53 protein-coding genes, 1 tRNA gene and 4 pseudogenes are annotated in these 57,671 nt (G+C 52.4%); 26 read left to right on the top strand and 32 right to left on the bottom strand.

All coding sequences use genetic code 11. From position 1 onward, the window contains the following. Positions 1–39: 39 nt before the first annotated feature. Both Q9I99_RS02320 and Q9I99_RS02315 read right to left on the bottom strand, forming a co-directional pair. Positions 40–825 (bottom strand): fimb protein, encoded by a 786-nt coding sequence (locus tag Q9I99_RS02320; protein WP_301668113.1) that lies wholly within the window; start codon positions 823–825, stop codon positions 40–42. A gap of 108 nt (positions 826–933) precedes the next feature. Next, positions 934–2,367 (bottom strand): NAD-dependent succinate-semialdehyde dehydrogenase, encoded by a 1,434-nt coding sequence (locus Q9I99_RS02315; protein ID WP_301668112.1) that lies wholly within the window; start codon positions 2,365–2,367, stop codon positions 934–936. A 191-nt stretch (positions 2,368–2,558) separates the two neighbouring features. Between Q9I99_RS02315 and Q9I99_RS02310 the strand changes: the two are divergent. The 4 genes and pseudogenes from Q9I99_RS02310 to Q9I99_RS11535 all read left to right on the top strand — a co-directional run. Next, positions 2,559–2,666 (top strand): annotated as a pseudogene (locus Q9I99_RS02310) (IS5/IS1182 family transposase); the annotation flags it as partial. Positions 2,667–2,804: 138 nt separating this feature from the next. After that, a complete protein-coding gene (locus Q9I99_RS02305; protein ID WP_301668111.1) occupies positions 2,805–3,296 on the top strand; it encodes a contact-dependent growth inhibition system immunity protein in 492 nt (163 codons plus the stop codon). Positions 3,297–3,453: 157 nt separating this feature from the next. Further along, entirely contained in the window at positions 3,454–4,080 is a 627-nt protein-coding gene (locus Q9I99_RS02300; protein ID WP_301668110.1) for a hypothetical protein, read from the top strand. Positions 4,081–4,114: 34 nt separating this feature from the next. Beyond that, positions 4,115–4,303: pseudogene (locus Q9I99_RS11535) on the top strand (hemagglutinin repeat-containing protein); the annotation flags it as partial. Here the strand turns inward: Q9I99_RS11535 and Q9I99_RS02295 are convergent. From Q9I99_RS02295 to Q9I99_RS02285, 3 genes are read right to left on the bottom strand one after another with little or no spacing between them, the layout of a single operon-like run. Then, positions 4,264–4,692: a hypothetical protein gene (locus Q9I99_RS02295; RefSeq protein WP_301668109.1), complete on the bottom strand. Its 429-nt coding sequence runs from the start codon at positions 4,690–4,692 to the stop codon at positions 4,264–4,266. The pseudogene Q9I99_RS11535 and the gene Q9I99_RS02295 overlap by 40 nt on opposite strands. 17 nt (positions 4,693–4,709) lie before the next feature. After that, a complete protein-coding gene (locus Q9I99_RS02290; RefSeq protein WP_301668108.1) occupies positions 4,710–4,901 on the bottom strand; it encodes an EndoU domain-containing protein in 192 nt (63 codons plus the stop codon). 14 nt (positions 4,902–4,915) lie between these two features. After that, a complete protein-coding gene (locus tag Q9I99_RS02285) occupies positions 4,916–5,296 on the bottom strand; it encodes an MliC family protein (RefSeq protein ID WP_301668107.1) in 381 nt (126 codons plus the stop codon). A gap of 519 nt (positions 5,297–5,815) precedes the next feature. On the opposite strand from Q9I99_RS02285, the gene Q9I99_RS02280 reads away from it, so the two are divergent. From Q9I99_RS02280 to Q9I99_RS02270, 3 genes are all read left to right on the top strand, one after another. Next, entirely contained in the window at positions 5,816–7,897 is a 2,082-nt protein-coding gene (locus Q9I99_RS02280; protein WP_301668106.1) for a carbon starvation CstA family protein, read from the top strand. Next, the gene (locus Q9I99_RS02275) at positions 7,887–8,081 is read left to right on the top strand and encodes a YbdD/YjiX family protein (RefSeq protein ID WP_101123609.1); all 195 of its coding nucleotides are present in this window, start codon (positions 7,887–7,889) and stop codon (positions 8,079–8,081) included. Before Q9I99_RS02280 ends, Q9I99_RS02275 begins: the two co-directional genes overlap by 11 nt. A gap of 235 nt (positions 8,082–8,316) precedes the next feature. After that, positions 8,317–8,877 (top strand): pseudouridine synthase, encoded by a 561-nt coding sequence (locus Q9I99_RS02270; protein ID WP_301668105.1) that lies wholly within the window; start codon positions 8,317–8,319, stop codon positions 8,875–8,877. Positions 8,878–9,147: 270 nt separating this feature from the next. Here Q9I99_RS02270 and Q9I99_RS02265 read toward each other — a convergent pair whose 3' ends face one another. The 3 genes from Q9I99_RS02265 to Q9I99_RS02255 form a co-directional block, all read right to left on the bottom strand. After that, positions 9,148–10,365, bottom strand: coding sequence for an aspartate kinase (locus Q9I99_RS02265; RefSeq protein ID WP_301668104.1), 1,218 nt, complete (start codon positions 10,363–10,365; stop codon positions 9,148–9,150). Positions 10,366–10,566: 201 nt separating this feature from the next. Then, a complete protein-coding gene (gene rph, locus Q9I99_RS02260) occupies positions 10,567–11,295 on the bottom strand; it encodes a ribonuclease PH (RefSeq protein ID WP_301668103.1) in 729 nt (242 codons plus the stop codon). Positions 11,296–11,376: 81 nt separating this feature from the next. Then, positions 11,377–11,841: a universal stress protein gene (locus Q9I99_RS02255; protein ID WP_101132176.1), complete on the bottom strand. Its 465-nt coding sequence runs from the start codon at positions 11,839–11,841 to the stop codon at positions 11,377–11,379. A gap of 216 nt (positions 11,842–12,057) precedes the next feature. On the opposite strand from Q9I99_RS02255, the gene Q9I99_RS02250 reads away from it, so the two are divergent. From Q9I99_RS02250 to Q9I99_RS02220, 8 genes and pseudogenes are all read left to right on the top strand, one after another. Next, on the top strand, positions 12,058–12,834 hold the full coding sequence (locus Q9I99_RS02250; protein WP_301668102.1) for a tRNA threonylcarbamoyladenosine dehydratase: 777 nt from the start codon (positions 12,058–12,060) through the stop codon (positions 12,832–12,834). 137 nt (positions 12,835–12,971) lie between these two features. Next, a complete protein-coding gene (locus tag Q9I99_RS02245; RefSeq protein ID WP_301668101.1) occupies positions 12,972–13,499 on the top strand; it encodes a hypothetical protein in 528 nt (175 codons plus the stop codon). A 17-nt stretch (positions 13,500–13,516) separates the two neighbouring features. Continuing rightward, positions 13,517–13,654: pseudogene (locus tag Q9I99_RS11530) on the top strand (VENN motif pre-toxin domain-containing protein); the annotation flags it as partial. Between the two features lie 195 nt (positions 13,655–13,849). Then, entirely contained in the window at positions 13,850–14,695 is an 846-nt protein-coding gene (locus tag Q9I99_RS02240) for a segregation and condensation protein A (RefSeq protein WP_301668100.1), read from the top strand. Positions 14,696–14,711: 16 nt separating this feature from the next. Further along, a complete protein-coding gene (gene brnQ / locus Q9I99_RS02235; RefSeq protein WP_301668099.1) occupies positions 14,712–16,037 on the top strand; it encodes a branched-chain amino acid transport system II carrier protein in 1,326 nt (441 codons plus the stop codon). A gap of 107 nt (positions 16,038–16,144) precedes the next feature. Then, positions 16,145–17,353 carry a nicotinate phosphoribosyltransferase gene (gene pncB, locus Q9I99_RS02230; RefSeq protein WP_301668207.1) on the top strand — a complete coding sequence of 403 codons (1,209 nt, stop codon included), beginning with the start codon at positions 16,145–16,147 and terminating at the stop codon, positions 17,351–17,353. Positions 17,354–17,444: 91 nt separating this feature from the next. After that, complete coding sequence (gene argS, locus Q9I99_RS02225) at positions 17,445–19,163, top strand: arginine--tRNA ligase (protein WP_301668098.1); 1,719 nt, start codon at positions 17,445–17,447, stop codon at positions 19,161–19,163. 573 nt (positions 19,164–19,736) lie between these two features. After that, positions 19,737–21,155, top strand: a complete 1,419-nt coding sequence (locus Q9I99_RS02220) for a sulfatase-like hydrolase/transferase (RefSeq protein ID WP_301668097.1) — start codon at positions 19,737–19,739, stop codon at positions 21,153–21,155. A gap of 907 nt (positions 21,156–22,062) precedes the next feature. Here Q9I99_RS02220 and Q9I99_RS02215 read toward each other — a convergent pair. From Q9I99_RS02215 to Q9I99_RS02170, 10 genes and pseudogenes are all read right to left on the bottom strand, one after another. Then, positions 22,063–22,809: an amino acid ABC transporter permease gene (locus Q9I99_RS02215; protein WP_301668096.1), complete on the bottom strand. Its 747-nt coding sequence runs from the start codon at positions 22,807–22,809 to the stop codon at positions 22,063–22,065. After that, positions 22,793–22,973, bottom strand: a pseudogene (locus Q9I99_RS02210) (hypothetical protein). The gene Q9I99_RS02215 and the pseudogene Q9I99_RS02210 overlap by 17 nt, the downstream one beginning before the upstream one ends. Positions 22,974–22,988: 15 nt before the next feature. Continuing rightward, positions 22,989–23,663, bottom strand: a complete 675-nt coding sequence (locus tag Q9I99_RS02205) for a thermonuclease family protein (protein WP_301668095.1) — start codon at positions 23,661–23,663, stop codon at positions 22,989–22,991. Between the two features lie 68 nt (positions 23,664–23,731). Next, positions 23,732–24,403, bottom strand: a complete 672-nt coding sequence (gene rpiA, locus Q9I99_RS02200; protein ID WP_301668094.1) for a ribose-5-phosphate isomerase RpiA — start codon at positions 24,401–24,403, stop codon at positions 23,732–23,734. 76 nt (positions 24,404–24,479) lie between these two features. Then, positions 24,480–24,962 (bottom strand): 2-C-methyl-D-erythritol 2,4-cyclodiphosphate synthase, encoded by a 483-nt coding sequence (gene ispF, locus Q9I99_RS02195; protein ID WP_301668206.1) that lies wholly within the window; start codon positions 24,960–24,962, stop codon positions 24,480–24,482. 31 nt (positions 24,963–24,993) lie between these two features. Further along, the gene (gene ispD / locus Q9I99_RS02190) at positions 24,994–25,683 is read right to left on the bottom strand and encodes a 2-C-methyl-D-erythritol 4-phosphate cytidylyltransferase (protein WP_301668093.1); all 690 of its coding nucleotides are present in this window, start codon (positions 25,681–25,683) and stop codon (positions 24,994–24,996) included. After that, complete coding sequence (dnaQ, locus tag Q9I99_RS02185; RefSeq protein ID WP_301668092.1) at positions 25,680–26,414, bottom strand: DNA polymerase III subunit epsilon; 735 nt, start codon at positions 26,412–26,414, stop codon at positions 25,680–25,682. Before dnaQ ends, ispD begins: the two co-directional genes overlap by 4 nt. Before the next feature lie 157 nt (positions 26,415–26,571). Continuing rightward, positions 26,572–27,882 (bottom strand): MFS transporter, encoded by a 1,311-nt coding sequence (locus Q9I99_RS02180; RefSeq protein WP_301668091.1) that lies wholly within the window; start codon positions 27,880–27,882, stop codon positions 26,572–26,574. Further along, positions 27,872–28,057, bottom strand: a complete 186-nt coding sequence (ccoS, locus tag Q9I99_RS02175; RefSeq protein ID WP_003751268.1) for a cbb3-type cytochrome oxidase assembly protein CcoS — start codon at positions 28,055–28,057, stop codon at positions 27,872–27,874. Before ccoS ends, Q9I99_RS02180 begins: the two co-directional genes overlap by 11 nt. Then, positions 28,057–28,356: an HLGFF motif protein gene (locus Q9I99_RS02170; RefSeq protein ID WP_301668090.1), complete on the bottom strand. Its 300-nt coding sequence runs from the start codon at positions 28,354–28,356 to the stop codon at positions 28,057–28,059. The genes ccoS and Q9I99_RS02170 overlap by 1 nt, the downstream gene beginning before the upstream one ends. A 349-nt stretch (positions 28,357–28,705) precedes the next feature. Between Q9I99_RS02170 and Q9I99_RS02165 the strand changes: the two genes are divergently transcribed. Then, a complete protein-coding gene (locus Q9I99_RS02165) occupies positions 28,706–29,902 on the top strand; it encodes an acetate kinase (protein ID WP_118792286.1) in 1,197 nt (398 codons plus the stop codon). 563 nt (positions 29,903–30,465) lie between these two features. On the opposite strand, the gene Q9I99_RS02160 is transcribed toward Q9I99_RS02165, so the two are convergent. After that, positions 30,466–32,307: a protein-disulfide reductase DsbD gene (locus Q9I99_RS02160; protein WP_301668089.1), complete on the bottom strand. Its 1,842-nt coding sequence runs from the start codon at positions 32,305–32,307 to the stop codon at positions 30,466–30,468. A gap of 90 nt (positions 32,308–32,397) precedes the next feature. Here Q9I99_RS02160 and Q9I99_RS02155 point away from each other — a divergent pair, with 90 nt between their 5' ends. Further along, positions 32,398–32,868, top strand: coding sequence for a DUF1841 family protein (locus Q9I99_RS02155; RefSeq protein ID WP_301668088.1), 471 nt, complete (start codon positions 32,398–32,400; stop codon positions 32,866–32,868). A 72-nt stretch (positions 32,869–32,940) separates the two neighbouring features. Here the strand turns inward: Q9I99_RS02155 and hpnC are convergent, their stop codons facing one another. Together hpnC and Q9I99_RS02145 are read right to left on the bottom strand one after the other, a co-directional pair. Beyond that, positions 32,941–33,753 (bottom strand): squalene synthase HpnC, encoded by an 813-nt coding sequence (hpnC, locus tag Q9I99_RS02150; protein ID WP_301668205.1) that lies wholly within the window; start codon positions 33,751–33,753, stop codon positions 32,941–32,943. Positions 33,754–33,839: 86 nt separating this feature from the next. Further along, positions 33,840–34,322, bottom strand: coding sequence for an FKBP-type peptidyl-prolyl cis-trans isomerase (locus tag Q9I99_RS02145; RefSeq protein WP_101130028.1), 483 nt, complete (start codon positions 34,320–34,322; stop codon positions 33,840–33,842). A 477-nt stretch (positions 34,323–34,799) separates the two neighbouring features. Between Q9I99_RS02145 and Q9I99_RS02140 the strand changes: the two genes are divergently transcribed. The 3 genes from Q9I99_RS02140 (at position 34,800) to Q9I99_RS02130 (ending at position 37,105) form a co-directional block, all read left to right on the top strand. Next, positions 34,800–35,087 (top strand): hypothetical protein, encoded by a 288-nt coding sequence (locus tag Q9I99_RS02140; protein WP_301668087.1) that lies wholly within the window; start codon positions 34,800–34,802, stop codon positions 35,085–35,087. A gap of 109 nt (positions 35,088–35,196) precedes the next feature. Next, on the top strand, positions 35,197–36,564 hold the full coding sequence (locus Q9I99_RS02135; RefSeq protein WP_301668086.1) for an FAD-binding oxidoreductase: 1,368 nt from the start codon (positions 35,197–35,199) through the stop codon (positions 36,562–36,564). A gap of 34 nt (positions 36,565–36,598) precedes the next feature. Next, positions 36,599–37,105, top strand: a complete 507-nt coding sequence (locus Q9I99_RS02130; protein WP_301668085.1) for a YfbM family protein — start codon at positions 36,599–36,601, stop codon at positions 37,103–37,105. Between the two features lie 425 nt (positions 37,106–37,530). Here the strand turns inward: Q9I99_RS02130 and smpB are convergent, their stop codons facing one another. The 3 genes from smpB to Q9I99_RS02115 all read right to left on the bottom strand — a co-directional run bounded on the left by smpB (position 37,531) and on the right by Q9I99_RS02115 (position 39,248). Continuing rightward, positions 37,531–37,977, bottom strand: a complete 447-nt coding sequence (gene smpB / locus Q9I99_RS02125; RefSeq protein WP_002229688.1) for an SsrA-binding protein SmpB — start codon at positions 37,975–37,977, stop codon at positions 37,531–37,533. A gap of 54 nt (positions 37,978–38,031) precedes the next feature. Continuing rightward, positions 38,032–39,042: a lipopolysaccharide heptosyltransferase II gene (gene waaF / locus Q9I99_RS02120; protein ID WP_301668084.1), complete on the bottom strand. Its 1,011-nt coding sequence runs from the start codon at positions 39,040–39,042 to the stop codon at positions 38,032–38,034. Positions 39,043–39,172: 130 nt separating this feature from the next. Further along, positions 39,173–39,248: transfer RNA gene (locus Q9I99_RS02115), tRNA-Asn, on the bottom strand. Positions 39,249–39,508: 260 nt separating this feature from the next. Between Q9I99_RS02115 and glgB the strand changes: the two genes are divergently transcribed. Then, on the top strand, positions 39,509–43,801 hold the full coding sequence (glgB, locus tag Q9I99_RS02110) for a 1,4-alpha-glucan branching protein GlgB (protein ID WP_301668204.1): 4,293 nt from the start codon (positions 39,509–39,511) through the stop codon (positions 43,799–43,801). Between the two features lie 49 nt (positions 43,802–43,850). Here glgB and Q9I99_RS02105 read toward each other — a convergent pair whose 3' ends face one another. Continuing rightward, the gene (locus Q9I99_RS02105) at positions 43,851–44,660 is read right to left on the bottom strand and encodes a methylated-DNA--[protein]-cysteine S-methyltransferase (protein WP_301668083.1); all 810 of its coding nucleotides are present in this window, start codon (positions 44,658–44,660) and stop codon (positions 43,851–43,853) included. Between the two features lie 254 nt (positions 44,661–44,914). Here Q9I99_RS02105 and Q9I99_RS02100 point away from each other — a divergent pair, with 254 nt between their 5' ends. Further along, positions 44,915–45,472, top strand: a complete 558-nt coding sequence (locus Q9I99_RS02100) for a YbhB/YbcL family Raf kinase inhibitor-like protein (protein WP_301668082.1) — start codon at positions 44,915–44,917, stop codon at positions 45,470–45,472. On the opposite strand, the gene Q9I99_RS02095 is transcribed toward Q9I99_RS02100, so the two are convergent. The 6 genes from Q9I99_RS02095 to Q9I99_RS02070 form a co-directional block, all read right to left on the bottom strand. Then, complete coding sequence (locus Q9I99_RS02095; protein ID WP_301668203.1) at positions 45,450–46,265, bottom strand: helix-turn-helix transcriptional regulator; 816 nt, start codon at positions 46,263–46,265, stop codon at positions 45,450–45,452. The genes Q9I99_RS02100 and Q9I99_RS02095 overlap by 23 nt on opposite strands. Positions 46,266–46,692: 427 nt before the next feature. Further along, on the bottom strand, positions 46,693–47,838 hold the full coding sequence (gene dapE / locus Q9I99_RS02090) for a succinyl-diaminopimelate desuccinylase (RefSeq protein WP_301668202.1): 1,146 nt from the start codon (positions 47,836–47,838) through the stop codon (positions 46,693–46,695). A 99-nt stretch (positions 47,839–47,937) separates the two neighbouring features. Continuing rightward, positions 47,938–48,558: a glucose-6-phosphate 1-dehydrogenase family protein gene (locus Q9I99_RS02085; protein WP_301668081.1), complete on the bottom strand. Its 621-nt coding sequence runs from the start codon at positions 48,556–48,558 to the stop codon at positions 47,938–47,940. Between the two features lie 33 nt (positions 48,559–48,591). Beyond that, positions 48,592–49,101: a hemerythrin domain-containing protein gene (locus Q9I99_RS02080; protein WP_301668080.1), complete on the bottom strand. Its 510-nt coding sequence runs from the start codon at positions 49,099–49,101 to the stop codon at positions 48,592–48,594. Positions 49,102–49,193: 92 nt separating this feature from the next. Next, complete coding sequence (gene azu / locus Q9I99_RS02075; protein ID WP_050388281.1) at positions 49,194–49,748, bottom strand: azurin; 555 nt, start codon at positions 49,746–49,748, stop codon at positions 49,194–49,196. Positions 49,749–50,029: 281 nt separating this feature from the next. Next, positions 50,030–50,452 carry a DciA family protein gene (locus Q9I99_RS02070; protein ID WP_301668079.1) on the bottom strand — a complete coding sequence of 141 codons (423 nt, stop codon included), beginning with the start codon at positions 50,450–50,452 and terminating at the stop codon, positions 50,030–50,032. Positions 50,453–50,582: 130 nt separating this feature from the next. Between Q9I99_RS02070 and secA the strand changes: the two genes are divergently transcribed. The 4 genes from secA (at position 50,583) to rpoD (ending at position 57,363) form a co-directional block, all read left to right on the top strand. Then, positions 50,583–53,333, top strand: coding sequence for a preprotein translocase subunit SecA (gene secA / locus Q9I99_RS02065; protein ID WP_301668078.1), 2,751 nt, complete (start codon positions 50,583–50,585; stop codon positions 53,331–53,333). A 14-nt stretch (positions 53,334–53,347) separates the two neighbouring features. After that, a complete protein-coding gene (locus Q9I99_RS02060) occupies positions 53,348–53,479 on the top strand; it encodes a hypothetical protein (RefSeq protein WP_276317063.1) in 132 nt (43 codons plus the stop codon). Beyond that, positions 53,476–55,248: a DNA primase gene (dnaG, locus tag Q9I99_RS02055; RefSeq protein ID WP_301668077.1), complete on the top strand. Its 1,773-nt coding sequence runs from the start codon at positions 53,476–53,478 to the stop codon at positions 55,246–55,248. Before Q9I99_RS02060 ends, dnaG begins: the two co-directional genes overlap by 4 nt. A 186-nt stretch (positions 55,249–55,434) precedes the next feature. Beyond that, the gene (gene rpoD / locus Q9I99_RS02050) at positions 55,435–57,363 is read left to right on the top strand and encodes an RNA polymerase sigma factor RpoD (RefSeq protein WP_301668076.1); all 1,929 of its coding nucleotides are present in this window, start codon (positions 55,435–55,437) and stop codon (positions 57,361–57,363) included. A gap of 40 nt (positions 57,364–57,403) precedes the next feature. Here rpoD and Q9I99_RS02045 read toward each other — a convergent pair. Beyond that, positions 57,404–57,671, bottom strand: a 268-nt coding sequence (locus Q9I99_RS02045; RefSeq protein WP_304666178.1) for a CRISPR-associated protein Cas4, incomplete at its 5' end; no start/stop codon positions are given.

The raw sequence follows: 57,671 nt of genomic DNA, 5'->3' as shown, positions 1-57,671 counted from the left end.
AGCCATGCCGTCTGAATCGGATTCAGACGGCATGGGAAGCTACTTGGAAATAAAACCGTCTATCGGCGCATAACCTTGAGCATTTCCCTGCTCATCCATCACCACAATCCAATCTTTCTGCCTGCTGCTGGTAAAAGGCAGGTAATACCAGTCTTTATCTTCAGAAATACCTGCCTGTTTCAAGATATGGGCGACAGTGGTCTTTCTTGCATAAGCCAGTTCTTTCAGAGGTTTCATCGCCTTACGTATCCTCTCCGCCTCTTGGTCGGAATAAGGCAGCCACTGATCCGGACGCATGCTCGGCTCTATGCCCTGCAACGACAACTCCAACGATTTGTTTTGCTCATCCGCATCGGAAGGTTCTTTCAGCGCAACCCGGCGGATGCCGGACAACGACAGGCTCTGCAGTCCTTCCGGCGCCTTGTGCAAATCCTCAACCACCACTTCGGCGGCGGTAACAATATTAATCCTGTCTTTTTCAAAAGCCTCTACCACAGGACGCGCCAAAGAAACGCTGTGCAAACCGTATACCAATGCTGCAAACTGAATCATACCGATCAAAGAGAAATCAACCACGCGCTCTTTGATTTTCTTTTTCGGACTGGCCAATATCAGCGTCAACAGGGGTCCGCATACAATATCGACAGCCACCACCAGCTTATAAAGCGACAGCCCTCCCGTCAGCTCGGCATAAGGATAAGGATACCAAACCTTAAAAACCAATAATGCCGCCAGCCCTGCAACCGATAGGCTGATTAAGAGGTGCCAGCCCGCACTTTTCAAGGCAAACCGCCATCTCGAGACTGTTTTTCCGTTTTCCATCATATCTTATTCAAATCAAAAATAACCGTAAAAACAGGGCGCATTGTACAACAGATAAAGACTGCTTAAAATGCGGCACCGTCTGAAAACCTGCCGTTCAGACGGCATCCTTCACCCGACATCAATGCACAAATACTTCAATTCCAGATATTCGTCCGCACCGTATTTGCTGCCTTCACGTCCCAAACCGCTGCGTTTCACGCCGCCAAACGGTGCTACTTCATTACTGATTAAGCCCGTATTGATGCCGACCATGCCGTATTCCAAGGCTTCGCCGACGCGCCATTGGCGGGAGGTATCAGCCGTATAAAGATAAGCAGCCAAACCGTATTCCGTATCGTTGGCGGCTGCGATGACTTCGGCTTCGGTTTCAAAACGGAACACCGGACACAAAGGCCCGAAGGTTTCCTCGCGAGCTACCGCCATTTGCGCCGTTACGCCGCTTAAGACAGTCGGTTCGAAAAACGTTCCGCCCAATGCGCTGCGTTTGCCGCCGGTCAGGCAGACCGCGCCTTTAGCAAGCGCGTCGGCGATGTGCTGCTCGACTTTTTCCACTGCTTTTTCCTCAATCAGCGGCCCTTGGTTCACGCCTTCATCCAGGCCGTTGCCCAATTTGAGCGCGGCTGCTTTTTCACTTAATTTGCGGCAAAATTCATCGTAAATGCCGGATTGAGCATAAACGCGGTTAGTGCAGACGCAGGTCTGACCGCTGTTGCGGAACTTGCTGACGAGCGCGCCTTCGACGGCTTTGTCCAAATCGGCATCGTCAAACACGATAAACGGCGCATTGCCGCCCAGTTCCAAACTGAGTTTTTTAATGTCTGCCGCACTATCGGCAAAAATTTTCGCGCCGACTTCGGTTGAGCCGGTAAAGCTGATTTTGCGCACAGTCGGGTTCGTAGCAAATTCATGGCTAATTTCCGAAGCACTACCACTGACAACAGGCAACAAATCCTGCGGTACGCCCGCTTCGTAAGCCAGTACAGCCAACGCATACGCACTCAAAGGTGTGAGCGATGCTGGTTTGACTATCATCGCGCAGCCAACCGCCAAAGCAGGCGCGGCCTTGCGCGCAATCATTGCGGACGGGAAATTCCACGGCGTAATCGCGGCGGTAACGCCGACAGGCTGTTTCAACACGACCAGTTTTTGCGACGCTTTCACGCTTGTCAGCACATCGCCGTCAATCCGCCGAGCCTCTTCCGCAAACCAGCGCACAAACGAAGCCGCATAATCAATTTCGCCGCGCGCCTCGGTCAGGCTTTTGCCCTGCTCCATCGTCATCAGGCGCGCCAATGCTTCTTTGTTTTCTTTAATCTGAAAATACCAACGCCACAACACATCGGCCCGCTCCAACGCAGTTTTTGCCGCCCATAATTTTTGTGCGGCCGCCGCCTTTTGAATCAGGTTTTTCAGTTTGTCCGAATCCGTCTTGCGGACAAACGCCAAAGTCTCGCCCGTTGCCGGGTTGCCGACCCCGATGCCGTCTGAAATCGGAGAAAGGGAAATATCGGGATGCTTGATTAATTGGGAATATTCGTTCATTTCGTGTCCTCCGATATGCGGGATAACCGCTTTCAAATGCCGTCAATCTCGCGGACATTATCATCTTCATATTCCAAAACTGCAAACCCTTCCGATGCCGTCTGAAACATCCGGTCGGGCAGCGCAACATCCGGGCGGTGTCTGAATATAGTGTGGGCGCAATCCCTGTCGTTTAAGAAAAATACTTTTTATATAGTGGATTAAATTTAAATCAGGACAAGGCGACGAAGCCGCAGACAGTACAAATAGTACGGCAAGGCGAGGCAACGCCGTACTGGTTTAAATTTAATCCGCTATACAATAGTAATCTTTAGAAAGAAAAGTAATGCAACCCTTTGATGGGGTGCAATATATAAAGAGCAAAGATTGCAGTTGCAACGTGTGGTAGAGTATGCCAAAAATTGAAACATTAAAGTCAAAATTACGGAGATAAAATAATGATTTTTAAACAGGATCAAAATTATTGGGCAGTTTTTTATGCTAATGAAGAAACTCTGATTGTTCAAACATGTTCAGGTTTGGGGTTAACGGCAATAGACCACCTATATCCCCCCCATATCCTGCCATTGGATACCGACAATGAAACTTTAGGCACGGCGGTCTTGCAAGCGTTGGCAAACAGCAGGACGTTAGACAACGAAGCTGAACGTATTGATTTTTTAAAACAGGAAAATTTTAAACCACGCTATGAGGATTGGGTTGCCAAGCTATGCGGGAACTTGGGCTATAAAACCAGACGCGCCCTATTTAAAAACATGATGAGCGTGGATATTTGGCTGCACAACGGCTGCCTGAAAATCAGCCCGAGCCGCCATGTCAAGCTGGAAGCGTGGGATGCCATTGATGCAGACGATGTCATTTTATCATTGGATAACAGCCCTGAAGAAATCGGAGCAGGTTTAAGGTTAGCATTGAGCCGCTGCCGATAATATTTGATAAAAGGCCGTCTGAAAGCCGGAAAAATGTTTCAGACGATCTTTTTTATCACACTCAAAGCCCGCGTGCGTACCGCACACACCTTACCTACATAGGTTTAATGCGGGCTACGACTTGCTGAAGATAAAGTTATTAAGGAATTTGGCAAATATGGAAAAGATTGAGAAATTTAAATCTGAATTATTGGATAACATTTTTGAGTACATTCAATGCATATCTATTTTTGTCTATAAGAAAAAGATATATTACTTGATTGATTATAAGGAAAATTTTGAATTAAACGCAAAAATATCTTTTGATATTTATCTAAGAGAAGGAATTATAACAAAAGAACAATATAATTATGATTATAAAAATTACCGTAATGGTATCTGGCAGTTAACTAAGGATAATTTTGAAAGCTATCTTCAATCAGATTCAGTCATTGTATTAAAAAAAGATGAATTGAAGGAACTGATGTTTCAGGGATTTACTTCTGATGAAGCGGTAAGGTTATATTCCGTTGTCGAGAACAAGCTGTCGTACAATGATCCTATCTCAGACTCCGGCCGGCAAAGTGATTTCTTAAAAATCAATCAGATTTCTTCGAGGCTGCCTTTGTTCTATATCAATTTTGATACGGAAGTGTACTTACATATGGATTGGGACAGATGTCATGAAGATTATGTCTATGATGGCTGGTTTTCAAAAGCGATGGATTTTGGGTATTTAATACCGGACGAATTTTGTTATTGGAAAATTGAAGGACGGGATTATTGGAAATTTATGCAAATATAAAGATAAGCAAACCATAGCTTGTATGAATTCAAAAGGCCGTCTGAAAAACAGCTTCGACAAAGACGCGGTTGCCAAAGAGATCAACCTGCAAAGGGAAGTAACGCAGGAGTTTGGTAAAAACGCCACCCAAGCCACAGCGGCCGTTGCAGACAAACTCGGCAAAACCCGAAGTTACGAACGGTATCAGGAAGCCCGAACCCTGCCGGAGGCCGAACTGCAAAACAAATCCGACACAAAAACCGTCCGATGCTCAAATTCGGTGGTATAATTTTTCTTAATAAAATTAATACATTCTTTTAATTTTTCTGTAAAAATTTTTGTTGATATCACAGAAACAATTTCATCAGTTAGCAAGCTATCTATTTGTACTATGTCGCCATTAATAATGACCCCAAAATTTTCTCTATATTGATAAATTTCTTCTTGTGATGATGCATTTCCTTGTATTTCTTTTAATAAAGATTCTGACATTTTTAATAAATGCAAAACTCCTACTCCACCATCATCCATTAAAAAACTACCTAGCCAAGCTAAATTATCATTAGTTTCAAAAACACCAAACCTATCATTACTTCCATCTTTGAAAAAATCTTTAGTAAATATTAAACTCATACTTATTCCTTATTAATTTACATTTTAGGATAAACAGTAATATTTGGTTCTAAATAACCTTCAACTTTTACACCACTTGGTGTAATGCCTTTCCATATTCGAGTAGGTTTTCCACCGCGCAATTCTATACTAATTGTTTTATTTGCAAATGCATATTCAACTTCATTTTTGATGCGAGCACCATCCCAAAAATCCGGACGGCGGTTCAAACAGGCTGCCCCGTTTAACGGGCGCGGCAGGAAGTTTCGACCGAATTGCCGTAGGCATCGGTAAAGCCGAAAAAGGCTTCGCCGCCTTTCTGGTGCCACTCGGTTCCGTTTCCGAACAAACCGTGTTCGGCCGTATAGCGTTCGCCGGATGCGGCAACGTCGGAAGAGAGGACGGCACGCCTGCCGTCCAGCCGCAACGCGACTTTGCCGCCGTCCAAACGGCGGACGCGCACAGACAAACCGTTCTCGCATGAAAACGCCCGAAAATCGTCCGGGCCGGCTTGGTTTTGAACAGGCGGCATATACCCGCGTCCGCCGTCATCATACGCCTCCGGCACGGCACAGGCCGCCAGAGACAAAACTGGTACGGTCAGCGCGAAAAACCTGATATTCATAAAAGTTCCCCAATAAAAAGAAAATATGTTTCAACACACAGGGCGACACATTAAAGCACCGCCCTATGTGCCGTCCTGATTTGGAAGGGGTTGCGCCCCTCCCAAATAAAGTCTGATTCTACTGCCCCAAAGGGCGGAGGTTCAACTGAAAAGGAAACACGATGAATCGATAATCCGGATTGCGCGCCCCTTCTTTACCCGTCTTCCGACACCGCCTTTTGCCTGATGATGCCGTCTGAACCTGCCTGCCCGCCCGGAGGAATGTAAATTTTTTCCAAATTCCAAGTAAAAACCGCTATCAGTGTGCTAATTTGCGTTAAAATCCTATTCGGCGTTTAACGTTTTGTGCGCCCGCATCCCTGCACTGTTTGATGCGGGCATAAGGCACAAATCCCGACAAGCGCACTGTTTCATACTTCGTCAATCATTCAGACTCCGGTTTGTGCCCGTGCCGGCAGGCGGTCGGCCGTTTCCCGCCGTTCAGGCATATTCCGACAGTGTGAGATAAGGATTTATTCGATGAAATCACTCAAAACCTTCCTCATTTGGGGCATAGTGGTACTGGTCGGCTTAGCATCCTTTACCACTCTGGCTCTCAGCCGAGGCGAACAGGTCAGCGCGGTATGGATGGTTACCGCCGCCATATCCGTTTACTGCATCGCCTACCGTTTTTACAGCCTCTACATCGCCAACCGCGTAATGCGGCTCGATCCTAACCGCCTGACTCCGGCAGAACGCCACAACGACGGCTTGGACTACGTTCCGACACACAAAGGCGTATTGTTCGGACACCACTTTGCCGCGATTGCGGGCGCAGGCCCCTTGGTCGGCCCCGTACTGGCTGCGCAAATGGGTTATCTGCCGGGCACGCTGTGGATTATCTTCGGCGTAGTGTTCGCCGGTGCAGTACAAGACATGATGGTCTTGTTCGTCTCCATGCGCCGCGACGGTAAGTCTTTGGGTGATATCGTCAAACAAGAACTCGGCACCGTGCCGGGTGTGATTGCGTCCATCGGTATTTTGATGATTATGGTCATCATCATGGCGGTGTTGGCGCTGATTGTGGTGAAAGCACTGGTTCACAGCCCTTGGGGTACGTTTACCATTGCAGCAACTATGCCGATTGCCCTGTTTATGGGTATCTACACGCGCTATATCCGTCCGGGCAAAATCGGCGAGATTTCCATCGTCGGCTTTATTTTGCTGATGCTGGCGGTAATTTACGGCGAAGATGTGGCGAAAAGTTCCATCGGGCATTGGTTCGACCTTGACGGCATCCAGCTCACCTGGGCGATTATGATTTACGGCTTTGTCGCCTCCGTATTGCCCGTATGGTTGCTGCTCACTCCGCGCGACTATCTCTCCACCTTCCTAAAAATCGGTACGATTGCGGCCTTGGCTTTGGGTATCGTCATCGTCAATCCCGCTTTGCAAATGCCTGCCGTAACCCACTTTATCGACGGTTCGGGTCCGGTATTCTCAGGCGCATTGTTCCCATTCTTGTTCATTACCATCGCCTGCGGTGCGGTTTCGGGCTTCCACGCGCTGATTTCTTCCGGCACTACGCCGAAAATGCTGGAAAACGAAACCCACGTCCGCATGATCGGTTACGGCGGTATGTTGATGGAAAGTTTCGTAGCCATTATGGCACTTGCCGCCGCCGCATCGCTCGATCCCGGCGTGTACTTCGCCATGAACAGCCCAGCCGCCCTGATCGGTACGGATGCCAATACCGCCGCCGAAGTGATTACCACCAAGCTGCAATTCCCTGTCGATGCCGCAACCCTGTTGCACACCGCTAAAGAAGTCGGCGAAAACACCATCCTTTCCCGTGCAGGCGGTGCACCTACCCTCGCAGTCGGTATGGCGCACATCATGAGCCGCCTGATTCCGGGCGAAGCCATGATGGCATTCTGGTATCACTTTGCCCTGTTGTTTGAAGCCTTGTTCATCCTGACCGCCGTCGATGCCGGTACGCGCGTCGCACGCTTCATGATTCAAGACTTGGGCAGCATCTTCTACAAACCTTTCGGCAACACCGACTCCATCCCCGCCAACCTGATTGCGACCTTCTTCGCCGTGGCATTGTGGGGCTACTTCCTCTACACCGGCGTAACCGACCCGCTGGGCGGCATCAACTCGCTCTGGCCTTTGTTCGGCATCGCCAACCAAATGCTGGCGGGTGTAGCCTTGATTATGTGCGCCGTTGTGTTGATTAAGATGAAACGCGATCGTTATGTCTGGGTGGCACTCGTTCCCGCCGTCGGCGTACTGTTTGTAACCTGTTACGCCGGTCTGCAAAAACTGTTCCACAGCGACCCGCGCGTCAGCTTCCTTGCCCACGCCGGCAAATACAGCGACGCATTGGCTAAAAACGAAGTCCTTGCGCCCGCCAAAGACATCGGCGAAATGGCGCAAATCATCTTCAACGACAAGATTAATGCCGGTCTGACCATCCTCTTCTTGTCGGTTGTCGTGATTGTCGCCGCGTACGGTTTGCGTACCGCCCTCAAAGCACGCAAAGTCGGCTGGCCGACTGCCAAAGAAATCCCGGCGGTGTACCGCGACGGCAAACAGCCGGAGACACAAAGTGAAGCATAAGCTCGAGTCTTGGTGGAAAACCATCAAGCTGACAGCAAACTTGATGGCAGGCGTGCCCGATTATGAAAACTACGTTGCACAGCAGCGCAAACATAATCCCAACGCCCCCGTGATGACCAAGCTGCAATTTCAAGACTATTGCCGCAAACGCCGCTGCGGCGCAAACGGCGGACGCTGCTGTTAAGCCTGCTTGAAACAAATGCCGTCTGAACGCCGCTTCAGACGGCATTTTATGCTAAAATCCCGCCCCACAAGCCAAACGGCCGCCATATCGGGCAGGTTCGTCCGTCGGCAAACCGTGTTTTCTCCGCACAAAAATAACCATACGGCACAGTCAGGGTGTTGCCCCTTCCTGCCCCTGTTGCCGCCGCCCCGAAAGGCGGATTTGCAACCCTTGACGAAATTCCGGTAAACAAACCATGAAAAATCTCATTGCTTTCAATAAACCCTATGGCGTTATCTGCCAATTTTCGCCGCACGAAAAACACAAAAGCCTCAAAGACTTCATCGGTCTGCCCGGCTTCTATCCCGCCGGACGGCTCGACACCGACAGCGAGGGGCTGCTGCTGCTGACCGACGACGGCTGGCTTCAGGCGCAAATCGCCGACCCCAAATTCAAACAGCCCAAAACCTACTGGGCACAACTGGAAGGCTCGCCCGACGAAAGCCGTTTGGATATTCTGCGAAAAGGTGTGGACTTGGGCGATTTCACTGCCCGCCCCGCCCTCGTCCGCGTTTTAAATCCCGGCGAAGCCGAGCGTTTGTGGGAGCGCGTTCCGCCGATACGCGTCCGTAAAACCGTTCCCGATTTTTGGATTGAAATTACCATTTCTGAGGGCAAAAACCGCCAAGTCAGGCGAATGACCGCCAAGGCGGGCTATCCCTGCCTGCGACTAGTCAGGGTAGCCAGCGGCAGACTGAAACTGTTTGATTTGGATTTAAAACCCGGGGAATGGGCATACGCCCCGTTCAGACCATAAAACCGCACTGCCCTGCCATTATCCTTTTGCCCCTGCCGCTTACTGCTTAAAACAATTAGTAAAGCAAGGGCTTATTCTAATTATCTAAGACGGCCTCAAATTTTTTACCGATTGAAACATCTTTAATCACAGTGAGCTACAAGTTTTAAAGGCGGAAAGGGTTTTCTCCGTCCGGCGGATCAAAAATATGCCGTCCGAACGTTCGGGCCGCAGACAAAACGGCACTGCCCGATAAAGGCAGTGCCGTTGTCCGTTTCAAACCGTAAAACATCAGCCCAAATCAAAGGCTTTATGCAATACCCTGGTTGCCAGTTCCATATATTTTTCATCAATCAATACGGAAACTTTGATTTCGGAGGTGGAAATCATTTGGATGTTGATGCCTTCTTCTGCAAGGGTACGGAAGATTTTGGCGGCTACGCCGACGTGCGAACGCATACCCAAACCGACTGCGGAGACTTTGCACACGGTGTCGTCGCCGTCGATGGAAGCCGCGCCGATACTGTCTTGACGTTCCGACAGGATTTCCAAAGTCTGCTTGTAATCGCCGCGCGGTACGGTAAAAGAAAAATCGGTCGTGCCTTCGCTGCCGACGTTTTGGATAATCATATCAACTTCGATGTTGGCATCGGCAACCGCGCCCAAAATCTGATAGGCAACGCCGGGTTTGTCGGGTACGCCGCGCACGTTGATGCGGGCTTGGTTTTTGTCGAATGCGATACCGGTTACGGCGGCTTTTTCCATGTTGTCGTCCTCTTCAAATGTGATTAAAGTGCCGTTGCCGCCGTCTTGCAGGCTGCTCAGTACGCGCAGGCGCACTTTGTATTTTCCGGCGAATTCTACTGAACGGATTTGCAAAACTTTCGAACCGAGGCTGGCCAGTTCGATCATTTCTTCAAATGTAACCGTATCCATACGGCGCGCTTCGGGTACGACGCGGGGGTCGGTGGTATAAACGCCGTCCACGTCGGTATAGATTTGGCACTCGTCGGCTTTGAGCGCGGCGGCAAGCGCGACGGCGGAAGTGTCCGAACCGCCGCGTCCGAGCGTGGAAATATCGCCCTCACTGCTGATGCCTTGGAAGCCGGCGACGATGACGACTTTGCCGGCAGCAAGGTCGGCGCGCATTTTTTCATCGTCGATGCTTTCGATGCGGGCTTTGGTATGGGCGGTATCGGTTTTGAGGGCGACCTGCCAGCCGGTGTAGCTTTTGGCGTCAACGTCAATGTCTTTCAGGGCCATGGCCAGCAGGCCGATGGTTACTTGTTCGCCGGTGGCAAGGACGACGTCCAGCTCGCGCGGATCGGGATGTTCTTGCATTTCGTGCGCCAACGCGACCAGTCGGTTGGTTTCGCCGCTCATGGCGGATACGACGACTACGATGTCGTGTCCTTCGGCGCGGGCTTTGGCGACACGTTTGGCTACGTTTTTGATGCGTTCGGGCGAGCCTACCGATGTGCCGCCGTATTTGTGTACGATTAACGCCATATTTCGTGCTTTCTTGTGTGGGATTGGTCGGGCAGCATAGTTTGCTGGAAAAGCGGCTATTATTACTATTTTTTACATGAAGTTCAAGAACGGACTGCGCTTTCCCGCCTGCCGTTTGACAGCGGTCAGCAAAAAACCTGTTCTTTCAGATTTTTGACAAAATGCCGTCTGAACGGTTTTCAGACGGCATTCGGACGACAATCAGGCGGCGGACAACGCATTTTGCTGATAACGCAGCAGTTCGCCTATGCCTTTTTGCGCCAGTGCAACCAGTTTGCCCAACTCGTCCAAACTGAACGGCGCGCCTTCCGCCGTCCCCTGTATTTCGATGATTTTGCCCGAAGCGGTCATGACGATGTTCACATCACTGTCGCAGCCGGAGTCTTCGGGATAATCCAAATCCAAAAGCGGCACGCCGTTCACTACGCCTGCTGATACGGCGGCAACGGCTTCGCGGATGGGGTTTTCACTCAAAATGCCGTCTGAAACCAGTTTGCCGACGGCGATTTGCAGCGCGACAAACGCACCGGTAATCGAAGCCGTGCGCGTGCCGCCGTCCGCCTGAATCACATCGCAATCAATCAGGATTTGTCGTTCGCCGAGTTTTTCCATATCCACGACCGCGCGCAGCGACCGTCCGATAAGGCGTTGGATTTCCTGCGTGCGCCCAGACTGTTTGCCCGCCGAAGCTTCGCGGCGCATACGCGAAGCGGTGGAGGCGGGCAGCATACCGTATTCCGCCGTTACCCAGCCTTGGTTTTTGCCGCGCAGAAACGGCGGGACGTTTTCGTCTATGGAAGCTGTGCAGATGACTTTGGTGTTGCCGCATTCAATAAGGCACGAACCGCCCGTATGCGGCAGGAAATGAGGGGTGATTTTGATATCGCGCAGGCTGTCGGCGGCGCGTGAGGTGCGGATGTAATCAGGCATACTGCCCTCCCGTTAAAAACAGATAAATTAAAAAGCCTTAAATATGAAAAATCACATTTAAGGCCTTCAAACTGAAAATTTCTACACCTCTTCGGCTTTGCTGCGGATAATCAAAAGCGGCAGATGGCTTTGGCGCATGACGGTTTCGGCGAAACTGCCCATCAAAAGGTGCATCAGCCCGGTGCGCCCGTGCGTGCCCAACACCAGCAGGTCGGCACCGTTTTCGTCGGCATAATCGACCAAATCCTGCGCCATTTCACGCGCACCCTTATTGGCAACCAGCAGGTGTTTGACGGTATTTTCCACACCCAGTTCCCGGGCGGTGCGCTCGGCGGCATCCAAAACCTCGTTGCCTTGCGCGACGGCGGCGGCCTCGTAACTTTCGTGTTGCAAAAATTCGGGGGCAAGTGCCATATATTCGGCAGGATTGGCAACGTGCACCAAAGTCAGGCGCGCACCGTTGACCCCGGCAAGCTCGGCGGCGTGTTTCAGGGCATTGATGGACGTTTCACTGCCGTCAACGGCAACAACCAGATGTTTGTACATATCGTATTCTCCTTTTGCACCGCCTCGCGGTGCCGTCTTGTCGGATGGGCGCAGGGACAGCTTGCGCCGTTTCATTATAGACCCGCTGTCGGGCTTTATACAACAGCCGAACAGCCTGACTGCTTTCCAGTATAATATGCCGCTTTCGTGCAGTCAGGCATTTTTTGCCGGCTTTCGCTCACTTTTTGATTTGACGCAATCTTGCAGGATTCGACCATGTCCGACAACGCTTTGACCTCTTCGCGACGCTTCGGCGGCATCGCCAGACTCTACGGAGACTCTGCCTTGGCGCACTTTTCACAGGCACACGTCTGCGTAGTCGGCGTGGGCGGTGTCGGCTCGTGGGCGGTCGAGGCTTTGGCGCGGACGGGCATCGGGCGTTTGACTTTGATTGATTTGGACAACGTTGCCGAATCCAATGTCAACCGCCAGCTGCACGCCCTGACCGACGACTTCGGCAAAGCGAAAGTTACCGCCTTGCGCGAACGCATTACACAAATCAATCCGCAATGCGAAGTATTTGAAATTGAAGATTTTGTCAGTGAAGACAATATCGAAACCCTGTTTGGCAAGGGCTTTGATTTCGTCATTGACGCCATCGACCAAGTCCGCGTCAAAGCGGCAATGGCTGCTTATTTTGTGAAAAACCGTCAGCCTTTTATCATCAGCGGCGGAGCAGGCGGACAGAAAAATCCCGCCCTGATTCAAACCGCCGATTTGAGCCGCGTAACCCACGACCCGCTGCTTGCCAACCTGCGCTACACCTTGCGGAAACGCTACGGCTTCAGCCGCGATACTAAGGAAAAAATGCGCGTGCCCTGCGTGTTCTCAACCGAAAACATCACGCCGCCGCAATTGGGCGCGGCGTGTTCTACCGATGCCGCACCGCAGGGCTTGTCGTGCGCCGGCTATGGCGCAAGTATGCTCGTTACCGCTTCGTTCGGACTGTATTGCGCACAGGCGGCGGTGGAACACATCGCAGGCAAAAAATAAGCAATGCCGTCTGAAACAGGATTCAGACGGCATTTGAACAAACTATGGTTATGATTTAGGACAACAAAGGATACGGATAAGAAATAACATAAAATATATGATTCCTAATAATATACCAAGTATCGGAAAGCTATTTAATGGAATTCGTTAATAATTTAGTTATTTTTTCATTTTTATTACTAATGCTTATTCCGATATTTTTTGTAGTATATGGTATATACCATAAGATACGTTATCGCAAAATATGTATCCTAAGAACAAGTTTTACATTATTAGTGGTAATACTTTGCAGTATGTATTACATATATTGCCGTTATCTTGACCAACAAAAAGTAGCTTATTATTGCATAGATGAACAATGTATTTCTATTGTTCATCTATACAAAGATTATGGTATAAACTCTCCCATATATGCGAGAATTTACGCAGGAAAAATATTGTTTAGATTTCAAGTAAGAGCTAAAAATTACGCTGAATTACTTATGGAAGATGATATATCAATTAGTAAAAAAATTTTGGGGAATAAATTTATCATTTATGGGTCGCTACCTGTAATATACGGTAATGTAGATAATATTGAAGTAAAAGAAGCTACTGGTTATATAGATAGAGCCAGTACTGATTATATTGTCTCAAGAAACTTAAAATTCAGACATTTATATTAATTAAGGGGTTTTAGCAAGAGTGCCGTCAAAATATAGGGCGCATCATCGAATTCGCGAAAGACAAACGCTACGATGAACGTTTCAAGGATTTGAAAAAAGAATCCATAGGCTATCTGAACCGGCATCCCGGTTTGGTGGCCGACTACCTGAAGGCGGCAATCAAGCTGTCGGTTCAGAAAAACCAACATCGGCACGCCTAAAACCGTATTCGCAATCTACTCCTTTTCAAAACATTTGCATTTAAAAGCCGTTATAATGCCGTCTGAACATTTGCCGGCCACATTATGCGTGAATGCCGGCAGATTGTTTTTTTGTAAACTTATATTAAAATCCACTTACCGATTCACGCCATGCCGCCCATCCCTGCCCCATCCGCACCATCCGAGCACACTGTCGCATGGGTATTCGGTCAACCCGTTACCGATTTGCCGCAGGATTTGTTTATCCCGCCCGACGCGCTGAAAGTCGTATTGGGCAGTTTTCAAGGCCCTTTGGATCTGCTGCTCTACCTGATCCGCAAGCAGAACATCGATGTTCTCGATATTCCGATGGTGAAGATTACCGAACAGTATCTGCACTATATTGCCCAAATGGAAGCTTATCAGTTTGATTTGGCGGCAGAATATCTTTTGATGGCGGCAATGCTGATTGAAATCAAATCGCGCCTGCTGCTGCCGCGTACCGAAGCCGTCGAAGACGAAGAAGCCGACCCGCGTGCCGAGTTGGTGCGCCGCCTGTTGGCTTATGAACAGATGAAGCTGGCGGCACAAGGGTTGGACGCGCTGCCCCGAGCCGGACGGGATTTCGCGTGGGCATGCCTGCCGCTGGAAATTGCGGTCGAGACGAAGCTGCCCGAGGTTTACATCGCCGATTTGACGCAGGCATGGTTGGGGATTTTGTCGCGGGCAAAACACACGCGCAGCCACGAAGTCATCCAAGAAACCCTTTCCGTGCGCGCGCAAATGACGGCAATCCTGCGCCGTTTGAACGGACACGGAATATGCAGGTTTCACGACCTGTTCAATCCCGAACAGGGTGCGGCTTACGTGGTCGTCAACTTCATCGCGCTGCTGGAGCTTGCCAAGGAAGGATTGGTCAGAATCGTACAGGAAGACGGTTTCGGAGAAATCCGAATCAGCCTCAATCATCAAGAAACGCCTTCAGACGGCATGACCGGGACAGAAACACCGGATTGACCTATTTAAAAGGAACATGATGACAAGCAAACAAAACCAAGCCTCATTATGGGCGGTCGGACTGATGCTGTTTGCCCTGTTTTTTGGTGCGGGCAACCTGATTTATCCCGCCTATCTCGGTCAGCAGGCAGGCGAAAACTGGCTGATTTCCATGCCCGGCTTCTTATTGACCGGCGCAGGCTTGCCGCTACTGGGCGTAATCGCCATCGGCTACTCGGGTTCCCGTGATGTCGAAGCACTCGCCTCGCGTGTCGCCCCCTGGTACGGCATAGCGTTTGCCGCCTCCCTCTACCTTGCCATCGGCCCGCTGTTCGCCCTGCCCCGGACGGCGACGGTTTCCTTTGAAATCGGCGTTTTACCGCTGATCGGCAACCTTCCCCCGAATATGGCTCAGGCAGTATTCAGCCTGCTTTTTTTCGGCCTGACCTACTGGCTTTCGATCTCTCCGGGCAAATTGGTTGACCGCATCGGAAAAATCCTGACACCCGCACTCCTGCTGACCATCGCCGTATTGGTCGGTTATGCCACACTCAACCCCATCGGCACACCGCTCGCCGCACAAGGCGATTTTGCCGTCCGCCCGATGATTAAAGGCATTTTGGAAGGCTACGGCACGATGGACGCCCTCGCCTCGCTCGTATTTGCCATTATCATTATCGACGCCGTCCGCGCCATGGGTGTCGACAACCGTTCGGACCTGCTGAAAACCACCGCCATATCAGGCCTGATGGCTGCAGGCTGCCTTGCTGCGGTTTACCTGCTGATAGGCTATATGGGGGCGACCAGTGTGGCGGGAATCGGTTTGCAGGAAAACGGCGCGCTGGTATTGTCGAAATCGGCACAATACTATTTCGGACTGGGCGGCAACCTGCTGCTGGGCGTTATCGTACTGCTTGCCTGCCTGACCACCGCTGTCGGCCTGGTTACTTCGTGTGCCGAATACTTCAACCGCCTCTGTCCGGGTATTTCCTATAAAACCTTCGTCATCATCAATACGCTAGTTTCCATCATCTTGGCAAACAAGGGGCTGTCCGCCATCCTGCAGATTTCCGTCCCCATGCTAATGCTGCTTTATCCGCTGACCATCGTACTCATCCTGCTGACCCTGACCGACAGGCTGTTCGGCAGCAGCCGCATCGTCTATTTCTGCACTATGATGCCCGCACTGGCGGTCGGTCTGCTCGATGCCTACAAAACCGCCTTCGGTTTCAGCGAAACGGCAGCAAAAGCCATCGACAAAGCCCTTCCCCTATACAGCATAGGACTGGGTTGGATTATTCCCTCTTTAACCTGCTTTGCCTTAGGCTGCCTGCTCAATGCGGCCGTAAGGAAGAAACCCTGAAACCATGCCGTCTGAAAGACCTTCAGACGGCATTTTCGGCACACGGGGCGGGCGCGATGTGTTCTAATACGCCCCAAGCCGCCAACAGAAATCGGGAGACACGCCATATGACCGGCATCATACATTCGCTGCTCGACACCGACCTCTACAAATTCACTATGCTGCAAGTAGTCCTGCACCAGTTTCCGCAGACGCACAGCCTTTACGAATTCCGCTGCCGCGACGCCTCGACCGTCTATCCGCTTGCCGACATCAGGGAAGACTTGGAAGCCGAACTCGACGCACTCTGCCGCCTGCGCTTCACCCACGACGAACTCGGCTATCTGCGCTCCCTCCGCTTCATTAAAAGCGACTTTGTCGATTATCTCGAACTCTTCCAGCTCCAACGCCGCTTCGTACAAGTCAGCCCCGATGCCGAAGGCCGTCTGAACATCCGCATCGAAGGCCCAATGATACAGGCGATGTTTTTTGAAATCTTCATCCTCGCCATTGTCAACGAACTTTACTTCCGCCGGCTGGAAACCCCCGCCGTTATCGAAGAAGGCGAACGCCGGCTTCAAGCCAAAGCCGCGCGTCTGAAAGAAATAGCCGCCACACAGAATCCGGACGATCCGCCCTTCCTGATTTCCGACTTCGGCACACGCCGCCGCTACAACCTCCCATGGCAGGAACACGTCATACGCACCCTGCTTGAAGCCGCCCCCGGCATCGTACGCGGGACCAGCAACGTTTATCTCGCCAAAAAACTCGGCATTACCCCCATCGGCACCATGGCGCACGAGTTCCTTCAGGCATTCCAGGCCCTCGACGTACAATTGCGGAATTTCCAAAAAGCCGCGCTCGAAAGCTGGGTACACGAATACCGCGGCGACCTCGGTATCGCATTGACCGACGTGGTCGGCATGGATGCCTTCTTGCGCGATTTCGACCTTTATTTCGCCAAGCTCTTCGACGGTTTGCGGCATGATAGCGGAGACCCCTACGAATGGGGGGACAAAGCCTACACGCACTATAAAAAACTCAAAATCGACAGCCGGACCAAAATGCTGACCTTCTCCGACGGGCTGGATATCGACCGATCTTGGGCTTTGCACCAATATTTCAAAGACCGCTTCAAAACCAGTTTCGGAATAGGCACCAACCTGACCAACGATATGGGGCATACGCCTTTGAATATCGTGTTGAAACTGGTCGAATGCAACGGTCAGTCCGTCGCCAAGCTCTCCGACTCGCCGGGCAAAACCATGACCAACAACAGCACCTTCCTCGCCTACCTGCGCCAAGTGTTCGGCGTACCCGAGCCCGGAACGCCGTAAACCGGCAGAAAAAGCGCACAATTCCTGTTTCTGCCGTACAAATTCTTTTAAAATACCGCCTGATTTGAATTTAACCGAAAGACCGAACTTCATGAACCTACATCAAACCGTCGAACACGAAGCCGCCGCCGCCTTTACCGCCGCAGGCATCGCCGGCAGCCCCGTTGTTTTGCAGCCGACCAAAAACGCCGAGCACGGCGATTTCCAAATCAACGGCGTGATGGGTGCGGCGAAAAAAGCCAAACAAAATCCACGCGAACTGGCGCAAAAGGTCGCCGACGCATTGGCGGGCAACGCCGTCATCGAAAGCGCGGAAGTGGCCGGACCCGGCTTTATCAACCTGCGCCTGCGTCCTGAATTCCTCGCCCACAACATTCAGACGGTCTTGAACGACGCGCGTTTCGGCATAGCGCAAACCGACAAACCGCAAACCGTCGTCATCGACTATTCCTCGCCCAATCTGGCGAAGGAAATGCACGTCGGCCATCTGCGTTCCAGCATCATCGGCGACAGTATTTCGCGCGTGTTGGAATTTATGGGCAACACCGTCATCCGCCAAAACCATGTCGGCGACTGGGGTACGCAATTCGGCATGTTGGTTGCTTATTTGGTCGAGCAGCAGAAAGACAATGCCGCGTTCGAGCTGGCGGATTTGGAGCAGTTTTACCGCGCCGCCAAAGTGCGCTTTGACGAAGATCCTGCCTTCGCCGACACCGCGCGCGAATACGTTGTGAAGCTGCAAGGCGGCGATGAAACCGTATTGGCATTATGGAAACAGTTTGTCGATATTTCGCTCTCGCACGCCCAAGCCGTTTATAACACGCTGGGCTTGAAGCTGCGCCCCGAAGACGTGGCGGGCGAATCGAAGTACAACGACGATTTGCAAGCCGTGGTCGATGATTTGGTTCAAAAAGGTCTGGCGGTCGAAGACGACGGCGCGAAAGTTGTGTTCTTGGACGAGTTTAAAAACAAAGAGGGCGAACCCGCCGCATTTATCGTGCAAAAACAAGGCGGTGGCTTCCTTTATGCTTCCACCGATTTGGCGTGTCTGCGCTACCGCATAGGCCGTCTGAAAGCCGACCGCCTGCTCTACGTCGTCGACCATCGCCAAGCCCTGCACTTCGAGCAACTCTTTACCACTTCCCGCAAAGCAGGCTATTTGCCGGAAGATGCAAAAGCCGAGTTTATCGGCTTCGGCACGATGATGGGCAAAGACGGCAAACCGTTCAAAACACGCAGCGGCGACACTGTAAAACTGGTCGATTTGCTGACCGAAGCCGTCGAGCGCGCCACCGCTTTGGTGAAAGAGAAAAATCCCGGATTGGGCGCGGATGAGGCGACGAAAATCGGCAAAACCGTCGGCATCGGCGCGGTCAAATACGCCGATTTGAGCAAAAACCGCACCAGCGATTATGTGTTCGATTGGGATGCCATGCTTTCGTTTGAAGGCAATACCGCTCCTTACCTGCAATACGCCTACACACGCGTGCAAAGCATGTTCCGCAAAGCAGGCGAATGGGACGCAACTGCGCCAACCGTTTTAACCGAACCGCTGGAAAAACAGCTTGCCGCCGAGCTGCTGAAATTTGAAGACGTGCTGCAAAGCGTGGCGGACACGGCGTATCCGCACTACCTCGCCGCCTACCTCTATCAAATTGCGACCCTATTCAGCCGCTTCTACGAAGCCTGTCCGATACTCAAAGCCGAAGGCGCAAGCCGCAACAGCCGCCTGCAACTGGCAAAACTCACCGGCGACACGCTGAAACAAGGCTTGGATTTGCTGGGCATCAATGTGTTGGACGTAATGTAAAACCGCACCGCCCGATTGCGGACAACAGCCCCGCCATCCTTATCCGAATCTGAAAAAAGCGGCGCGATACACCGTATCCGCCGTCCCTCCCAAAATGCGAAACAAACAAACGCCAAGCAAGCAAGCAAGCAAGCAAGCAAGCAAGCAAGCAAGCAAGCAAGCAAGCAAGCAAGCAAGCAAGCAAAAAATTATAACCCCCTTCCTGCCGACGCACGCACTTTCCGCGCGGCGCATTCCCCTTTTTCCGCCCCTCAAACCCGCCTTTTCTTCAGGCAGGGTTTCAGCCCGCCTCCTTTCCCTGTTTTCCTTCCCTCAACACGCGTGCGCGCCCCCTGCCGCACCGTGCCGTATTTTCGCGCCCGGACGGCATCGTTCCGCCATCCGGTTCTCTGTTTTAAATACCCCTGTTTCAGAAAGAAATGCAGATGTTTCAACACACAGGACGACATATAAAGCACCGCCCTATGTGTTGCCCTGATTTGGAAGGGGTTGCGCCTCCCAAATAAAGTCTGATCCTGCCGCCCCGAAGGACAGATGTCCGAGTGGCGAAGTTTCAACCGAAAAGGAAATACAATGAATATTCACGCCCTGCTCTCCAAACAATGGACGCTGCCGCCATTCCTGCCGAAACGGCTGCTGCTGTCCCTGCTGATCCTGCTGGCCCCCAATGCGGTATTTTGGGTTTTGGCACTGCTGACCGCCACCGCCCGCCCTATTGTCAATTTGGACTACCTTCCTGCCGCGCTGCTGATTGCCCTGCCTTGGCGTTTCGTCAAAATCGCCGGCGTATTGGCATTTTGGCTGGCGGTTTTGTTTGACGGGCTGATGATGGTGATCCAGCTCTTCCCTTTTATGGACCTCATCGGTGCCATCAACCTCGTCCCCTTCATCCTGACCGCCCCCGCCCCTTATCAGATAATGACCGGACTGTTGCTGCTGTATATGCTGGCAATGCCGTTTGTGTTGCAGAAAGCCGCCGCCAAAACCGACTTCCGACACATTGCCGCCTGTGCCGCCGTCGTGGCGGCAGCCGGCTATTTCACCGGCCATTTGAGTTACTACGACCGTGGGCGGATGGCCAATATCTTCGGCGCAAACAACTTCTATTACGCCAAAAGTCAGGCGATGCTCTACACCGTCAGCCAGAATGCCGACTTTATTACCGCCGGTCTGGTCGATCCCGTCTTCCTCCCCTTGGGCAATCAGCAGCGTGCCGCCACGCATCTGAACGAGCCGAAATCTCAAAAAATCCTCTTTATCATCGCCGAATCTTGGGGGCTGCCGGCCAATCCCGAACTTCAAAACGCCACTTTTGCCAAACTGCTGGCGCAAAAAGACCGTTTTTCGGTTTGGGAAAGCGGCAGTTTTCCCTTTATCGGCGCGACGGTCGAAGGCGAAATGCGCGAATTGTGCGCCTACGGCGGTTTGCGCGGGTTCGCACTGCGCCGCGCGCCCGACGAAAAATTTGCCCGCTGCCTCCCCAACCGTTTGAAACAAGAAGGTTACGCCACCTTTGCGATGCACGGCGCGGGCAGTTCGCTTTACGACCGCTTCAGCTGGTATCCGAGGGCGGGCTTTCAAGAAATCAAAACCGCCGAAAACCTGATCGGTAAAAAAACCTGCGCCATTTTCGGCGGCGTGTGCGACAGCGAGCTGTTCGGCGAAGTGTCGGCATTTTTCAAAAAACACGACAAGGGACTGTTTTACTGGATGACGCTGACCAGCCACGCCGACTATCCCGAATCCGACATTTTCAACCACAGGCTCAAATGCACCGAATACGGCCTGCCCGCCGAAACCGACCTCTGCCGCAACTTCAGCCTGCACACCCAATTCTTCGACCAACTGGCGGATTTGATCCGACGCCCCGAAATGAAAGGCACGGAAGTCATCATCGTCGGCGACCATCCGCCGCCCGTCGGCAACCTCAATGAAACCTTCCGCTACCTCAAACAGGGGCACGTCGCCTGGCTGCACTTCAAAATCAAATAACAACAATGCCGTCTGAACGCACCAACAGCCTTCAGACGGCATTTTGCAGACAGACCGACCCACATTCATCATCTCCGATAAATTGCCTTATAAGAATCCAAAAATCCAAAATCACAGGAAGTTATCAAAAAAAAACAGAAACCATCCGCCGTCATTCCCGCGAAAGCGGGAATCCGGAAACCCAAAGCCACGGGAATTTATCGGAAAAACCAAAACTCCTCCGCCGTCATTCCCGCGAAAGCGAGAATCCGGAAACCCAAAGCCACAGGAATTTATCGGAAATAACTGAAACGCCGCCGCCGTCGTTCCCGCGCAGGCGGGAATCTAGGTCTGTCGGTGCGGAAACTTATCGGATAAAACGGTTTCTTCAGATTTTACGTTCTGGATTCCCACTTTCGTGGGAATGACGGGATGTAGGTTCGTAGGAATGACGTGGTGCAGGTTTCCGTATGGATGGATTCGTCGTTCCCGCAAAAGCGGGAATCCAAAGCCACAGAAATTTATCGGAAAAACCGAAACTCAAAAACAACGGAAACCGAACGGACAGGATTCCCGCCTGCGCGGGAATGACGGCTCATACATCATCCAAAAAAATTGAAACCAAACAAATGGGATTCCCTCTTGCATGAGGCTGACAGATGCCGTCTGAAAGGCTTTCAGACGGCATAGGGCGTTTTCTCTTTGAATTTATAGTGGATTAACAAAAATCAGGACAAGGCGACGAAGCCGCAGACAGTACAAATAGTACGGAACCGATTCACTTGATGCTTCAGCACCTTAGAGAATCGTTCTCTTTGAGCTAAGGCGAGGCAACGCCGTACTGGTTTTTGTTAATCCACTATAAATTTGCCACAAAAAAGCTGCCTCAAATGAATACTCGGGCAGCTTTTTGTTGATATGGCTCCAATCAGCGGTGTTGCGGATTGTAACGTTTTTCCAAACGCAGGAATATCCAACCTAAGAAAGTCGTCATCAGAAGATAAATCAGGGCGACGGCATAGAGCGGTTCTTCATAAACCGAGTACCGGCCCGTAATCGTTTTCTGAACATAGGACAACTCCGGCACGGCAATGACCGACAGCAGCGAGCTGTCTTTCAAGAGCGTGATGAACTCGCTCGCCAAAGGCGGCAGCATACGGCGCAATGCCTGCGGCAGAATCACATAGCGCATCGCCTGCGGATAAGTCATACCCAAAGAACGCGCCGCCTCCATCTGCCCTTTGTCTATAGACTGGATGCCCGCGCGGAAAATCTCACAGATATACGCCCCCGAGTTGGCGATCAGTGCCAAAGAACCGGCAATCAGCGGGCCGTATCCCCGACGCAGCTCGACTGCCGCCTCGCCGCTGACCAAAATGCCGTCTGAAGGATGGACGAAAAACAGAAACCACACATACGCCCAAATCACAATCTGCACAAACAGCGGCGTGCCCCGGAACAGGGTAACGTACAACAGAGAAAACTTACGCAACGCCCACGCCAGCACGCGCATCGGCGCACCGGCTTTTTCCAAGTGAATCAGGCGCGCCAACGCCAAAAACAGCCCTAATACCGAACCACCCGCCGTTGCCACGACCGTCAGCCCCAAGGTCACCAGTGCGCCGTAAAGGAACATCCAGCGGTATTCGTAAATAATATCAAAACGAAAATCCATATACCGTCCGTATCAAAAATCGGCGGAACTGCCGCCGTTTACAAACAATCCGCCATTTTACCGTAAAAACCGCCGCCTGAACTTTTTTATCGCGGCAGACGGCGGTTGCGCGTTTCCGCAAAAAATGCAGGGCGCGCGGTTTTCAGACGGCATTTGCCGTTCAAAGCCGTGCAGTGTCTTTACCAAATGCCCAACCATTCGCCCACGGAATCCGTCCAATCCTTATTGCCCCCGCCGCTCCTGCCTGCCCGGCGGTACGCCCACGGCGCTTGAGGATTTTTAGCTTTCCACAATCCTTTGCGTTCCCTTTCCGCCTGAATTTGAGCGTCGGCATAGTCGGCAAAATCCGCCTTATCCTGCTGTTCTTTAGCATAACTTTTATAATGCCACGCCGCCCCGTCCTGCACCTGCATCAGGTTCAAATCGGCTTTGCCGACAGAAACCTGCGCCACTTCGCGCTGGTAGCGGTCGGTGTCGAACACGCGCACGCTGACCTTCCTGCCTTCCGCCGCCGCGCGCAGGTTGTCGCGCGAACGCGTGCCGTAAGCCTGTTTCATCTCCGGCGCGTCGATATACGCCATACGGATTTTGTGTTTCGCGCCGTCGCCGTCGATGACGTGCAGGGTGTCGCCGTCATAGACTTTGGACACCGTGCCTGTGTAGCTGTGGCCGGATTTCGCCGATGCCCGTCGGCGGGCGGGTGTTTCGTACCTACCCGCCCCCTCCTCTACACCCAATTCATTCAGTACGGCAATACCGGTACGGACAAGCTCGCTGTCGTATCCCGTATAACCCAACGCGCCCAAAAGCGACAGGGCGACGGGAAGCCATTTCATGATTTTTTTAATCTGCATATTTTTCAAATGCCGATGCCGTCTGAACATATCGGAACCGGATTTCAGACGGCATCTTAACGTCAGGATTACCCTTGGCAGGGATAGATGACTTTCGCGCCCTCTTCCGTACCTAAAATCAACACGTCGGCGGCATCGCGGGCGAATATGCCGTTTTCGAGTACGCCGGTGATTTTGTTGATTTCGTCTTCCATCGTCAGCGGCTGATCGATATTCAAATCGTGGACATCGACGATTTGGTTGCCGTAAAACGTGGTGTAGCCGATACGCAGTTCGGGCTGTCCGCCCATAGCGAGCAGTTTGCGCGAAACAAGGGAGCGCGCGCTTTCGACGACTTCCACGGGCAGAGGGAATTTGCCCAAACGTGAAACATATTTGCTTTCATCCGCAATGCAGACGAATTTTTCTGATGCGCTGGCGACGATTTTTTCGTTGAGGTGCGCGCCGCCGCCGCCCTTAATCATTTGCAGGGCGTGGTTGACTTCGTCCGCACCGTCGATATAGACCGCCAACCCCGATACTTCGTTCAAAGAAACGACGGGAATATCATATTGGGCAAGCAGTTCGCTGGATTTTTTGGAAGTAGATACCGCGCCTTTGATTTTTTTGCCGCTCTTACCCAAGGCTTCGATGAAAAAGTTGATGGTCGAGCCGGTACCGATGCCGATATATTCATTTTCGGGTACGAATTCGACTGCTTTTTCGGCGGCGATGCGCTTGAGTTCGTCTTGTGTCGTCATATTTTTGTCCTTTGGGAAACCGTATCAACAAACAGCCGCCATCTTAACATTTTTTTGCACGTCCTGCCCGCCGCGTTCAAATCCGTACCAGCAATACCGCCGCCTGCGCCTCTATGCCTTCCATGCGCCCGAGATAACCGAGTTTTTCGTTGGTTTTGCCTTTGATGTTGACGCACGAAATATCGATACCCAAATCGGCGGCGATGTTGGCACGCATTTGCGGAATGTGCGGCGCGAGCTTGGGTTTCTGTGCAATCACGGTCGTATCGACATTGACCGCCTGCCACCCCTTAGCTTGAACGCTCCGATAGGCATCGCGCAGCAGGACGCGGCTGTCCGCATCTTTGAACTCTGCGGCGGTATCGGGGAAATGGCTGCCGATATCGCCCAAACCTGCCGCACCGAGCAGCGCGTCGGTAACGGCGTGCAACAGCGCGTCGGCATCGGAATGTCCGAGCAGTCCTTTTTCAAATGGGATTTCAACTCCGCCAAGTATCAGCTTTCTGCCTTCGCTCAGTTGGTGGACATCGTAGCCCTGTCCGATACGGATGTTTGTCATCGTTTGTGTTCCTGATGGTTTGAATTGAAGTTCAGACGGCATCGAGCAGCAGCTTGACGATGTATGCGTCCTGCGGCTGCGTCAGTTTCAAATTACGCGCGTCGCCCTGCACCAGCAAAGGGCGGATGCCCAATTTTTCGACGGCAGAGGCTTCATCGGTAATGCCTTCCAAGTTTTCCGTAGCCAATGCGCGGCACAGTAGCCCGACGCGGAAAAGCTGCGGCGTTTGTGCCTGCCAAAGCCCCGAACGGTCGACAGTTGCACTAATGTTCCCACCGTCCGCACGTTTGAGCGTATCGGCAACGGGAATTGCCAAAATCCCACCTTCGGCAGCGTTGCCCGCCTGTTCTATCAACCGCGTCAGAGCTTCAGACGGCAGGCAGCATCGGGCGGCATCGTGTACCAGAATATTGTCGGTTTCCGCCGCCAAACCGGTTTCCAACAGTTTTGCCACACCGTTGCGGACAGTTTCGGCGCGGCTCCGCCCTCCGATTTTCCAGACTTCCACACCGGCAAATGCCGTCTGAAAACCATCGGCAAGGACATCTTCCGGCGATACGACGACAACCGTCATATCGATGGACGGATGATTTTGAAAAATGCAAACCGTATACTCCAGAACCGTTTTTCCGCCGATTTCGACATACTGCTTGGGTTTGTCCGCACCGAAACGCGCCCCGATGCCCGCAGCGGGAATCAGGGCAATATTTTTGCGTTTCATGCGTTTTCCCCGCCGTTTTCAGACGGCACGGCTTCCTTACGCCAAATACAGGCTTCGCCCAAGCCGTCCAAATATTGCCCGTGTTCCGCCAACTCGTTTTCGTCCGCCCTGATGACTTTCAGTTTGCCGCTGCGTTTGGTTTCGGTATGCGCCACGGGTTTGGTTTCCATTTTTTCCTCTGCGGTCTCCCCCATCAAGTCGAACTGCTGGCGTGTCATGGCAAGATAGACCTCGCCCAAAAGTTCGCAGTCAATCAGTGCGCCGTGCAAGACGCGCTTGCTGCGGTCGACGGAAAAACGGTTGCACAGGGCATCCAGGCTGGCTTTCTGCCCGGGGAACATTTCGCGCGCCATCGCCAGGGTATCGGTAACGGTACAGCCGAGTTCCTCGACAGTCGGCAGCCCCATCCGGCGAAACTCCATATTGAGGAAGCCCACGTCGAATTTGGCATTGTGGATAATCAACTCCGCACCGCGCAGAAAATCGGCAATCTGCCTGCCGACCTCTGCAAACGGCAGCGCATTTTTCTCTTCCAAAACCTGTATCGTCAAGCCGTGGACGCGTGCCGCCTCTTCGGGCATATCGCGCTCGGGGTGGACATAGAGGTGCAGGTTTTTGTCGGTCATTTGGCGGTTGACCATTTCCAGACCGGCAAACTCGACCAAGCGGTCGCCGCCGTCGGCATACAGGCCGGTGGTTTCGGTATCGAGGATGATTTGGCGTTGAATCATGTCTGCTTCTTTCTTCAAATTTTCCATCTGCTGACTATTTTTTAGGCAGCGTATTTTTCTATTTTCATTTCAATGTACAAACCCACTTATTCACAGCGTGTTCACAACATTGGACAGGCGGATTGTGTATTTTGGGGACAATTTTTTCAGACGGCATTCAACGTTTTTCCCCAACCGGCACAACTCCCAAAAACCGCTTCTCACGTTTCACCAAATACGCCAACAGCGGAATATTTCCCAAGGCGACAATCAGATACAGCAGTGAAATGCTGTCAAACAAAAACAGCAGCACCGCACTCAAAACGGCGGCGGAAACCATAAAGATACCGTTAATGATATTGTTGGCGGCAACAGCGTGGGCACGGAAAGTCTCGCTGCTGGCGGTTTGCAGCCAGGTATAGAGCGGAACGGAGAAGAAGCCGCCGAAAAAGCCGATCAGCATCATCACCAGCATGACGGGGTATGCCCATCCTTGTGACAGGAACCAGAAAATGCCGTTCAGCCCTTCAAAACGATGACCGTGCGTCAGCCACACCAAAACCAGGCCGCAAACCGTCAAACCCAACGTACCAACCGTTACCCAAGCCAACATCAGCCGTTCCCTGCTGAACTTGGCACACAGTACCGAACCGGCGGCAATACCGATGGAAAACAGGGCAAGCATCAGGTTGAAAACATTGTCGTTGCCGCCCAAATGGATTTGGGTAAAGGTCGGCAGTTGCGTGGTATAAACCGCGCCGACAAACCAAAACCACGAAATACCGATAATGGCGGTAAAGACGGGTTTGTGCCGCACCGTTTCACGAAGCAGGGATTTTGTACCCCGGACAATATTCCACTCGATTTGGGTATCGGCAGCCTTGGCGGGTACAGACGGCATAAACAGGCTGCCGGCCGTCCCTCCGACGGCGACCAGCAAAACCAGTATCCCGACAATATAAGGCGGCGCACCTGCCACCGCAGTCCCCAGTATCTGACCGAACAGGATGGCGATAAACGTACCGGATTCAATCAGGCTGTTGCCCATCATCAGCTCTTTGTCGTCGAGATAATCGGGCAGGATGGCGTATTTCAGCGGGCCGAACAGCGTCGATTGCGCGCCCATACAAAACAGACAGAGCAAGAGCAGCGGGGCTGACCGGATATAAAACCCGTATGCCGCCACCGCCATAATGATGATTTCCAGCACCTTAATCCAACGTGCCAAAACAGCCTTGTCGAATTTATTGCTCAACTGTCCCGACAGTGCAGAAAACAGGAAATACGGCAGGATAAACAGCAATGCACCCAAATTCAACATCTGTCCGGCAGGCAGGAAGCCGTTTTTTCCCAAACCGTAAAACCCGATCATCACAAACAGCGCGGTTTTGAACACATTGTCGTTGAACGCACCGAGAAACTGCGTGCCGAAAAGCGGGGCGAAACGGCGGCTTTTGACCAGTCCCAAACCGCCTTTTTTAGCGTCCATCGTTTTCCTTCTCTTTTTCAACCAGTTTACTTGTCGAATCATCATCCATCAGAATGCGGTGCGCAGGCCCTTCCAAGTCGTCAAACTGCCCGTTTTTACCCGACCACCAAAAAAACCAGCCGATAACAAATGCCAAAATAATGCTGATGGGCACCAATATAAACATACTTTCCATCATATATTCCCTGTCAAATCGTTCAAAACAAAAGTCTGCCCCGATACGGTCAGATATTCGTTACGCAAAGTTCCGACGGGGGCTTCGTCAAAAAACAGCTCGATACGGTCTTTGACCACGCGCCAATATTGGGGAATTTCCGTCTGGGCAAACGGCGACAGGACATGGTTGCCCGCTCCATCTTCCAATTTAACGGCAAAACGTCCGCTCTGCGGCCGCGCCTCCGACTCATCGTCGGCAAGCAGGATGAAAAAGCCTATATGCTGTCCCGATTGGGTATGGATACTGAAATAATGCATAAATCCCCCATCCGCCTTTTTCAGACGGCATCAACTAAAAACAGGGCGAATGTACCAGCTTGAACGGGAAAAACGCAAAGAATCCTCTCCGCAACCTCGAAAAATACCGACATCCCGCATATTTTCCCTTCCCCGTCAAAATACCCGACTTCCGCCATTTTCACGCAAACGCCCGATTAAGCCAAGCAGCCGCAACGGTTTTTTGATAAAATAGCGCGTTTTTATTCATCAACCGTTTCAGTCGGCCCCACTACTTTCCCGTCAAGGAAAGCAAAACGGATTCGGCACGGGACTTGGTTAGTATCCGGGTCCGACCCCCATGCCGTCTGAAACTTTCCGGAGTTAGAAAATGTCCCAAAAATTAATCTTGGTTTTGAACTGCGGCAGCTCGTCCCTCAAAGGTGCAGTCTTAGATAACAATAGCGGCGAAGTCCTGCTCAGCTGCCTTGCCGAAAAACTCAACCTGCCCGATGCCTACATCACATTCAAAGTAAACGGCGAAAAACACAAAGTCGACCTGTCTGCCAAGCCCGACCACACCGGCGCAGTCGAAGCCCTGATGGAAGAACTCAAAGCCCACGGCCTCGACAGCCGTATCGGAGCCATCGGCCACCGCGTCGTCAGCGGCGGCGAACTGTACAGCGAATCCATCCTCGTTGACGACGAAGTCATTGCCGGCATCGAAAAATGCATCCCGCTCGCCCCCCTGCACAACCCCGCCCACCTCTTGGGTCTGCGTGCCGCACAAAGCATTTTCAAAGGCCTGCCCAACGTCGTCGTTTTCGACACCGCCTTCCACCAAACCATGCCGGAACACGCCTACAAATACGCCATTCCGCAAGAATACTATGAAAAATACGGCCTGCGCCGCTACGGCGCGCACGGCACCAGCTACCGCTTCGTTGCCGACGAAACCGCACGCTTCCTCGGTAAAGACAAAAAAGACCTGCGTATGGTCATCGCCCACTTGGGCAACGGCGCGTCCATCACCGCCGTCGCCAACGGCGAATCCCGCGACACCAGCATGGGTCTGACCCCGCTGGAAGGGCTGGTAATGGGTACGCGCAGCGGCGACATCGATCCTTCCGTATTCGGCTTCCTTGCCGAAAACGCCAATATGACCATTGCCCAAATCACCGAAATGCTGAACAAAAAATCCGGCCTGCTCGGTCTGTCCGGCCTGTCCAACGACTGCCGCACCATTGAAGAAGAAGCCGCCAAGGGGCATAAAGGCGCGAAATTGGCCTTGGATATGTTTATCTACCGCCTTGCCAAATACATCGGCAGCATGGCGGTTGCCGCAGGCGGCTTGGACGCGCTGGTCTTTACCGGCGGTATTGGCGAAAACTCCGACATCATCCGCGAACGCGTGATCGGCTACTTGGGCTTCCTCGGTCTGAACATCGACCAAGAAGCCAACCTGAAAGCCCGCTTCGGAAACGCCGGCGTGATTACCACTGCCGACAGCAAAGCCGTTGCCGTGGTCATTCCGACCAACGAAGAGCTGATGATTGCCCACGATACCGCCCGTTTGAGCGGTCTGTAAGGTTTTATCCTCACGCGAACTGCCTCCGTTTCCGGAGGCAGTTTTTTTATAGTGGATTAACAAAAACCAGTACAGCGTTGCCTCGCCTTAGCTCAAAGAGAACGATTCTCTAAGGTGCTCAAGCACCAAGTGAATCAGTTCCGTACTATCTGTACTGTCTGCGGCTTCGTCGCTTTGTCCTGATTTTTGTTAATCCACTATATCCGGCTTTCCATACTTAAACAGCACTGCCTCTTTTCAGACATTGACGATTGCAGCTACCCCACCTGAACCTTGATAATTGACTATTTTTTAATCATGTTATTATTTTCCATAAAATACATGGCATTAAGATGTTTTTCCACAAAAGATACACACACCGGCAAACACCGGCTGTGTTTATCTTTTCTTATGCCTATTTTTTAATCATCGTATTTTTATCTTTTAATTTCAATACGAAAACCGACTTATACACATGGTTTTCACATCTTTGGACCGCTTCCGTGTGTATAGCGGATATTGCCGTTTTCCTTTCTGACAAAAATGCCGTCTGAGAACTTCAGACGGCATTTGAAACATCGGAATCAGCGGTTCTGTTCATACCACTCAATAAACTTGTCTGCTTTGACAAAACCCAGCAGCGGCTCACTGCGGCTGCCGTCGGCGCGGACGACAAACACGCCCGGCGGCCCGAACAGACCGTATTCTTTCAACAACGCCTGATGTTCGGGCGTATTGGCGGTTACATCGATTTGGAAAAAGCGTTCCATATCGACCGCCTGATGCACTTCCGGCTGATTGAGCGTGTATGCCGCCATTTCTTTGCAGGAAATGCACCAGTCGGCATAAAAATCCAAAACGACGGGTTTGTCGGGATGTTCTTTCAACGCCGTATCCATCGCTGCCTTCAGCGCGGCAGTATCGGCAAACATTTTGCCGTGTTCCGAAGATTTGCCTGCTTCGGCCGGGGGATTGAGGGTCAGGAAATGGTGCAGCGCGGTCGTTTTGCCGTTTGCGCCCTGCCAGCCGAACCACGCGCCGCCTATCAGCAAAATGCCGCCCAACACATACGCCGCCGCTTTCGGACGGCGTTTCTGCCTGCGTCCGTTGACCAGCAGCATAAAGGCAGGAACCAGCATCAGCAGCGTGTACAGCGCGACGACGAGATAATAGGGCAAATGCGGCGTGGCGAGGTAAACGGCGACGGCTAGCAGGATGAAGCCGAATGCGTATTTGACGGCATTCATCCAATCACCAGCCTTAGGCAGGATATGTCCGCCGAACGTGCCGATGGCAATCAGCGGCACGCCGGTGCCCAACGCCAAAGTGTAAAGTGCCAAACCGCCCAAAACCGCATCGCCCGTCTGACCGATATAGCCCAAGGCAAATGCCAGCGGCGGGGCGACGCACGGCCCGACAATCAGCGCGGACAATATGCCCATAATAAAGACGGAAACGATTTTACCGCCTGAAAGTTTGCTGCTCTGGTTTTGGAAATACGACTGTACGGCGTTGGGAAGCTGGATGTTGAACAGCCCGAACATAGACAGTGCCAAGACGACCATCAAAGCCGATGCCGCCAACACGACCCAAGCCTGCTGCAACCATACGGTCAGCAGCGCGCCCGTCAGTCCGGCAACAATGCCGACCAGCGTATAAGTCAGAGCCAAACCCTGAACATAAACGACGGACAGCACAAACGCCCGTGCCTTGCCCGCCTTTTTGTCACCGACCACGATACTGGAAACAATCGGCAACAGGGGATACATACAGGCGGTAAAACTCAGACCCAAACCGGCGAGAAAAAACGCCAACAGGTTGGCGTTGAGCGTATCCCAAGACAGCTTGAAACGGCTGTCGCCGCCCTCGTCCCCCTTCGGGGGCGGCAACGCCCCGCTGCCGTTTGGGGCGGAAGGCTGCAAAAAGCGGTCTTTGGCCGATGCCGGTTCGTCGGTTTGCGGATGGTAAGTGCCGTTGCCGGAAATATCAAACTCGGTATCCACGGGCGGATAGCACACACCGGCTTCGGCACAGCCCTGATAGGTCAAAACCAATTTATACGGTTCGCCGACAGCCTTTGCATAAGGAAAGGCAACATGCGCCTCGTGATGGTAAACCGTCTGCCTGCCAAAAAACTCGTCTTCCTTCTCTTCGCCCTTGCTGAAAGAAGGCTGTCCCAACAAATCCGCCGGATCGGTTTTGCCGACGATTTTCGCCTGATACATATAGTATCCGTCGGCAATCCTGAAACGGACGTTCACACCGTCGTCGGCAACGGTAAGCTCCGGCACGAATGCCTTTTCCGGCGGCAGCAGATCGTTCGCATCCAGCGCGAAAGCCCGTCCGCACAACATCAAAAATACGGCGAACAGGCAAATCAGTTTTTTCATAATCGAATCCGTTTCAGACAAATAATTTGTCCACATTATAAAAGGTAAGGTTGACGGCGGGATTTAATTTATGTAAAACCCGCCATTGTCCGAACCTATTTACATAAACATCTTATCGAACCCGCCATGTACGATGTCAATACCCACGATGTCCGCCGCTTTTTCGCCCGCGTGTGGCAGCAGCGGCTCAATCCGCTGCAATTGGGCGCGTTGGAACAGAAAGCCCTCCGCATTGTCGAGGCCCATCCCGAATACCACCGCTATCTCGAACATATCGAAGACCATCTGGACACCGACTGGCTGCCGGAAAACGGCGAAAGCAACCCCTTCCTGCATATGTCGCTGCATCTGTCCGTCCAAGAACAGGCGGGCATAGACCAGCCGCACGGCATACGCGCAATCCACGACACCCTGTGCGCCAAACGCGGCTGGCCGGAAGCCGAACACGAAATGATGGAGGCACTGGCGGAAACACTGTGGACGGCGCAACGCTACGGCACCGGTTTGGATGTCAATTTCTACATGACCCGACTGCGCAAACTCATCGGCTTGGGTGCAGAGGATCGAGCCAGGTTGAACCCGCATGAAATCGCCTGACCATACCGACCGCCTGCAAAATGCCGTCTGAAGCGGAACAACCCCTTTCAGACGGCATTCATTTTCCCCAAATCATTTCCACAACGCGCGTTTCAGCATAATCAACCAATCCTTCTTATCCAAAACCGGACGTTGTGCAAACACATCGTAGCCGCACGCGTCCAGTTTCTGCAAAATCAACTGCGCCCCCAACACAATCATACGGAGTTCCAAACCGATACGCCCTTTCAATTCGCGAGCCAAAGGCGAACCCGCCTTCAGCATACGGAATGCGCGCCGGCACTCATACGCCATCAGCCGCTGAAATGCCGCATCCGCCCGTCCTGCCGCAATCTGTTCCTCAGAAACACCGAATTTCAACAAATCGTCCTGCGGAATATAAACCCTGCCCTTTTGCCAATCCACAGCCACATCCTGCCAAAAATTCACCAGTTGCAAAGCCGTACAAATGCCGTCGCTTTGCGCCACGCACACCGCATCCGTTTTCCCGTACAAAGCCAGCATAATGCGTCCGACAGGGTTGGCGGAACGCCGGCAATAATCGGCCAGCTCGCCGAAATGCGCGTACCGTGTTTTGACCACGTCCTGCGAAAACGCCGAAAGCAAATCATAAAACGGCTGCAAATCCAAACCGAACGGCACAACGGCCTCGGCATCCAATCGTGCAATCAAAGGATACGCCGACCGGCCGCCCGATGCCAACACGTCCAACTCGCGCCGCAAACCCTCCAACTTCGCCAACCTGGCTTCAGACGGCATACTGCCCTCGTCCGCCATATCGTCCGCCGTCCGTGCAAACGCGTACACCGCATGAACCGGCTTCCTCAACCTGCGCGGCAAAATCAGCGAACCGACGGGAAAATTCTCATAATGCCCAACCGACATACCTTCTCCATCCATCAAACAAAATGCCGTCTGAAACGGAACAAACCCTTTTCAGACGGCATCAGATACCTCCAAGCTGCCGGCAATCAGTGGTGGTGATGACCGTGCGGACCGTGGACATGACCGTGTGCGATTTCCTCATCGGATGCATCGCGCACGCTTTCAACCGTAGCCTTAAAGCGGATTTTCATGCCTGCCAAAGGATGGTTGCCGTCCACCACCGCCTTGCCGTCGGCAACATCGGTTACACGATAGACGACAACATCGCCGGTTTCAGGATCGTCGGCTTCAAACATCATGCCGACTTCGACTTCAACAGGGAACACGCCCGCATCTTCAATACGGACCAACTCCGGATCCTGCTCGCCGAACGCATCGTCGGGCGAAAGTACCACATCGACCGTATCGCCGGCATCCTTGCCGTGCAACGCCTCTTCCACCAAAGGGAAAATGCCGTCGTAACCGCCGTGCAGATACGCAATCGGTTCTTCGGTTTTGTCCAAAAGCTGATTGTTGGCATCATACATCTCATAATGCAGCGAAACCACGGAATTCTTCACGATAGCCATATTTGTCCTTTCAGGAACAGCAGATTGATTACAGGCGCATTCTAACACAACCGCCGCGCCGGCCGATTACCGTTAACCTGTTCATAAACTGTACGGCACATATTTCAATGTAAATTTTTGTTATTTTATTGTGGTGTAACTTTTTTACAACATTCTCAAAAACCATTCCGACCCGTCTGCCGACTTCCCCAATCCGCCTTAATAAATCATACAAGATACTGAATTATATTAATCTCTATAATATTCATCCCTATCGATTTTTTAACAGCAAAACCGTTTTACAGGATTTATCATTCGTCCGGCGGAAAAACTTTTCATTCAAACCTGCTTTCCCATTTGCACACCGTTGCAATCCCCTATTTCGTGGTGCATAATTACGCAAAATTCAGCAATGAATTTTCAACTTGGTTTGTAATGATGGTCGATAATGACTGTTTTACCCTAATTTGATTTAAATTGATTTTAAAGGTTACTAAAATGAAAACATCCCTGTTTGCCGCTGCTTTGTTGTCTTTGACCCTGGCCGCCTGCGGCGGAGAAAAAGCCGCTGAAGCTCCTGCTGCCGAAGCACCTGCCGCCGAAGCTCCCGCTACTGAAGCTCCTGCTGCCGAAGCTTCCGCTACCGAAACTCCTGCTGCCGAAGCTTCCGCTACCGAAACTCCTGCCGCTGAAGCTCCTGCTGCTGAGGCTTCCTCTACCGAAGCTCCCGCTGCTGAAGCACCTGCTGCCGAAGCTCCTGCCGCTGCATCTGAAGCTGCAAAATAAGCATTTTTCGCTTGCAAAAAAGCAGGATACGTTCAGTATCCTGCTTTTTTGATTTTTCAGACGGCATCAGATTCCCTTCCTCAATCTCCTCCCTACCCTTCCGACAAACATGCTTGACCTGCATACCGAATTTTCCCGACTCCTGCCGGCAGATGAAATTACCGAACCTTCTCCGACGCTTTTAAAAGACCGGCGCAACCGCTTTACGTCTGCACCAGACATCATTTTGCAGCCGCGCAGCGTTGAAAGCGTTCAAACCATAATGCGCTTTTGCCACCAACACCATATTTCGGTAACTCCTCAAGGCGGCAATACCGGTTTGTGCGGCGCGGCAGTATCGGAAAACGGCGTATTGCTGAACCTTTCCAAACTCAACCGCATCCGCAGCATCAATTTGTCAGACAACTGCATAACCGTCGAAGCAGGTTCCGTACTCCAAACCGTCCAACAGGCAGCCGAAGCCTCAAACAGGCTGTTTCCACTCAGCCTCGCCAGCGAAGGCTCGTGCCAAATCGGCGGCAACATCGCCTGCAATGCCGGAGGTTTGAACGTATTACGCTACGGCACAATGCGCGACCTGGTTATCGGTTTGGAAGTCGTCCTCCCCAACGGCGAACTGATTTCCCATCTTCACCCGCTACACAAAAACACCACGGGTTACGATTTGCGCCATCTGTTTATCGGCAGCGAAGGCACACTGGGCATCATCACTGCCGCCACGCTCAAGCTTTTTGCCCGTCCCTCGGACAAAGCAACGGCATGGGTCGGCATACCCAACATCGAATCCGCCGTCCGCCTACTGACCGAAACCCAAGCGCACTTTGCCGAACGCCTATGCAGTTTTGAACTGGTCGGACGTTTTGCCGCCGAGTTGTCTTCCGAATTCAGCAAACTCCCCCTGCCGACACATTCAGAATGGCATATTTTACTTGAGTTGACTGACTCATTACCCGACAGTAACCTTAATGATCGGCTCGTCGAATTTCTTTATAAAAAAGGATTTACCGACAGCGTGTTGGCACAATCCGAACAGGAACGTGCAAATATGTGGACACTGCGCGAAAACATTTCCGCCTCCCAACGCAAACTGGGCACCAGCATCAAACACGATATTGCCGTTCCTATCGGGCGCGTTGCCGACTTTGTCCGCCGGTGCGCCAAAGATTTGGAACAGAATTTCAAAGGCATACAAATCGTCTGCTTCGGACATCTGGGCGACGGCAGCCTGCACTACAATACTTTCCTGCCCGAAATCCTCAGCAATGAAGTCTATCGTTACGAAAACGACATCAACAGCACAGTCTATTGCAACGTTCTTGCCTGCAACGGTACAATTGCTGCCGAACACGGCATAGGTATCATCAAAAAACAGTGGCTGGACAAAGTACGCACCCCTGCCGAAATCGCCCTGATGAAAAGCATCAAACAACACCTTGATCCATATAACATCATGAACCCGGGCAAACTTCTTCCATAAATAACTGATTTAAAATGAAATTATAGGAAATATCATGGGAATGACAGCAACCTATCAACTGGTCGATAATGAAAAACTGGCTTTGCTTAAAAACACCGATACCGAATGGCAAGAATTGTTTGAAGAACTGGAAGATTTGGAGGATGAGGCTGCCGTCTGTCTCGACATCGATAAAATGTGGGATGTTTTGCATTTTGTACTGACCGGAACAAGTGCAGAAAATCCCTTAAAGGGCAATCTGTTATCCGAATCAATCGTCGGAACGACACCCATTTCGGACGGCGACGGATACGCCGCTTATATCGAATCCGCCCAAATCCATGAAATCGTCTCAGCTTTGGAAGGCTTCGACATAAAAAGCGCAATGGAGCATTTCAGTATGCAGGTGTGCAAAGAGCATCATATCTACCCCGACATTTGGGATTATGAAGATGAAATTGATGATATAAAAGAAGAAATTACCGACTACTTTTACAAAATCGGCAATTTTTACAAAACCGCCCAGCATTCAAATAGCAATGTACTGGTCAGCATTTACTAAATATATTTCAAACATCACGGAAACTTTAATGAAGACAAAGTACGGAATCGCACTCAAGGAAACCTAGGTATTTCAACCTGGGAGACCATCATGAGTAAAAGTTACAGAAAACACCCCTTTTCCCCTATAACCACGGCAGTCAGCGAAAAACAGGACAAACGTCATGCTAACCGGAAACTACGGAGAATAGCGCGCGAATGTCTGAAACAAGGAAAAGAACCACCCCACCATATCAGGGCAGTCAGCAACGTTTACGATTTCGCCAAAGACGGGCATTTCCGTTTTTCCGCTTCCCGTCATCCGCATCTTTTACGCAAATAGAAAACAGGGCAACCGCCCTGTTTTTCCGTTTCGTATTTCAACACCATTGTCCAAACAACCGTCAGACGGCATTGTTCAAATGCCGTCTGAAACCGCATCCCCCATCAGCGCGTATGCTTAATCAACCGCTGTTTCTCGCGTTTCCAATCCGCCTCTTTCATACTCTGGCGTTTGTCGTGCTGTTTCTTACCTTTTGCCAAACCGATTTCCATCTTGATTTTTCCGCGTGAAAAATGCAAATCCAGCGGCACGATGGTGTAGCCGGCACGTTCGGTTTTTCCGATTAACTTATTGATTTCAGACTGATTCAACAAGAGCTTGCGCGGGCGTACGGCATCCGGTTTGATGTGTGTCGAGGCTGTGGGCAACGCGGTAATATGGCAGCCGACCAGATAAAACGCATCTTTTTTCCAATAGATATAACTCTCTTTAAGCTGTACGCGCGCGGCGCGGATTGCTTTGACTTCCCAGCCTTCCAATACCAAACCGGCTTCAATCCGGTCTTCAATAAAAAAATCGTGAAATGCTTTTTTATTGTTCGCAATAGCCATAAACATCCTATCAATATCCGCCGTCAGACGGCATAAATCCGAAAACAGAACCCATCATACCGCCTCTTCAACCGCCTGCACAATCTTCTCTGGATACAGCCTGTTGAGGCAGTCGGTATGCCCCAACGGACATTCACGTTTGAAACAGGGCGAACATTCCAAATGTAGGCTGACGATTTTCGCCCTGTCGCTCAAAGGCGGCGTATGCGTCGGGCTGGAAGAACCGTAAACCGCCACCACCTTCCTGCCCAAAGCTGCCGCCAAATGCATCAGCCCGCTGTCGTTACACACAACCGTATCTGCCAACGACAACAAGTCCATTGCCTGCGACAAATCGGTTTTGCCGCACAAATTGACACACATGCCGTCTGAAAGGCGGTTGATTTCCTCGGCGATTTCATCATCTTTTTGCGAACCGAACAGCCAAACCTGCCAACCCGCCGCCGAATAATGTTTGCCCAACTCGGCAAAATGCTTTGCCGGCCAACGCTTTGCCGGCCCGAATTCCGCGCCCGGACAAAAAGCCAGAACAGGCTTTCCAAGATTCAAACCGAAAGTTTCGACAGAAATTTCCCGCCGCCGTTCATCAATGGAAAACTCGGGGAATCCCGAATGCCCGTCAAAATCTTCCTGACTCTGATGCGCGAGAGCCGTATACCGGTCCACCATCAAAGGCAGACGTTCCTTATCCAGCCTGCGTATATCGTTCAATAGAAAATAACGGCTTTCGCCGACATAACCCGTTCTTTTTCCGATGCCCGTTGCCAGCGCGATGACTGCCGATTTCAAAGAACCCGGCAACACGATAACCTGATCGTATCCGCGCCGCCCCAAATCCCTGCCGACCCGCCAGCGGCGTTTCAACTCCAACGCACCGTGTCCGAACGGATTTTCAAGAATCTCATTCACTTCAGGCATACGCTCAAACACCGCCATCGACCACTTCGGCGCGAACACATCAATCGTGCAACCGGGGTGAAGTTCCTTCAAACGGCGGAACAAGGGCTGGGTCATCACGCAGTCGCCTATCCAACTGGGGGAAATAATCAGGATTTTGATGGACATAACAAGAAACCGAAATCAGACAGGCGGAATTTTACCGCGAAACCGTTGGAAAACCTATCTTGCCGCATTCCGAACGCCGGACGTGCAAATATGAAAAAGCCCGAACATTCAAGTTCGGGCTTCAAAATTCTGGCTCCCCGACCTGGGCTCGAACCAGGGACCTGCGGATTAACAGTCCGTCGCTCTACCGACTGAGCTATCGGGGAATGGGGCGTATTATAGCGTCCGCAAAAAATGTGTCAATCCTTAATTTTGTCCAAACGGGTAACAAAACTACAAATATATGAATGGAAAAGATATTTAGCCAAATATGCCGTCTGAACGGGAAAACCGGCTTCAGACGGCATATTGGTTCAAGTCAAACAATATGGAAGAAACCGCCGTTACACGCAATTACAGCCGTCATCATTCCGTATTTATATTAAGATTACGCCTTGAGATTACGGACAACAGACAGGAAAACAGGATGAGTATCGAACTGGAACAACGCGCTTCTGCTTTGGGCATCAGCTTGGGGTTTCACGACATCGGCGGCGTATATCGCGCCACGCCGCCAGAGGTATGGGAAACGATAGCCGACACCTTGCAGAAAGACAGTGTTTCAGACGGCATTTATCTCGACACGCTGGCAGCCCGCGAACACGGATGCGAAAATCTGACCCTGCCGTCCGCATGGTCGGACGAAACGGAAACCGTTTTGGAAGATGAAAACGGCACACATCGGGTTTTACCCCTCAGCCGCGACGACCACGGCACGCTCCGACTCGCCCTGCCCGACCTCCCTTGCGGCTACTACACCCTTTCGTGCGCTGCCGGAAAAATCCGTCTGATTGTCGCACCGCAATCGGTTTACAGGCCGCCCGAACCAAACTGCGGCGCAAGAATGAACGGGCTGACGGTGCATCTGTACAGCCTGCGTTCGCACCGCAACTGGGGCATAGGCGACTTTACCGATTTGCAGAACCTGATGGCTTATGCGGCAGAGAAAAAGCTGGATTTCGTCGGCATCAATCCGCTGCACGCGCTTTTCAGTGCCAAGCCCGCCTTTGCCAGCCCGTACAGCCCGTCTTCGCGCGAATGGCTCAATCCGATTTATCTCAATGTGGAAAAAGTCGGGGCGTTTTCCTACAGCGAAACCCTGAAAAACCGTTTTGCCCAAGAAAAAATGCAGCGGCGCATTGCCGCACTGCGGATTACCGATACCGTAACCTACACGGCGGTTTGGGCGTTCAAACGCGAAGCTCTTCAGGCGGCATTCCAAGCATTTGAAACCGAACCGTGCGAAGCCGCCCAAAAGGAACGTGCGGCTTTTGCCGCATTTGCGGAAGAAAAAGGAGCGGCACTGTCGGGATTCGGGCTGTTTGAAGCCCTCGACCAATATTACGGCGGCTGCGACGGCATAGGCTGGCAATCCTGGTCTGCCGAGTTTCACAACCCCGACGGAGAAGCCGTCAAAAACTTTGCCGCCAACCACGGACACGACATCCGTTTTTATATGTGGCTGCAATGGCTTTGCGCGGAACAATGGTACAAAGTGCAGGAAACGGCGGTCAGACTCGGCATCAAGTTGGGGATTTACGGCGATTTGGCGGTCGGCGTGGCGCGCGGCGGCGCGGACACTTGGTTAAACCGCCAAGATTATTGTATGGATATGTCTGTCGGCGCGCCGCCCGATCCTTTGTGCCCGACGGGGCAAAACTGGGATTTGCCGCCGCTCAATCCGATAATGCTGAAGCACACGGGTTATGAGAAGTTCGCCCGGCTGCTGCGTGAAAATATGCGGCTTTACGGCATCTTGCGTATCGATCATGTGATGGCTCTGTACCGCCTGTGGTGGATTGCAGGCGGGACAGCGGATTTCGGCGCGTATGTGCATTACGATGCGGACGTGATGTTTGCCATTTTGGCTTTGGAAAGCCGGCTGAATCAATGCGTCGTCATCGGCGAGGATTTGGGGACGGTACCCGACCGGGTGCGTGATTTGTTGAACCGTTATCAGGTGTTTTCTTATAAGGTCGTGTATTTCAGCAAAGGCAGGCACGGTTTTGAATTGCCCGATGAATATCCCGAACAGGCGATTACGGTCGTCAGCACGCACGATGTTGCGCCTTTGGCGGGCTATTGGAACGGCAAAGATTTGGAAACCATGTACTGCCTGGGCACGATTCCCGATGCGGAAACTTTTCAGACGGCATTGGAAGCGCGCGAACACGACAAGGCAGACCTGTTCGACAAGCTTAAACAATGCGGCTGTTCGGACAAAGACAGCACAATGCCGTCTGAAATGACGGAAGGGCTGATGTCCGCCATCCACAAATATGCCGCGATGAGCCGCAGCAGGCTGTATGCGGTGCAACTGGAAAACCTGCTGGGCGTGGGCGACAACCTGAATGTGCCGGGCGTTGCCGAGGGTTATCCCAACTGGGCGCGCAAAATGCCCGTCGCGCTGGAAGACTTTGCAGATTGCCGAACCATGACCGCCCAACTTGCCATGATTGACGGAGTCCGTATGAAAAAGAACTGCCCAACCCTTTCCTACCGCCAACCCGACCAAGCCGAACGCGACACGGTTGACAGCCTGTTTTTTGCGACCCACGGCGACGTATTCGCCTATTTGGGACGGCACCGCCTTCCCGAAGGCGGCGAAGTCGTGCGCGTTTTGATTCCCGACGCTTCAGCAGTAGATATTGTCAACCGTGAAAGCGGCGGACTGATTATGCCGTCTGAAAAAATCGATGAGCGCGGATTCTTTGTCGCCGTACTGCCCGACGATGCGCCCGATTACGCGCTGAACGTCTATTACGGCGGAAACGGCAACCCCGTGCGCGAAGAAGACCCCTACCGCTTCCCGTCGGCATTGGAAGAAATGGATTCTTGGCTGCTGGCGGAAGGCAGACACCTGCGCCCTTATGAAACTTTGGGCGCGCATTTTGCCGAGTTGGACGGTGTGAAGGGCGTACGCTTTGCCGTATGGGCGCCAAACGCCCAACGCGTTTCCGTCATCGGCGAATTCAACCACTGGGACGGCCGCCGCCATGTGATGCGTTTCCACCGCGACAATGGTATTTGGGAAATTTTTATTCCGGCAGTCAAACCCAATACCCTCTACAAATTTGAAATCCGCGATGCCGGCGGCAATGTGCGGCAAAAAGCCGACCCGTATGCCTTCGGTGCGGAGTTGCGTCCGAATACCGCGTCTGTCGTGCGCGGTTTGCCGGAAAAAGTCGAAGCCCCCGACTTCCGCGCCCGCGCCAACGCCGTTGATGCGCCCATCAGCATTTACGAAGTGCATTTGGGCTCGTGGAAACGCAATCCCGAAAACAACTTCTGGCTGACTTACGGACAGCTCGCCAAAGAACTGGTCGCATACGTCAAAGACATGGGCTTTACCCATATCGAACTCTTGCCCGTCTCCGAATACCCGTTTGACGGCTCGTGGGGCTATCAGGCGACCGGATTGTATGCGCCGACCAGCCGTTTCGGTTCGCCCGACGAATTGCGCGCCCTGATTAAAGCCGCCCACGACGAAGGCATCAGCGTCATCCTCGACTGGGTGGTCGGACACTTCCCGACCGACGACCACGGGCTTGCCAAGTTTGACGGCACTGCGCTGTACGAACACGCCGACCCCCGCGAAGGTTTCCACCAAGACTGGAACACCCTGATTTACAACTTCGGCAGGAACGAAGTCAAAAACTTCCTGCAAGGCAACGCCCTGTATTGGATAGAACGTTTCGGCTTCGACGGCATCCGCGTGGATGCGGTGGCTTCGATGATTTACCGCAACTACTCGCGCAAAGACGGCGAGTGGATTCCGAACCAATACGGCGGTCATGAAAACCTCGAAGCCATTGCCTTCCTGCGCGACACCAATACGATGTTGAAAGAGGAAGTTCCGGCTGCGACGGAAATTGCCGAAGAATCCACCTCCTTTGCCAACGTAACCCGTCAAGAAGGCTTGAACTTCAGTTACAAATGGAACATGGGCTGGATGAACGACACCCTGCGCTACATGATGGAAGACCCCATCAACCGCAAATACCACCACGACAAAATGACCTTCGGCATGATGTACCAGTACAGCGAAAACTTCGTCCTGCCGCTCTCGCACGACGAAGTCGTACACGGCAAACGCTCGCTGCTCGGACGGATGCCCGGCGACTGCTGGCAGCAATTCGCCAACCTGCGCGCCTACTACGGCTTCATGTACGGCTTCCCCGGTAAAAAACTTTTATTTATGGGCAACGAGTTCGCGCAAGGCAGAGAGTGGAACTACAACGAAGGACTGGATTGGTTTTTACTCGAACAAGAAGGCGGCCGGCACAAAGGCGTGCAAGACTTCGTGCGCGATTTGAACCGCGTCTATAAAGACACCGCGCCGCTTTACCAATTGGACCAATGGCCGGAAGGCTTCGAGTGGCTGGTTGCCGACGACGGCGACAACTCTGTATTCGTCTTCGAACGCCGCGACCGCGAAGGCAACCGCGTCATCGTCATCAGCAACTTCACGCCAGTGGTGCGCGAAGGCTACCGCTTCGGCGTGAATTCTGCCGGCGGATACCGCGAAATCCTCAATTCAGACGGCCTGCATTACAAAGGCAGCGGCGTTTCTGCCGGCGCAACATTGGAAACGGAAGAAGTTTGGTCGCACGGCAAACCAAATTCCCTGTCCGTAACCGTACCGCCGTTGGCAACGGTTTACCTGTATCAGGCGGCACAAAGCCAAACCGGGGCGGAAAAAACCTCCGATGCCGTCTGAAAGGCGGACGGGGCTTGAACCCCTCAAGCCCCGTTGTCCGCCGCGCCCGTCAAAACAATGCCGTCTGAACTTCGCCGCGTTCCAAAGCCAGTAAAAACTGTTTGCGGTTCAACCCGCCCGCGTAGCCGGTCAGTTTGCCGTCGCTGCCGATGACGCGGTGGCAGGGAATCAGGATGGACACTTTGTTCTGCCCGTTGGCGGCGGCAACGGCGCGGACGGCTTTGGGCTTGTCCAAACGCTGCGCCTGCTCCTTGTAGCTGCGCGTTTCGCCGTAAGGAATCGCCAAGAGCGCGTCCCACGCCTGCTTTTGAAACGCCGTACCAATCATTTCCAAGGGCGTGGCAAAGGTTTTCAGACGGCATTGAAAATACAAATCCAATTCCTGCCGCAGAAGTTGCGTCCGCTCATCCTCCCGAAACACAAACCGTCCGCGCAAAGCTTTTTGGACGGCGGTAATTTCCTGCTCCATATGCTTCTGCCCGACAAATTCCAGCAAACACAAACCCCTGCTACCGAACACCGCCAGCATCTCGCCCAACGGCGTGGCAATGGCGGCGGAGGTCAGTTCGTTCAAGCTGTCAGGATAACGTGCTTCCAACATGCGGATGGCGCGGCGGATACGGACATATTCTTCAGGCGCGCAGCCGATACGGTCGATAAAATCCTGCTCGAACTGCTTGGCTTCGTGTTCCGTCAGATTGGGATACGGCATGACTTCACACTCAAAAACTTGGGTTTCGAGCCAATGGCGGATTTCATCCCATTTTGACGGCAGATTGTTTAAGGAAGGCAGGGTAATCATTCGTTTGCTCCGTATCCCTATCATGGATTTGCCGGCAAAATCCCCAATTTTTGCCATTCCCGCACGCCGGCGCAGGAACGGGCTATAACGTAAATCTTGAGGGTCAAGTTGCGGCAATTCCTAAATATTCGATATTTCCAAAGCCTCAAGGAAAGGAATTAAAGATTTCAGACGGCCTGCAAAGGGTCGTCTGAAACCACGGATTTTTGCATTTGCGCATTTCGGCACATCATCCAACCGTTTCGGCACATTCCTGCCGCCGTTGACAGCCTATAATGAATCCACTTATTCATCAAGCAAAGGAATCACCTATGCGAACCCGCATCCTCTCCGCCGTACTGCTGGCTTTTTCAACCGCTACCTTTGCCGAGGGCGCATTCACGCTGCAATTCGACAACCCGTCCAAAGACGGCGGCTTCACGCAAAACCAGCTTTTGAGCGCGCCTTACGGCTTCGGCTGTTCGGGCGGCAATGCTTCGCCCGCGCTGTCGTGGAAAAATCCGCCCGCTGGGACAAAAAGTTTCGTCCTGACCGTTTACGATAAAGACGCGCCGACCGGTCTGGGCTGGATGCACTGGGTGGTCGCCGACATTCCCGCCGATGTCCGTCGCCTGCCCGCAGACATTACCGCGCAAGGCGGCAGACTGCCCAAAGGCGCGCTGCAAACCCGCACAGACTTCGGCACTCCGGGCTACGGCGGCGCGTGTCCTCCCGAAGGCAGGAAACACCGCTACGAATTCACGCTCACCGCGCTGAAAGTCGCCAAGCTGCCGAACATCACCGCCGAATCCACGCCCGCGCTGGTCGGTTTTTTCACTAAGGCAAACAGCTTGGGCGAAGCGAAATTCACGGTCGAACACCGACGCTGACCTGCCCCCCGTGCCGATATGCCGCCGGCTCCGCTTCCGAGCGGACCGCCGACGGTACGCAACCGAACCGCTCTTTGAAGCGCGCGCTGAAACGGGACGGGCAACCATAGCCGACCGCGCCGGCAATCTGCGCCACCGGCCATTGCGTAACCTGCAACAGCATCAGCGCGCGCATCATGCGTACATCCGTCAGCAGCGTACGGAAATTCGTGTCCTGCCGCGCCAACCGCCGCCGCAACGCGGCCTCGCTGCAATTAAGCCGCCGCGCCAGCATCGCCGACGACCAGTCCGCAGCCATATCGGCGGTAATCAGTTTGCGGATTTGCCGCATCAGGTTGCCGCCTCCGTACACGGAAAAACCGATGCCGTCATGCTGCAACCACGCCAACACGCCGCAAAGCGCGGCCTCTGCCGCATTGTACGGCACTTCTTCATCCGCCAACACCGCCGCCGCATAATCAAACGCCGCGCCCATACGCCCGGGATGCGGCAGCTTCACCGCATCGCACACTACCTGCGCCGTCCCGTATTGTGCGGCGAACCTTTCTACGGTTTCCTGTTCGAAAGCAATCCATTGCGCCTGATAGAGGCCGTCTGAATCGGGAATATTGATGACGTCAAACGTCTGCCCGCCTGCCAAGGCGACCGCCTCACCCGCCGCAATCCTCAATTCGCACCCCGCCCACCGCAGCTTCTTGCATCCGCGCCGCACGATAACCACGGTTGGTTCATGTACCGCCACGCTGCGGTACAAGGCGGTATGATGTTGCACGATGCCGCCTAAAGCACCCAATCGTTCACGCGTATGAAAGTAATTTGACGGCACGGTTATATTCCTCAATGTTTCAACACACAGGGCTGCACATAAGGCACAGCCCTGTTTACCCTGATTTGGAAGGGGTTATTTCCCCAAAAATAAACCAAAATTCTACTGCCCTGAAAGGTCGGGTTTCAACCATATTCCGTCGGCGTGCCTGCAACTTGGCTCCCTCCCCTGTGGGGGAGGGTTGGGGAGAGGGTAAAACGGGGCAGATACAGACAATATTTCCGTTGCCGCCTCGATGCCCTCTCCCCAACCCTCTCCCTAGCCCTCTCCCACGGGAGAGGGAATGGATTGCCGTTCAAATAAATCGTCCTACATAAAAATCAATGCGTTATCTCAAACCCACGTTAGGTTTAAGCAAATGGTCGGACATCCGTATTCGGCAAGCAATCTGCTTTCAGACGGCATTTCCAGCCAACAAGCGCGCCAATATCCCCTCATACACCGCCGACAGCTTCGGAATATCGTCCAGCCGCACGTTTTCGTTGATTTGGTGGATGGTGGCATTGGACGGGCCTAATTCGATGAGTTCTTTCGCAATGGCTTTAATGAAGCGTCCGTCCGAAGTGCCGCCGGTGGTGGACAATTCGGTCTCTACGCCGCAGGTTTCGGCAATGGCGGCGCGTGCCACGTCGGTCAGTTTGCCCGCGTGGGTCAGGAAGGGCTGTCCCGAGCACGACCATTGCAAATCGTATTGCACGCCGTGTTTGTCCAAAATGGCATGAACGCGTTGTTTCAGCCCTGCTTCGGTGGACTCGGTGGAGAAGCGGAAATTGAATTTGACGTTCAGCTCGCCCGGAATGACGTTGGTCGCGCCTGTGCCGCCGTTGATATTGGAAATTTGAAAGCTGGTCGGCGGAAAGTATTCGTTGCCTTCGTCCCAGACTTCCTGCGTCAGCTCTAACAAGGCCGGGGCAAAAGTATGCACGGGATTGATTGCCAAATGGGGATAGGCAATATGGCCTTGCTTGCCTTTGACGGTCAGGTTGCCCGACAGCGAGCCGCGTCGGCCGTTTTTAATCATATCGCCCAATTTGTCCATGGCGGTCGGTTCGCCGACGATGCAGTAGTCGATAAGCTCGTTGCGCGCTTTCAATACATCGACGACTTTGGTCGTGCCGTCCAGCGCGTCGCCCTCTTCGTCGGAAGTAATCAGGAGCGCAATGCTGCCTTGGTGGTCGGGATGTTCGGCAACGAAGCGTTCGCAGGCGGTAACGAAGCAGGCGATGCCGGTTTTCATGTCCGCCGCACCGCGCCCGTATAATCTTCCGTCGCGCTCGGTCGGCTCGAACGGGGGCGAATCCCATTTTTCAACGGGGCCCGTCGGCACGACGTCGGTATGCCCTGCAAAACAGACGACGGGAGCTTTCGTGCCGCGTCGCAACCAGATGTTTTTGGTGTTGCCGAAATGGAGTTCTTCAGCCGCAAAACCGATTTTGTGCAGGCGTTCGGCAAGCAGTTTTTGGCAATCTCGGTCGTCGGGGGTAACGGATGGGCGGGCAATCAATTCTTTGGCGAGTTCTAGGGATTGGGTTTCGGTCATTTTTCGGCTTTTCTGTTTGAGATGCCGTCTGAACGGAGTTTCAGACGGCATTTGATGTTGAATGGAACGGGCTAACGATAGCGAAGCGGGTTCTTCAGGTCAAGCACCATGACACGCTTCGTAAAGCGGCAGCAAGTCTTCCACTGTTTCGGCTATCCATTTTGCCACATCCTGCCTGCCCAAATCGTCGCGCTCGATGTGTTTGCCGATGCAGAAAAAGTCTTCGTCGTTTTGCAACTTTCGGTCGGATTCATTTTGCTGCGCGACGGTGCGGTAGTCGTCATATTCGCTTTCCGCACCGTGCCACATATCGAATACGGCGTATTTTTCGGTATCAAAATTATCCAACCAACGGTTGTAATCAAGCAGCGCGATGGGGGAAACATCGGCTTTATAGCAGTGCCAATCCAAGCTGACACTCAAACGGCGGCGGTTGAGCAAAATCGACAAAATCGCTGCGGAATTTTTATATTGTTCGTATTTGAAATAGGCAAAGAAGTGGGCGCGAACCTGCCAGCCGTTACACCAGCGTTCGATATGCGGCGGTGCAAACGGCGCACCCAATTCGGCGGCAACCTGCCGGATCAGCTGCTGCCATACCTGCCAGTTTTCTTTATAGTCGGCTTTGATTTGCGGAATGCTTTCGGGCTGGTATTTTTTAAGCTGGGAAAATTGGAAAAACGGGATATTGAACAAATCGCAGCTTTTCGGGGTCAGCATAATATATCCTTGAGACGATTGTTTCAGACGGCATTATTTGCGGCGGCGTGCGGCCATGATTTCGCCGATTTCGGTCAGTTTCTCTTTGGGGATAAACATCTTGCCCATGTCGAACAAGGGTTCTTCAATCGCCAAATGCACATCGTAACCTGCCACAAAGCGTTTGAACGCTTCCGCATCGGGAATATAGGCATTGTCTGCTTCGAGTTTGGCAAATTCGGCAGCCACGGCATCCCAGTTGCCATGTAGGCTTACATGTTGGCGCAAAAGCTCGTCCACGCTTTCTTGGGCTTGCGGCGCATATTGCAGCAGGAGCGGGAAGAAGTTTTCTTCTTCGTCTTCATGGTGCAGCGGCGCGGCAACGTTGAAATACTGGGCGATTTGGCGAATGGTTTGCAAAACAATCTGATTGCAGCCGTTTTTGGCGATATAGTCCGACAGCATGGCGACTTGTCCGCAGAAACGGCGCACTTTGCCGTGGCAGGCATACAGCATTTCAATCGGTTCGGCAAAGGTAACGCTTTTGGTTTCAAACGGATTCATGGTTTTTAGGTTTTATTCTTAAATTAACGTTTCCAGATTATAACAAAACAGCCTGCGCAAGGCAGGCTGTCTGTTTTCAAGCTTTAGACGGATTAGTCAACCAAAGTAACTTTACCGTTCATCAAAGCACCGTGACCTGGGAAGGTACAAGCGAATTTATATTCGCCGCCGGCCAATTTAGCAGGATCCAGAGTCAGGGAAGCTTCTTCGCCGCCGCCAATCAGTTTGGTATGGGCAACAACGCGTGCATCATCAGGTTTAACATAATCGGTATCGGCAGCACCTACGCCGTCTTTAAATACGCCGTCCATGTCTTCAGCTTTGGCAATCACGAGGTTGTGACCCATGCTGGCTTTGGGTTGCGTACCGGTATGTTTCAGAGTGATGGTGAACTCTTTACAAGCCTTGCTGACTTGGATGTCTTTGGTGTTGAACTGCATATTGTCGTTGGCTTCAACAGTAGTTGCACAGTTGCCGGCGGCAGGTGCGGCTGCGGCATCAGCCGGTGCAGCCTCAGAGGCTGCAGGTGCTTCAGCGGCAGGAGCCTCAGAAGCTGCAGGAGCCTCGGCAGCAGGTGCAGCAGGTTCTTGAGAGCAGGCAGCCAAACCGATAACGGCAGCAGAAATCAGAGCCAGATAAGCTTTCATAACAAATCTCCAATTGATGAAATTGTGTTAAATTTTACGAAAATTAAAATGCAACCGATATTAATAAACCTTAAAAAAGGTATGGCAACGATTGCATAAACAGATGTCTCAGTGCGGTATTTTGCTACAAACTTTACTTGAAATCAAAGCCTGTTTATAAGTTTACACCAGTTTACCCAAAAAACAGGAAGACTCACCTTAAGACTATGTATTTAGTATTAGATTAACCACTAATTTACTTCACAAATTAACTAAAATTTACAATTTTCCGAAAGTAAATTTTATGCACCGTGTTTCCTGACCAATTCCGCCAAAGCTTCTGCCAATTCAGGATGTCGCTTTTCCAGCCTGGCTGCCGCCGAATCAAAACTTTCCAATGCAGCTTTGCTCAAGTGTAAATTATTCGTTTTCGGCCGACTTTCCGGCTTCGGTACAACCTTAACCGAAACAGACCGTATTGCCTCATCCAAACCGGCCAATTGCGGCAGAACTGACGGCACAATCATCTTCAAACGCGATGCCGCCATATTGTTTGCCGCCAAAAGGATAAGCCTTCCATCTTCGATGCATGCCGTCTGAAAGTGCGGATGCAGATTAGGGGGAAGCAATTTTTTTACCGCAGCATCCAAACGCCGCCATTTCTCCGCCTGTTTCAAAAGCTCCGAAAGCAGTGAATCCTGCCTGCCCAGATGTTCCAGATTCATAAAACGCACACCCCGAAAGATTGAAATACCGCGAACGCGCCTTTATTTCAGACGGCATTAGCACTTTACGCAACCGCTTGTGTTAAAATTACGTTTTCGCCAACTATTATATCAGGCGTAGGAATTATTCATGCTGACAAACATCGCTAAGAAAATTTTCGGCAGCCGCAACGATAGGCTGCTCAAACAATACCGCAAATCCGTTGTCAAAATCAACGCACTCGAAGAACAAATGAAAGCCTTGAGCGATGCGGATTTACAGGCCAAAACAGCCGAATTCAAACAACGCCTGGCCGACGGACAGACTCTGGACGACATTTTGGTCGAAGCCTTCGCCGTCTGCCGCGAAGCATCCCGCCGCGTGCTCGGCATGCGCCACTTCGATGTGCAACTGATCGGCGGCATGGTGCTGCACAACGGTAAAATCGCCGAAATGCGCACCGGCGAAGGTAAAACCTTGGTCGCCACCCTTGCCGTTTATCTCAACGCACTTGCCGGTAAAGGCGTGCACGTCGTTACCGTCAACGACTACCTCGCCTCGCGCGACGCAGGCATTATGGAGCCGCTCTATAATTTCCTCGGTCTGACCGTCGGCGTGATTATTTCAGATATGCAGCCGTTCGACCGTCAAAACGCCTACGCTGCCGACATTACCTACGGTACGAACAACGAATTCGGCTTCGACTACCTGCGCGACAATATGGTAACCGACCAATACGACAAAGTGCAGCGCGAATTGAATTTTGCCGTTGTCGATGAAGTGGATTCCATCTTGATTGACGAAGCGCGCACTCCGCTGATTATCTCCGGCCAGGCGGACGACAACATCCAGTTGTACCAAATCATGAACACCGTCCCGCCCCACCTCGTCCGCCAAGAAACCGAAGAAGGCGAAGGCGACTACTGGGTAGATGAAAAGGCGCATCAGGTCATCCTGAGCGAAGCAGGTCACGAACACGCCGAGCAAATCCTGACCCAAATGGGATTGCTGGCAGAAAACGACTCCCTCTATTCCGCCGCCAATATCGCCCTGATGCACCACCTTATGGCGGCATTGCGCGCGCATTCCCTCTTCCACAAAGACCAACATTACGTCATCCAAGACGGCGAAATCGTCATCGTGGACGAATTCACCGGCCGGCTGATGGCCGGCCGCCGCTGGTCGGAGGGTCTGCATCAAGCCGTCGAAGCCAAAGAAGGCGTGGAAATCAAACGCGAAAACCAAACCCTTGCCTCCATCACCTTCCAAAACTATTTCCGCCTGTACACCAAGCTCTCCGGCATGACCGGTACGGCAGATACCGAGGCTTTCGAGTTCCAAAGCATCTACAACCTCGAAACCGTCATCATCCCGACCAACCGCCCCGTACAGCGCAAAGATTTCAACGACCAGATTTTCCGTTCCGCCGAAGAAAAATTCGAAGCCGTCGTTAAAGACATTGAGGAATGCCACAAACGCGGGCAGCCCGTCCTCGTCGGTACGACCAGCATTGAAAACTCCGAACTGGTATCCAAGCTGCTGACCCAAGCCGGACTGCCGCACAACGTCCTCAACGCCAAAGAACACGAACGCGAAGCGCTGATTGTCGCCCAAGCCGGCAAAGTCGGCGCGATTACCGTTGCCACCAATATGGCGGGACGCGGTACGGACATCGTTTTAGGCGGCAACCTGAAGCACCAAACCGATGCCATCCGTGCCGACGAAAACCTGAGCGACGAAGAGAAACAGGCACAAATCGCCGCACTCGAAAACGGCTGGCAGGCAGAACACGATAAAGTAATGGAAGCAGGCGGTTTGCACATCATCGGCACAGAACGCCACGAAAGCCGCCGTATCGACAACCAGTTGCGCGGACGCTCCGGCCGTCAGGGCGACCCCGGATCCAGCCGTTTCTACCTCTCCTTTGAAGACCCACTGCTGCGCCTATTCGCACTCGACCGTGCCGCCGCCATCCTCAACCGCCTCGCACCCGAACGCGGCGTCGCCATCGAACACAACCTGCTGACGCGCCAAATCGAAGGCGCGCAACGCAAAGTCGAAGGCAGAAACTTCGATATGCGCAAACAGGTTTTGGAATACGACGACGTTGCCAACGAACAGCGCAAAGTCATTTACAGCCAGCGCAACGAAATTCTGACCAGCAAAGACATCAGCGACCTGATGAAGGAAATCCGTTTTGATGTCGTCGGCGGGCTTGTAGGCCTCTATATGCCACCGGAAAGTATGGAAGAGCAGTGGGATATTCCGACCCTGGAAAACCGTTTGGCTGCCGAATTCAGACTGCACGAAGACATTCAGTCCTGGCTGAAAGCAGACAATACAATTGACGGTCAAGACATCAAAGAGCGCCTGATCGAACGCATCGAAAACGAATATGCCGCCAAAACCGAACTGGTCGGCAAGCAGGCGATGGCGGATTTCGAGCGCAACGTGATGTTGCAGGTCATCGACAACCAATGGCGCGAACACCTCGCCGCTATGGACTACCTGCGCCAAGGCATACACCTGCGCAGCTATGCCCAGAAAAATCCGAAGCAGGAATACAAACGCGAAGCCTTCACGATGTTCCAAGACCTGTGGAACGGCATCAAATTCCATATTGCTTCCCTGCTTACCTCGGTTCAAATCGAACAAAACCCTGTCGCGGCGGTTGAAGAGCAACCCGTCGGCAACATCCAGTCCATCCATTCCGAATCGCCCGATATGGAAGAACTTTTGGGTCAGTCGCAAACCGATCTGGTTACCGAAGCCTTTAATCCCGATGGGACGGATTTCAGCCCCGAAGCCTTGGAAGCGCGGGGGCAAATCGTCCACCGCAACGACCCCTGCCCCTGCGGCAGCGGTTTGAAATACAAACAATGCCACGGCAAATTGGCTTAAGCGTTTGAACGCAAATGCCGTCTGAACATCCCGCTCCCGTTTCAGACGGCATTTTGCCTGAATCGCCGTATCCGACCGATAATCCGAAAACTCCTGATTTGATACCATCCGAACTAAAAACAGGCATCCGCCCCGCCGAACTATGATTCCATCCGACTTCATTGACGAACTTCTAGCCAAAGTCGATATTGTCGATATTATCGACGAGCAGGTTCCGCTGAAAAAAGGCGGGGCGAACTATATGGCGTGTTGCCCGTTCCATAAAGAAAAAACGCCGTCGTTTTCGGTCAGTCCGACCAAGCAGTTTTATCATTGTTTCAGTTGCGGGGCGCATGGTTCGGCGATTGGTTTTGTGATGGAGCATCAGGGGCTGTCGTTTCCGGAGGCGGTACAGTTTCTTGCCGACCGCGTGGGCATGGTTGTGCCTAAAGTGCGTGGGCAGAACGATAATCCCGAAGTCCGTGCCGAACGTAAGAAAAAACAGCAGACGCTGGAGGAAACGACGGCTGCAGCGGCTGATTTTTACGCGCAACAGCTAAAATTCAATCCAGCGGCAAAAACCTATTTGGACAAGCGCGGTTTGAGTGCGGAAGTCATCGCGCATTATGGTTTGGGCTATGCGCCCGACGGCTGGCAGCCTTTGGCGCAAGTGTTCCAACCATATCCGAATACCGCGTTGGTGGATACGGGGATGGTGATTGACAATGAGGGGCGGTATTACGACCGATTCCGCCATCGGATTATGTTCCCCATCCGCAATCCGCGCGGGCAGGTAATCGGTTTCGGCGGCAGGGTGCTGGACGACTCCAAACCCAAATATCTAAACTCTCCCGATACACCTTTGTTTGACAAAGGGAAAAACCTTTACGGCTTGTATGAGGGGCGTGCCACTGTAAAAGAGGCAGGACGGATTTTGGTGGTCGAAGGCTATATGGACGTGGTCGCGCTGGCACAGTTCGGCGTGGGCTACGGTGTGGCGGCCTTGGGCACGGCAACAACAGCTGAACACGTCAAAATCCTAATGCGTCAGGCAGACAGTATTTATTTCTGTTTCGACGGCGACAGCGCGGGGCGAAAAGCGGCTTGGCGCGCGCTGGAAAACGCGTTGCCGCAGTTGAAAGACGACAAATCGCTGCATTTTTTATTCCTGCCCGAGGAACACGACCCCGACAGTTACATCCGCGCCTACGGCAAAGCGCAATTTGAAGATGCGCTGTTGAATCAAAGCAAGCCTTTATCGGAGTATTTCTGGGAACATCTTTCAGACGGCATTAATCTCAATACGCAGGAAGGCAAGGCGGAATTGGTGAAAACTAGTTCGCCACTTTTGGCGCAGATTACCGCGCCGGCATTGGCTTATTTGTTAAAACAACGGCTTAGCGAACTGGTCGGCATCGACCCCGACAACCTCGCGCAACTGCTGGGACAGGAAGCGCCGAAGCGGCACGTCAAACAAAAAAGCTACAAACTGCCGCCGATTTCCGTCAAACAGCCCGTTATGCCGACATTGGTGCAACGGCAAATCCGCAGCCTCTTGATAAATCCGGATTGGGCTGCATATATAGACCTGCCCGATTATCTGGCGTTGGACGGCGATTTCGCCTGCCTTGCCAACCTCGCCGAAACCATTAAAAACTATCCTTCCGTGCCGGCAACCGCACAGGTTTTGGAACATATGCGCGGTTCGCCCTACGAAGAAACAATCAACCGCATCTTCCGGTCGGCCCTTCAATCGGAAGAAATGGAAGGCGGCGGCGAAGAAGATTGCGAAAACTTCCAAATCGGCATCAAAAAACTGCTCAATGAGTTAAAATACAGCCAAATCGAAACATTAAAACAAAAAAGCCTGCAATCCGGCTTAAATGAAAGCGAGAAAAAACTTTTGCTGTCGCTGCTGACCGCAAAACAAAATTGACCGGCGGATTCCGCCATCCGTAAACCGTTATGCCGTCTGAAAAGCATTCACCCCGGCTGCAACAACGACACCTGCAGAACACCCATCCCAAAAAGCCTTCAGACGGCATCAGAGTACCCTACTCTGCCACGCCTTCAGGTGCGTTCAAACGCAAACCGTCGGCACCTTACCAACAGAAAGCAGACAATGTCCAGAAACCAAAATCACGAAGAATATCAAGACGACACCCGTCCGTTAAGCATTGAAGAGCAACGCGCGCGCCTGCGTCAGCTCATCATCATGGGTAAAGAACGCGGCTACATCACCTACTCCGAAATCAACGACGCCCTACCAGACGATATGTCCGATGCCGACCAAATAGACAATATCGTCAGCATGATTTCCGGTTTGGGCATCCAAGTTACCGAACACGCCCCCGATGCGGAAGACATATTGTTAAGCGACAATGCCGCCGTTACCGACGATGATGCCGTTGAAGAAGCCGAGGCCGCCCTTTCCAGTGCAGATTCCGAGTTCGGCAGAACCACCGACCCCGTCCGTATGTATATGCGCGAAATGGGGCAGGTCGACCTGCTGACCCGCGAAGACGAAATCATCATCGCAAAAAAAATTGAAAACGCCCTGAAAAATATGGTTCAGGCCATCTCCGCCTGCCCGGGATCCATTGCGGAAATCTTAGAACTCATCGAAAAAATCCGCAAAGACGAAATCCGCGTCGACGAAGTCGTAGAAGCCATTATCGACCCGAATGAAGTATTGCTCAACGAATTGGGCTTGGGGCACTTGGAAACCACAGTGCCCGAGAAACCTTCCAACGACAATTCGGATGAAAACGAAGACGACGAAGAGTCGGAAGAAGATGCGGATGAAATCTCGGCAGCCAATCTCGCCGAATTGAAACAAAAAGTCATCGGCCACTTTGCCCAAATCGAAAAAGACTACAAAAAAATGATCGGCCGTTTGGAAAAACACCACAGCCGGCACAAAGACTATCTCGCCTACCGCGATGCCATCGCCAACAAACTTTTGGAAGTCCGCTTCGCCACCCGCCAAATCGACAGCCTCAGCAGCAGCCTGCGCGGAAAAGTAGAAAACATCCGCAAACTCGAACGCGAAATCCGCGATATCTGCCTTGACCGCGTCCATATGGAACGCGACTACTTCATCCAAAACTTCCTGCCCGAAATCACCAATCTGCAATGGATTGAAGAAGAAATCGCCAAAGGCAGGGTCTGGAGCGACGCACTCGACCGCTTCCGCCACGCCATTCTCGAAAAACAAACCGAGTTGGCAGATATGGAAAAAGAAACCCGCATTTCCATCGAAGAGTTGAAAGAAATCAACAAAAATATGGTGTCGAGCGAAAAAGAAACCGCAGCCGCCAAGCAGGAAATGATTCAGGCAAACTTGCGCCTCGTGATTTCCATTGCCAAAAAATACACCAACCGGGGTTTGCAGTTCCTTGATTTGATTCAAGAAGGCAACATCGGCTTGATGAAGGCGGTCGATAAATTCGAATACCGACGCGGCTACAAATTCTCCACCTATGCAACCTGGTGGATCCGTCAGGCGATTACCCGCTCGATTGCCGACCAGGCACGCACCATCCGTATCCCGGTGCATATGATTGAAACCATCAACAAGATGAACCGCATCTCCCGCCAGCACCTTCAAGAAACCGGCGAAGAACCAGATTCCGCCAAACTTGCCGAACTGATGCAGATGCCCGAAGACAAAATCCGCAAAATCATGAAAATCGCCAAAGAGCCGATTTCGATGGAAACCCCGATCGGCGACGACGACGATTCGCACTTGGGCGACTTCATCGAAGATGCCAACAATGTTGCGCCGGCCGATGCGGCAATGTACACCAGCCTGCACGAAGTAACCAAAGAAATCCTCGAAAGCCTGACACCGCGTGAGGCAAAAGTCCTGCGTATGCGTTTCGGCATCGATATGAACACCGACCACACGCTGGAAGAAGTTGGCAGACAGTTTGACGTAACGCGCGAACGCATCCGTCAAATCGAGGCAAAAGCACTCCGCAAGCTGCGGCATCCGACAAGAAGCGACCGTTTGAGAAGTTTCTTGGACAGCGAAGACAGCAAGCTGTAAACCAAAAAACCGCAGGTTCAAAATACCTGCGGTTTTTTTCTTACACAATAAACAACGCTTCCAGATACCCCACACTCCTATCCTGTTTCCCCAGCAACGCCGGCTGGCAAATCTCCACCAGCGAGCAGGCTTTGCAGCGTTTGCCGTAGTCGGGCGGAGGAGTTTGGCCGCTGTTTAGAAGTTCGCGCACGGCGGCGATGGTGGCGAGCGTTTGGGCGCGCAGGTCATCTGAAAACACGACGGGGACGCGGTGGCGGGTTTGCATATACCACAGCGCGCCCTCAGAGATAGTTTGCCCCGTCATTTCT

The sequence above is a fragment of the Neisseria basseii genome, from assembly GCF_962707005.1.
GTDB classification, from domain to species: domain Bacteria; phylum Pseudomonadota; class Gammaproteobacteria; order Burkholderiales; family Neisseriaceae; genus Neisseria; species Neisseria bergeri.
The sequence above is the reverse complement of the archived record's forward strand: the minus strand, read 5'-3'. Positions and strand labels throughout refer to the sequence as shown.

Excerpts from the sequence above, each read along its gene's own strand:
- Q9I99_RS02250 (WP_301668102.1), top strand. The coding sequence starts at position 12,058 with ATGTCCGACAACGCTTTGACCTCTTCGCGACGCTTCGGCGGCATCGCC.
- hpnC (WP_301668205.1), bottom strand. The coding sequence starts at position 33,753 with ATGTCGGTTGGGCATTATGAGAATTTTCCCGTCGGTTCGCTGATTTTG.
- Q9I99_RS02305 (WP_301668111.1), top strand. The coding sequence starts at position 2,805 with ATGATTTTTAAACAGGATCAAAATTATTGGGCAGTTTTTTATGCTAAT.
- Q9I99_RS02060 (WP_276317063.1), top strand. The coding sequence starts at position 53,348 with ATGCCGTCTGAACATCCCGCTCCCGTTTCAGACGGCATTTTGCCTGAA.
- Q9I99_RS02215 (WP_301668096.1), bottom strand. The coding sequence starts at position 22,809 with ATGGATTTTCGTTTTGATATTATTTACGAATACCGCTGGATGTTCCTT.
- Q9I99_RS02080 (WP_301668080.1), bottom strand. The coding sequence starts at position 49,101 with ATGAATCCGTTTGAAACCAAAAGCGTTACCTTTGCCGAACCGATTGAA.
- dnaG (WP_301668077.1), top strand. The coding sequence starts at position 53,476 with ATGATTCCATCCGACTTCATTGACGAACTTCTAGCCAAAGTCGATATT.
- Q9I99_RS02070 (WP_301668079.1), bottom strand. The coding sequence starts at position 50,452 with ATGAATCTGGAACATCTGGGCAGGCAGGATTCACTGCTTTCGGAGCTT.
- ispD (WP_301668093.1), bottom strand. The coding sequence starts at position 25,683 with ATGAAACGCAAAAATATTGCCCTGATTCCCGCTGCGGGCATCGGGGCG.
- Q9I99_RS02085 (WP_301668081.1), bottom strand. The coding sequence starts at position 48,558 with ATGCTGACCCCGAAAAGCTGCGATTTGTTCAATATCCCGTTTTTCCAA.
- waaF (WP_301668084.1), bottom strand. The coding sequence starts at position 39,042 with ATGTCCATCAAAATCCTGATTATTTCCCCCAGTTGGATAGGCGACTGC.
- argS (WP_301668098.1), top strand. The coding sequence starts at position 17,445 with ATGAACCTACATCAAACCGTCGAACACGAAGCCGCCGCCGCCTTTACC.
- Q9I99_RS02270 (WP_301668105.1), top strand. The coding sequence starts at position 8,317 with ATGAAAAATCTCATTGCTTTCAATAAACCCTATGGCGTTATCTGCCAA.
- smpB (WP_002229688.1), bottom strand. The coding sequence starts at position 37,977 with ATGGCTATTGCGAACAATAAAAAAGCATTTCACGATTTTTTTATTGAA.
- Q9I99_RS02280 (WP_301668106.1), top strand. The coding sequence starts at position 5,816 with ATGAAATCACTCAAAACCTTCCTCATTTGGGGCATAGTGGTACTGGTC.
- Q9I99_RS02135 (WP_301668086.1), top strand. The coding sequence starts at position 35,197 with ATGCTTGACCTGCATACCGAATTTTCCCGACTCCTGCCGGCAGATGAA.
- Q9I99_RS02265 (WP_301668104.1), bottom strand. The coding sequence starts at position 10,365 with ATGGCGTTAATCGTACACAAATACGGCGGCACATCGGTAGGCTCGCCC.
- Q9I99_RS02320 (WP_301668113.1), bottom strand. The coding sequence starts at position 825 with ATGATGGAAAACGGAAAAACAGTCTCGAGATGGCGGTTTGCCTTGAAA.
- rph (WP_301668103.1), bottom strand. The coding sequence starts at position 11,295 with ATGCCTGATTACATCCGCACCTCACGCGCCGCCGACAGCCTGCGCGAT.
- Q9I99_RS02255 (WP_101132176.1), bottom strand. The coding sequence starts at position 11,841 with ATGTACAAACATCTGGTTGTTGCCGTTGACGGCAGTGAAACGTCCATC.
- dnaQ (WP_301668092.1), bottom strand. The coding sequence starts at position 26,414 with ATGATTCAACGCCAAATCATCCTCGATACCGAAACCACCGGCCTGTAT.
- Q9I99_RS02205 (WP_301668095.1), bottom strand. The coding sequence starts at position 23,663 with ATGCAGATTAAAAAAATCATGAAATGGCTTCCCGTCGCCCTGTCGCTT.
- Q9I99_RS02170 (WP_301668090.1), bottom strand. The coding sequence starts at position 28,356 with ATGCATTATTTCAGTATCCATACCCAATCGGGACAGCATATAGGCTTT.
- brnQ (WP_301668099.1), top strand. The coding sequence starts at position 14,712 with ATGATGACAAGCAAACAAAACCAAGCCTCATTATGGGCGGTCGGACTG.
- Q9I99_RS02105 (WP_301668083.1), bottom strand. The coding sequence starts at position 44,660 with ATGGCAAAAATTGGGGATTTTGCCGGCAAATCCATGATAGGGATACGG.
- Q9I99_RS02130 (WP_301668085.1), top strand. The coding sequence starts at position 36,599 with ATGGGAATGACAGCAACCTATCAACTGGTCGATAATGAAAAACTGGCT.
- Q9I99_RS02295 (WP_301668109.1), bottom strand. The coding sequence starts at position 4,692 with ATGAGTTTAATATTTACTAAAGATTTTTTCAAAGATGGAAGTAATGAT.
- Q9I99_RS02160 (WP_301668089.1), bottom strand. The coding sequence starts at position 32,307 with ATGTGGACAAATTATTTGTCTGAAACGGATTCGATTATGAAAAAACTG.
- dapE (WP_301668202.1), bottom strand. The coding sequence starts at position 47,838 with ATGACCGAAACCCAATCCCTAGAACTCGCCAAAGAATTGATTGCCCGC.
- rpoD (WP_301668076.1), top strand. The coding sequence starts at position 55,435 with ATGTCCAGAAACCAAAATCACGAAGAATATCAAGACGACACCCGTCCG.
- ccoS (WP_003751268.1), bottom strand. The coding sequence starts at position 28,057 with ATGGAAAGTATGTTTATATTGGTGCCCATCAGCATTATTTTGGCATTT.
- Q9I99_RS02240 (WP_301668100.1), top strand. The coding sequence starts at position 13,850 with ATGCCGCCCATCCCTGCCCCATCCGCACCATCCGAGCACACTGTCGCA.
- Q9I99_RS02165 (WP_118792286.1), top strand. The coding sequence starts at position 28,706 with ATGTCCCAAAAATTAATCTTGGTTTTGAACTGCGGCAGCTCGTCCCTC.
- Q9I99_RS02145 (WP_101130028.1), bottom strand. The coding sequence starts at position 34,322 with ATGGCTATCGTGAAGAATTCCGTGGTTTCGCTGCATTATGAGATGTAT.
- Q9I99_RS02245 (WP_301668101.1), top strand. The coding sequence starts at position 12,972 with ATGGAATTCGTTAATAATTTAGTTATTTTTTCATTTTTATTACTAATG.
- Q9I99_RS02155 (WP_301668088.1), top strand. The coding sequence starts at position 32,398 with ATGTACGATGTCAATACCCACGATGTCCGCCGCTTTTTCGCCCGCGTG.
- Q9I99_RS02140 (WP_301668087.1), top strand. The coding sequence starts at position 34,800 with ATGAAAACATCCCTGTTTGCCGCTGCTTTGTTGTCTTTGACCCTGGCC.
- pncB (WP_301668207.1), top strand. The coding sequence starts at position 16,145 with ATGACCGGCATCATACATTCGCTGCTCGACACCGACCTCTACAAATTC.
- rpiA (WP_301668094.1), bottom strand. The coding sequence starts at position 24,403 with ATGACGACACAAGACGAACTCAAGCGCATCGCCGCCGAAAAAGCAGTC.
- Q9I99_RS02180 (WP_301668091.1), bottom strand. The coding sequence starts at position 27,882 with ATGGACGCTAAAAAAGGCGGTTTGGGACTGGTCAAAAGCCGCCGTTTC.
- glgB (WP_301668204.1), top strand. The coding sequence starts at position 39,509 with ATGAGTATCGAACTGGAACAACGCGCTTCTGCTTTGGGCATCAGCTTG.
- Q9I99_RS02315 (WP_301668112.1), bottom strand. The coding sequence starts at position 2,367 with ATGAACGAATATTCCCAATTAATCAAGCATCCCGATATTTCCCTTTCT.
- azu (WP_050388281.1), bottom strand. The coding sequence starts at position 49,748 with ATGAAAGCTTATCTGGCTCTGATTTCTGCTGCCGTTATCGGTTTGGCT.
- Q9I99_RS02300 (WP_301668110.1), top strand. The coding sequence starts at position 3,454 with ATGGAAAAGATTGAGAAATTTAAATCTGAATTATTGGATAACATTTTT.
- Q9I99_RS02220 (WP_301668097.1), top strand. The coding sequence starts at position 19,737 with ATGAATATTCACGCCCTGCTCTCCAAACAATGGACGCTGCCGCCATTC.
- Q9I99_RS02100 (WP_301668082.1), top strand. The coding sequence starts at position 44,915 with ATGCGAACCCGCATCCTCTCCGCCGTACTGCTGGCTTTTTCAACCGCT.
- ispF (WP_301668206.1), bottom strand. The coding sequence starts at position 24,962 with ATGACAAACATCCGTATCGGACAGGGCTACGATGTCCACCAACTGAGC.
- Q9I99_RS02285 (WP_301668107.1), bottom strand. The coding sequence starts at position 5,296 with ATGAATATCAGGTTTTTCGCGCTGACCGTACCAGTTTTGTCTCTGGCG.
- secA (WP_301668078.1), top strand. The coding sequence starts at position 50,583 with ATGCTGACAAACATCGCTAAGAAAATTTTCGGCAGCCGCAACGATAGG.